Here is a 55,816-nt window from a genome sequence, read left to right on the forward strand (position 1 = left end):
GGCACGGTGGCCGTGGTCGGAGTCGGCTCGGACGAGCTGGTGCAAGTCGACTGGCGCACGTTGCTCAACGGCCGCACGGTCACCGGTGTGATCGGCGGGAACAGCAACCCCGACGTCTTCATCCCCGAGCTCATCGAGCTGCACCGCCGCGGTCAGTTCCCCGTCGACCGCCTCGTGCAGACCTACCCCTTCGCCGACCTCGAGCAGGCCTTCGCCGCCACCAAGTCGGGCGCCGTCGTCAAGGCCGTCCTCACGTTCTGACGCCTGCGGCGACCTGACGGGGTGGGCCTGGCACATCCCGTCAGGGGTAGAGGTCCATGCGTTCCGCTACGTGGACGAGGCGGCGAGCTCGTCGTAGGCGTCGGCGAGCGAGTGAAGGGCGGCGCGGCCGTCGCCGCGGAACGAGGCGCCGTGCATCACGGCCAATGTCTCGGGCTCGAGGGCGGCGAGCTGGCGGATCGTCGCGCCGGTCTGGGGGGCCAGCGAGCTCGAGTGGAACATCTCCTCGGCAGCCATCGCCGCCGGTACCAGATCGTCGGTGAGGACCGGCGGTGGGGCGCCGACCTGGGTGAACAGGTCGCCGCAGAACAGCGTCTTCGTCGTCTCCTCGAACAACACTTGTGCCTCCCAGCCGTGGGGGACATGGGGCGTCGAGATCTGCCGGACGCGCCGGCCACCGAGGTCGAGCACGTCGTCGTCGAGGACCTGCGGAGGCCGATCGCAGAGGTCGTTCAGCGAGACCATGCAGCCGAGCATCCCGAACACGACGGTGCTCTCGGGCGCGGCGGCGAGCCAGTCGTTCATCGCACCGCACTCGTCGGACTCCACGTGGCCGAAGCTGATCCATCGCAACGAGTCGACGGGCACCACCGAGGCGACGGCCGCCGACACGAGCGGGAACAGCTGCCGCGCGCCGGCGTGGAAGAGCAGCGGCTGCTCGGCACGGACGAGGAACTGGTTGAACGTGAACCCGGTGGGCGAGATGTCGGGAATCCATGTCGAGATGCGGAAGACGTCGTCGGCGATCTCGTCGACCTGAGGGCTGAATGGTTCCATGCGACAGCGTCGCGCCGCTCGCGGGACCGGTCGACAGGTTTTCGGGCGCTCTGTCGGACCTGTGGGGTCAGGTAAGAGGTGTGATCGCGTGCGGCGGGCCGATTGTCGGTTCGTGAGGCTGGAGTGCCGGTGGCCTGACGCCGGTCGGGCTCGTGGTCACGTTTCCAGGGCGGGATCGTGACGATTTTCGACACGATCCAGCCCCGGATCACCGAATGGCACGATCGGGCCCCAGATTCTCGACGTTCTCCGTCTTCCCTCGGCCACCGACGTCGATCCTGTCACCTTCGCAGCCGCAGCCGTCACCGTCGACGCGGACCGACCTCCGAGGCGCGACGGCCCAGCAAGGTGCCGACCCGGCGCGCTCCAGAGGCCCATCCCGTCGGCACTTCCACCGTTCAGAACGCACGGAAGCGGCAGGAGGGCCGGTTCGGCCGTCTCACAGGAGGCGGATGGTGATCGCCTTCTCGCGGGTGTACTCGTTCATCGCGTTGTAGCCGCCGCCGTGGTTGTACCCACTCTCGCCGGTGACGTTGAACGGGAAGCCGACGACCGAGGTGTTGCCGTGCTCGTTGACGGAGACCTGGCCGCTCTTCACCTTGTCGGCCACACCGAAGGCCTGGGTGATGTCGTTGGTCCACACGCTCACGAGCAGGCCGAACTCGGTGGCGGCCGCCTTGGCGACGGCATCGTCGATGCCGTCGAACTTCTGGGCGACGAGCACCGGCCCGAAGACCTCTTCGCGGGCGATGCGCATCTCGGGAGTGACGCCGTCGAAGAGCGTCGGCGCGACGAACCAGCCGGGACGGGGAGCGTCGGCGTCGATGCCTCCGGTCACCGCCTTGGCCCCCTCGTCGGCGGCGATGCGCTGGTAGCCGGTGACGCGCTCGTACTGGCCGGCGTTGATCAGCGGTCCCATGTCGAGGTTCTCGTGCCACGCGCCGATCTGCAGCGAGCGCATCTGCTCGGCCACCCGCTCGATCACGTCGTCGTAGATCGCCGACTCGACGAGCAGCCGCGATCCTGCGTTGCAGTTCTGGCCGGCGTTCTCGGTGATCGCCGACACGATGGCCGGGACGGCGGCGTCGAGGTCGGCGTCGGCGAACACGATGTTGGGGGATTTGCCGCCGAGCTCGAGCTTCACCGGCACGAGGAGATCGGCCGCGGCATGGGCGATCGCCCGGCCGGTGACGGTCGAGCCGACGAAGCTGATGTGGTCGATCCGGCGACTCGACGTGAGGGCGGCGCCGGCGTCGGGGCCGAATCCGGGAACGACGTTGAGGACACCGTCGGGGAGGCCGGCCCGGCGGCCCAGCTCGGCCAGCGCCATCGGCGCGAGCGGTGCATGTTCGGACGGCTTGAGGACCACGGCGTTGCCGGCGGCGAGCGCCGGGGCGAGCTCGGCGGCGGCGAGCACGGTGGGGACGTTCCACGCGATGATCAGCGCGCAGACGCCGAGTGGCTCGCGTTGCGTGAAGCCCCGCCGGTCGTTCGCGCGGGTGGGCAGCGTGACGCCGAAGTGCTTGTCGGCGTAGCCGCCGAAGTAGGCGAACAGGCTGCCGCCGAAGTAGATGTTGTCGAAGGCGTGGCGCAGCGGCTTGCCCACGTCCTGGGCCTCGATCTTGGCCAGTTCCTCGGCGTGCTGGAAGACGAGGTCCGACCAACGACGCAAGATCGCGCCGCGATCGGATGCCGGCGTGGCGGCCCAGCCCGGCTGGGCGCGGCGCGCCGCGTCGATCGCTCGCTCGACGTCGGAGGCGACGGCGAGGCCGACCTCGTGGAACGGCTCCTGCGTCGCCGGGTCGACCACCGGCAGCACGGCGTCAGCGGTGTCCCATCGCCCGTCGATGAACAGGGAGCGGGCCGTCGCGTCGAGGAGCGGGGAGTCGGTCGAGGACATCTCCCTGGTGTATCGGGGATGTGTCCCGTATGTCAAGATCTCATCTCGCATATTGACGGTGGTTGGTGTCACTCGTATCGTGGAGCCATGACGTCCGACGCCCCCTCGACCCTGCCCACGCTGGAGCCGATCAGCGGTCCGTCCGCCTGGCGCGGCGACGAGCTGTCCCAGACCACCGAGTGGATCTACCTGCTGTCCGATGCCGAACGCGAGGACTTCGAAGCGGTCGGGCGCAAGTTCGTCGCCGACGATCCCGACCTGCGCACCGTGACCGCCGATGCCTACCCGCTCGGGGCCGGCCAGGCGGTCATCGACGAGTGTGCGATGCAGATGGACCGGGGCCGCGGCTTCGTCCTCGTCCGGGGACTGCGCACCGAGGAGTACGGCGACACGCTCGCCGGCGCCATCTTCTTCGTGATGGGCCTCCACCTCGGGGTGCCGATGGAGCAGAACCAGCTGGGCAACGTGCTCGACCACGTCATCGCCACCTCCAACAAGACCATGAACGACCCGGGCGCACTGCCCTCGCGTGTGCGTGACCGGCTCATCTTCCACTCCGACAGCTCCGACGTCGTGGCCCTGATGTGCCTGCGCGGCTCGAAGTCGGGCGGGGCGAGCAGCCTGGCGAGCGGCACCACGATCTACAACGAGATCCTCCGCCGTCGCCCCGACCTCGCCCCGCTGCTGTTCGAGGACTGGTACTGGGATTGGCGGGGTCAGGATCCCGACGCCAAGGCCGACTACTACGTGTCGCCGATCTGCAGCTACGTCGACGGCGTGTTCAGCACGTACGCGGGCAGCACGATGATCTTGTCGGCGCAGGCCTACGACGGTGTGCCGAAGCTGACCGACGACCAGATCGAACTCCTCCGCCTCTACGACGAGATCACCGAGGAGCCGGGTCTGGCGATCGACATGGACTTCCAGCCCGGCGACGTGCAGTGGCTGCTCAACTACGCCGCACTCCACTCACGCACCTCCTACGAGGACTGGCCCGAGCCCGAGCGTCGTCGTCATCTCCTCCGTCTCTGGCTCAAGCGCGACGTCGGCCGACCGCTCGTCGAGAACTTCGGCAAGAACGTCGTCGCCGCCCGTTCGGACAGCTCCAAGCTCGTCGCCGGAGGTGCCTTCCGGATCGCCGAGGCCGTCGTCCCCAATGAGGACTGGGGCGCCTACTGACGCCGAGCGGCTCTGCTCGACCGAGTGCCGGCGCCCTGCGGGGGCACCGGCACTCGGGAGCGGTTCGACACTCGGGCGGTGTCGAACGTCCGTCAGGCCTCCGTCGCCCCCGCTGAGGCGGCCACGAAGTCGCGGTAGGGGACACGGGGCAGCTGGAACATCGACTCCGGGGTCGCCCGGTTGAACCACGGGAAGCCCATGCGGCCGACGGGGCGCAGGGCCGCCTGGTCGACGCGATAGTCGGGGGTGCAGACCGACTCGTCCATCACGAGGCAGACGACCTCGGCGATGACGAGGTGGACGCCGGAGTGCAACACCTTGGGGTCTCCCAGGTCGACGACCTGGTGGATGCGGCATTCCATGTGGACGGGGGACTCGGCGATCGACGGCGCCGACACCACCTGCGACGGGATCGCCGTCCAGCCGATGTGGTCGACTTCGCTGACGTCGCCGGGGAACTCCATCGCCGCCGTCTCGATGTGCTGACCCATCGGGTCCGAGGTGACGTTGATGACGAACTCGCCGGTGCGGGTGGCGTTCTCGTAGGTGTGCTTGGGCAGACCGTCGGCCTCACGGAGCGCACCCATCGTCACGCCGACGAGCATCGGTTCACCCGTGATCGCCATGAAGTACGAGTAGGGGGCAACGTTGGTGACGCCGTCGCTGTTGGCCGTGGAGATCATCGCGATCGGGCGGGGGGCGATGACCTGGGCGAGCATTCCCTGGCGCTTCGTCGGTGTGTGCTCGGCGGGGTCGAAGATGATCATGGGATCCTCCTTGGGGTTCTGTTGATGGGGCGCGCCGATCAAAGGCGCGAGCGGCGCGCCGTCGAACGGTCACTGATGGGGCTCGGGGTGGACCGGGGCTACTTGCGGTTGCGGGAGTCGAAGTGCCAGCGAAGGAGCCGGCGCTCGGCAGCGCCGAACACGACGTTGACGAGCAGGCCGAGGACGCCGACGAGGAAGATCCCCGCCCAGACGTCGAGGAACCGGAACGCCTGCTGGCTGGACAGGATGAACCGCCCGACGCCCTCCGTCGCGGCGAACAGCTCCGACGACACCATGACGATGAGGGCGATGCCGAGGCTGACCCGCAAGCCGGCCACGATCTGCGGGCTGGCGCCGGGGACGAGGACGTAGCGGAACGAGTCGAAGCGGCTGAGCCGCATCGAGCGGGCGCTGAGCAGGGCGACGCGATCGACCGCCCTGACGCCTGCGACCGTGCTGATCAGGACCGTCCAGACGCAGCCGAGGGCGATCACGAAGATGTTCATCGCGTCGCCGAGCCCGAACAGCGTGATGGCGAGGGGGAGCAGCATCACCGACGGCGTGGCCATGCCGAACCGCACGACGGGGTTGAGCAGCCATTCGGCGCGCCGCGACACGCCCAGAGCGATACCGAGCGGCAGGGCGACGGCGACGGCGATGGTCCAGCCCCGCAGCATGCGGGAGATGCTCGGCCCGACGTGCTCGAAGAACTCGTCGGACAGGAACAGGTGCGTGGCGGGTCCGCCGAACCACAGCTCGCGGCAGCGGGTGAGGATCGCCGACACCTCGGGGACGAACAGCGACGGGCTGTTGGTGGCGCGCAGCTCCCAGAGGAGCAGCAGGGTGACGAGCAGCCAGACGCGCACGACCGTGCGGCGGGACAGGAGCGCAGCGCGACGAGCCGATCCGGAGATCGTGCCGGCGTCAGCCATCACGGAACGCTCCGTGCCACCTGAGGAGGCGCTTCTCGATCGCCGTCAGCACGGCGGCGAGCGTGACGCCGATGGCGCCGATGACGACGATCGCCGCGTAGACGGCCTCGGTGTCGTTGGCTTCGCCGAAGCGCAGCATCTGGGCGCCCACGCCGTCGCCGGCGCCGAGCAGTTCGGCGCTGAGCACGACCACGAAGGCGATCGCCGCGGCGAGCTTGATGCCCGTGGCGATGGACGGTGATGCGCTCGGCAGGATCACCCGCCAGAACGTCTGCAGCTTCGTCCAACGCAACGAGCGGGCGACTTGGAGCGCGGTGGGGTCGACGCCGCGCACCCCGTACACCGTGTTGACGAGGATCAGCCAGACGATGGCGAAGGAGACGACGAAGAGCTTCGTCTGGAACCCCAGTCCGAAGATCGAGATCGCCGCCGGGATGAGCGCGGCGGGCGGCACCGACCGGGCGATGTCCACGATCATGCCCGCCGAGCGGTACCAGAAGTCGAACCGCCCGATGACGAGCCCGAGCGGGACGGCGACGACGATGGCGAGGAGCAGGGCCCACGCCCATGCCTGCATCGTCACGCCGAGCTCGGCGCGGAACCGGTCGTTGCCGAGGAGGCGACCGACGCTGCGGGCCGTCGCGGCCGGGCCCGGGAGTGACGACCGGGCGACGAGATCGAACGTGACGGCCAGCTGCCAGACGCCGACGACCGCCGCCAGGCCGGCGCCGCCCCAGAGGAGCGGCGCCGAACTGGTCACGGCGGCAAGGCGCCTCGTCGTCACGGCATCGCCAGCGGGGCGAGCAGCTCGTCGACGTCGACCGGTTCGGGCAGGAAGCCACCGGCGACCATCGTGTCGACCATGCCGGCGAGGACGTCGTGGTCGACGGTGGTGATCTGCGGCTCGTTGGCGATCGAGCGGAGCAGTTCGACCGTCGTGCCGCCGTGCTCGGCCATCAACTCGAACACGGCGTCCTCGTTGGCGGGGTCGGTGATCTGGGCCAGCGATTCGTCGAGGGCGGCGCGCCAGCGCACGAGCACCTCTTCGTGCGCCGCGAGGTAGTCGGCCGTGGTGATGTACACGGCGTAGGCGACGTCACCGGCGACGACGCCCATCGGGTCGAGGAGGAGCACCCCGTCGCCGCTGCTGACGATGGCCTGCGCGCGGGTCGCGTTGAGTCCCACGGCGTCGACGCGGCCGCTGAGGAAGGCCGTGTCGAGCTGGCCGTTCGGCAGGGCGATGAAGTCGACCTCGTTGGGGTCGCACCCGTCGTCGGCGATCCAGGCCGCCATGTAGATGTGGCCGATGCCGCCGACCTCGTCGATGGCGACCTTGCGACCCACGAGGTCGCACGGCGACTCGATGCCCGAGTCGGGCGCGACGACGACGCCGCGGCCGTTGGGCTGGGGCGGGTTGACGTTGCCGTACGCCGCTCCGACGATGCGGATCGGGAAGCCCTGCTGGAACGCCTTGATGGCGTCGGTCCCACCGACGAAACCGATGTCGGCCGAGCCCGACATCACGGCGGCCACGCCCGCCGCGCCGCCTCCGGTCTGCACCGGTTCGAAGTCGATGCCGTGCTCCTCGAAGATGTCGTGCTCCTGGGCCCACACCCAGTTGATCTCGTTGGCGAAGCCGATGTAGGTCTGGCGAACCTCGTCGAGCTCGTCCGCGGACGCGGCGACGGGGATACTGGTGGAGGCGGCGACACCACCGAGGGCGACGGTGGCGGCTGCGCCGAGTGCGAGTCGGCGAAGGGAACGGTTCACGGGGTGGGTCTCCTCATGGTCGGGGTGATGGTCGGGGTGCGATTGGGGTGGGCAGGAACAGGCGGGCGTGGCGTCACGCGCTGCGCGAGGCCATGAGGCGCGTCCGCAATGAGTCGGAGCTGCGCGCCGGCTCGTTGCGGCGGTGCATCACGAGCTCGAAGATCTCCGAGCGCAGGTGGGCGAACTCGGGCAGCTCCTTGGTCGCGATCTGGTCGCGAGGGCGGGGTAGGTCGACGGTGACCTCACTCACCACGCGGCCGGGGCGCTCACCGAGCACGACGACACGGTCGGCCAGGTACACCGCCTCGTCGATGTCGTGGGTGACGAACAGGATCGTGAAGCCGAGGTCGGTCCACAGTTCGAGGACGAGGTCTTCGAGGTCGGCGCGGGTCTGGGCGTCGACGGCGGCGAACGGTTCGTCCATCAGCATGACGGCGGGACCGACGGCGAGCGCTCGGGCGATCGCCACGCGCTGCTGCATGCCGCCCGACAGCTGCCACGGGTACAGCTTCCCGGTGGCCCCGAGCCCGACCGCCTCGAGCGTGTCCGACACCAGGCTCTTGACCTCGGCGCGCGAGTGTCCACGGCCCTTGAGGGCGAGAGCGACATTGCGCTCGACGCTCAGCCAGGGAAAGAGCGACCGGCTGTAGTCCTGGAACACGAGCGAGAGGTCGGCCGGTGGTTCGGTGACGGCGGCATCGCCGAGGCGCACCAGGCCGGTCGTCGGGGCCAGCAGACCAGACAGGATGCCGAGCAGCGTCGACTTGCCGCATCCGGAGGGGCCGACGATCGAGACGAACGTCCCGGACGGCACGGAGAACGAGATCTCCGCCAGGGCCGGCCGGACCTCGCCGGACACGACGTATTCTTTGGCGACTCGATCGACGACGAACTGCACGGATTCCGCCTCCTCTCAGGCTCGTGGCTGTGGGATTCGGCGAAGGTACCGACGGGGTCGTCGGCGATCGAGGTGCTCCCGGACGTTTCGCGACGCATCCCGCAGTGGCTCCGGACCACCGGTCCTGGCGCTCCGACGGGGCTGCGGTGTTCAGCGCGCCCGGTCGCGGGCCCGGCGGCTGTGCACCGCGATCAGCGCGGGGCAGTCAGCCGTGACCGAGGCGATCGCGCGCCCGCAGCACGCGGTCGGCCTCGAGTGCGCACCACAAATCGGTCCACACGTCGGGCTCGGCGAAGTCGACCCCGAGGAGCGAGGCCGCTCGGTGCAGGCGCTGCGTGAGCGAGTTGCGGTGCAGGTGCATGCGGGCCGCAGCCGCGGCCCGGTTGCCGCGCTCGGCCAGCCAGACGCGGACCGTCTCGAGCAGGTCGGCACGCTCGCTGAGCGGCGCCAGCGTGCGATCGACGAACGCGCGGAGCTGCCAGGTCGGCAGGTCGAGCAGCACGCCGGCCATGCCGAGGTCGTGGCGCGAGACGCGGCGGGCACGCGGGTCGTGCGATGCCAACTCGTGGACGAGCTCGGCATGCTTGAACGATCGCGGCGCCGAGCTCGGCTCGTGCACGGTCGGGCCCAGCGCGGCGAGCACCGCGACGTCGCCGAGCGCCCGCTCGAGGTCGCCGGCCACGTCCGCGAGGTCGGCGACGGGGTCACCCATGACGACGGTGAGCAGCCGATCGTCGATGATGGCGGCCGGTCGGCCCAGCCACCGGGCGACGGCCGACCACCGATGGCCTCGGGCGAGGTCGGCGGACAGCACTGCCGCAGCGAACGGCTGGGCCAGATCGACACCGAGCCGCCGCGCGACCGCCTCGGTCGACGCACTGAGCGTGGTGCCGTTGCGCTGTAGTTCGTGGATGAGCCAAGAGCCGAGATCGTCGATCGCCGATTCGGCGGCGGCGATGCACGAACGCTGAACGGCCACCGGGACGGCACAGGCGGCCAACAGGCGGTCGACCTGGGCGACCGGGTCACCGTCGCGATCACCACCGGCGGTGGCTCCGACGCCGCTCACCGCAGGCAGGAGCGCGAGGGCCAAGAAGCCGTGGTGCATCCCCCACTGGGTGAGGGCGAGGACACGCCCCGGTTCGCCATCGATCACGTGGTGGAACGCCCGTCCTGATCCGATCGCCGAGACCGAGTCGGCGGCGGCGGCGAGCATCGGGGCGCCGCCGGCGACCGAGACCGCCGTGCCCGATGGAGCGGCGCGGGCCTGCAGCTCACCGCTGGGCGCGAGATACCACGCCCGTCGCCGGGCCGCGACCGCGATCTCCGTGAGCACCGTGTCGATGTCGGCGTTGGCGAGCGCGGCGGCCATCGCGCCCGCCGGTGGCGGCAGGCCGTGCACGTCGTCCGTGGCGTGGGCGGCCAGGCTCACGGTTCGCGCCGATCGAGTGCGAGGGTGCGCAGGGCGCCGATCACATCGGGGGAGATACCCGGGTCGAGGGCCCCCGCCGGCAGCAGTTCGGCCGCTCGGGCCATGCGATGGCCGACCGTGTTGCGGTGGAGCCCGAGCAGCGCGGCGGCGTCGTCGCGCCGGCAGCGGGAGCGCACCCATGCATGGAGCGTGTCGACGAGATCGGTGCGGTCGGCGACGGCGCCGAGCTGCGACCGGACGAACGCCGCTCGGTCCGCTGCCGGCACCGACAGGAGCAACGCTGAGGCGCCGAGCCGGTCGTAGACGATCTGGGTCTCCCCGCGCTCCTCGGCGACCACGAGCAGCAGGTCGGCGAGGGCGAAGCTCGCCGCCGCCGCGGCGGCCCCGGTGACGGTGGGTCCGGCCGACGCCCGCACCGTCCCCGATCCCGTGATGGCCTCCAGGCGCTGCCGCACGCGCGTGAGCTGCGCATCGACCGCGCCGGTGAACAGGGTCCAGGCGTGCCGGCCGACGACGAGGACGGGGTTCTCGATCCAGCTCGCCGCGGTGGTCCAGGCCGGCGTAGCGGTCGAGCACGACATGGCGACGGCGGCGTACGGTTCGGAGAGGTCGAGCGCCCAGTACGCCGCCGTCCGGGCCAGCCCGGCCTCGTCGAGGCGCTCGCCCGAGCGGAGCGAGGCGATGAACCCGGTCCCCCGACCGGCGCGGACCGCCGCGGTGGCATCGCGATGGGCCGCCGCCACGGCGAGCGGCAGGCGGGCCGCAGCCATCAGCTGATGGGCCGACGGCGGTGCCGGCTGTTCGAGCAGCAACAGGCCGATCCGGCGGTCGGCGTTGACGATCGGAAGGGCGACGGCGGCGAACCCGTCGCGGCAGGTGACGTTGGCGGGCCGGCGGGCGGCGAAGATGCTGGCGACAGTGGCCCGGTCGAGTCCGAGGTCGTCGTGGTCGGCCGCGGCGATCCCGGCGCGCGGTGAACGGGTGGAGAACGTCGTCGTTCCGGCGCTGTCGGACGCCACGAACGTCCCGCCGTGCGACCCGATGAGCCGGGTCGGGCGGTCGGCCGCCCGGCTCAGCACGGCGAGCACGTGAGGCCAGCCGCGCCCTGCGATGACGTCGGCGAGCAGCCTGGCCTCGAACGCGGCGAGCTCGTCGTCCGGTACCGTCATCGGCCCCATGGCCGTGTGGGCGGCGCTGGCGCGCGTCTCGCGTCGCGTGATCCCATCACGCATACTGTAGACTCGATCGACACCCGGTGGCGCGGCCGGGAAACACCGCGCGACGCTCTTCCGGCAGGAGTACCGATGCCGAACATCACGTCGAACCTCGACCGTCCCGATTTCGATCACCACTCGGCGGAGGCCAACGCCGATCCGGTGGCGTACTACGAGCGCTTCCGGTCGGAGTGCCCGGTCGGTCGTACTGCGGCCCACGGCGGCTTCGCCTATACGACGCGGTACGACGACGTCGTGCGCATCGCCCGCGACGACGCCACGTTCTCGTGCACCCGCGCCTTGGCCGGCGACCCCGACGCCGTGGCGATCGTCATCCCGGGCGGCCTCGGCCTCGAGCAGTACCCGCTCGAGCTCGACCCACCCCGTTCGCGGGAGTATCGGGAGCTGATCGATCCCCTCCTCACGCAGTCGGCGATCGACAAGCTGCGGCCGATGATCGCCAAGCACGCCGCCCGCGTCGTGGACGCCTTCGCCGACAAGGGCCGCTGCGACTTCGTCGACGACCTCACCAACCCGTTGCCGACGGCGGTGACGCTCGACTGGCTGGGGTTCCCGGAGGAGGACTGGGCCCGCCTCGCCAAGCCCGTGCACGACATCTTCGCCTGCCCGCCCGACAGCCCTCGGGCCATCGAGGGGGCCGCCGGACTCGCCTACATGGACCAGCGGATCCGCGAGCTCGTCGCCGCGCGACGTGAGGAGCCGCTCGACGACGCCGTGTCGTACCTTGCCAACGCCCGGCGCGCCGGCGGCGAGCTGTGGGGTGTCGACGAGCTCGTGTCGGTGATCGGCCTGCTCATCGCCGGCGGCGTCGACACCACGACGTCGCTCACCGGCTCGACACTGGTCCACCTCGCTCGCCATCCCGAGCAGCGGCGCGAGCTCGCCGAGCGGCCCGAGCTGATCGCGTTGGCCACCGACGAGTTCCTCCGGGCGTTCGCCCCGTCGCAGTCGATGGCCCGCACGGCGACCACCGATGTGACGGTCGGCGGTCTCGAACTGGCCGCGGGCGAGCGGGTGCTCATCCCCTGGGTGGCGGCCAACCACGATCCCGAGGTGTTCGAGAACCCCACCGAGGTCCGGCTCGACCGAGACGCCTCACGTCACGTCAGCTTCGGCATCGGCAGCCACCGCTGCGCCGGCGCCCACCTGGCGAGGGCGATGTTCCGCGAGATGATGACCCAGGTGCTCACGCGCCTGCCCGACTACGAGATCGACGAGGACGGTCTCGTGGCCTACCCGACGAGCGGCAACCAAGCCGGCTGGGACTCCATCCCGGCCACGTTCACGCCCGAGATCGAGCGCGTGCAAACCACCGCGGTGATCCGTCGGCAGCACGTCGCCATCGACCGCTCGCTGATGATCACCGAGGCCCGTGTCGAGGCGGACAACGTCGTGTCGATACGCCTCGCCGACCCCGCGGGCGGCGACCTGCCGGTGGGCGATCCCGGCGCCCACCTCGAGTTCCGCCTCCCGTCGGGCCGTCTCCGGCAGTACTCGCTGCTCGGCGGCGACGGCACCACCGGCTACCGCGTCGCCGTGCTGCGTGAGGAGAGCGGCCGGGGCGGTTCGGTCGAGGTCCACGACCTCGCACGCGCCGGCGGGTCACTCCACGTGGCCACCCTGCGCAACAACTTCCCCCTCGTCGAACGTGGGTCCTACCTCTTCCTCGCCGGCGGCATCGGCGTCACCCCGCTGCTGGCGATGACCCGTCACCTCGCCGCCACCCGCCGCGACGCGGTGGTCACCATGGTCTACGGCGGCCGCAGCCGTTCGTCGATGGCGTTCGTCCCGGCCCTCGAGGAGGTGCTCGGCGACCGCCTCACGGTGGTCACCGAGGAGGAGCACGGCTATCCCGACTTCAACGCCATCATCGGCGCCCAGCTGCTCGGGACGGCCATCTACTGCTGCGGCCCGCCGGCGATGATCGCCGCCGTCGAGCGAGCCTGCGAGGCCCTCGGCCGGCTCGACGATCTGCACGTCGAACGCTTCATGGCGGGAGACATCGACGAGTCGATCGGCTTCGGCGAGCCGTTCGACGTCACCCTCGCCCGCAGTGGCGTCACGGTGCACGTCGAGGGCCAGCAACGCCTCATCGACGCGGTGCGGGGCACGGTGCCGGGCCTCAGCTACGACTGCGAACGGGGTCACTGCGGCGCCTGCGAGACCACGATCCTGGCCGGAACCCCCGACCATCGTGACTCCGTCCTGAGCGCCGAGGAGCGGGCCGCCGGCCGGACGATGATGATCTGCGTCGGTCGGGCCAAGACGCCGTCGATCACCCTCGACCTGTGACCGACCGACCGGGCGTGACGTGATCGCCCGTGCTCGCCGAGCGTTACGGTTGGTGCCTGGCACCAACCGTAACGGCCTCCCGGTCGGGCGGTGCTGATGTCCGCCGACCGGTTGCGCGACGAGCTCCAGGAGTTGGCCTTCGCCGGCTCGTCGTGGCCCGACCTGCTGCGCCACATCCATCACGCCACGGGGCGTCCGGTCCGCCTCGTCGCCGTCGACGGTGCCCTGCTCGCCCAGCACGGCGTCGCCGGGGAGGCCTCGGGCGATCACGAGGGCCGCTCGTTCGACCGCATCCGCCCGCGCGTGCTCGACGCCGCGGCGATCGCGGCCGTGGACGTCGCCGCCGGGGCGATCGACGTGCCCGCCTCGGACGGCGCGATGCGTGGACTCGCGGTGAGGGCGGGGGAGCGGCGCGTCGGCGTCCTCCTGGTCGGCGACGCCGAGGGTCAGGGCGGCGTGGGCGCCGACGACGTGCTCGCCGCCGCCGTCACGGCGCTCGCCATCGTCGCCGTCCGCCGCGACGCCGAGGCTGGAGCGGTCGCCGAGAGCGCCGCCTGGTTCGTCGACGAACTGCGTTTCGGCTGGCGCCGCACCGACGACGACCTGCTCACGATGGGCCGGCGCTTCGGGGTGAATCTCGCCCAGCCCCACGCCGCGGTCGTCGCCACCTATGAGGGCGCCGACGAACGCATGTGGCGGACCGCCGTCTCGTGGTTGGACACGCCCGTGCGCGTCGACGGCGGCCGGGCCTGGACGATCGCCGGCGGCGACGTCGGGCACCGCGTGGCGGTGATGCAGGCACGCCTCCAGGAGTTCGTGAGCAGCGGCGAGGTGCGGGTGGCCGCCGGCCCCGTCGGGGTGGGAGCGGAGTCGCTGCGATCGGGGTTCCGGCTCGCCGGGATCGTCCTCGGTCTGGGCATCCGGCGTCGCGGACCGGCTGCCAGCACGTACGCCGACGCCGGCACCGCCGGCCTGCTTTCCCAGGTGCCGCCGGAGGCCCTGCGGGTGTTCGTGGCACAGCATCTCGGGGCCCTCGAGGGTCGCCGTGATCTGCTCGACACGCTCGATGCGTGGTACGCCACCGGTGGCAGCCGCAGCCGTGTCGCCGAGTCGGTGCACCTCCACCGCAACTCCGTCGGACACCGAATGCACAGGATCCGCGACCTCCTCGGCGTCGACCCGAACGACCCGGTGGTGGCCGAACGGCTGCGCACGGCCCTCGCCGCGGCCGACGTCCTCGCCGTCCTCGACGACGCGGAGTCCTGACTGTGCTGCCGGCACAGTCGGCGTGATCACCGACGCGCGGCGGGCACGATGCGCCGAGCGCCCCTCACGTCGTAGCTTCGTCGCATGAGCAACGTCTTCCCTGTGCCGCCGCCGACGCCGACGTTCGACGGGTACATGGCGCCGCGCATGTCGGAGTTCAGCCCGGCGTTCAACGAGTTCCTCAACGAGCAGCTGATCATCGACCGGGAGCAGATGGCCGACCGCGTGCTCGGCCTGCTGCGTCTCTCCGACTTCGTGGTCCAGGGCTTCGGCCTGACCCAGTTGGACCACGGGCTGCAGACGGCCGCCTACGCCGAGGCCGCCGGCATGGACGTCGACATCGTGGTCGCCGCCCTCTGCCACGACATGGGCAAGGTCATCTCCACGCCCAACCACGGCGCCATCGCCGCCGAGATGATCAAGTTGTACGTGCACCGGGACGCCTATTGGGCGGTGCTCGTCCATCAGGACTTCGAGGGCATCCACTACCTCGGCGAGATGGGGATCGACCCGATGCTGCGCCGTCGGTACTCCGACGATCCGGCCTACGAGCTCGCCGAGCAGTTCGCCGACGAGTGGGACGAGCGGGCGTTCGACCCCAACGGCTCCCCGCCGCCACTCGAGCACTTCGAGCCGATGGTGCGCGAGGTCTTCGGCCGCAAGCCCCGCCTCCTCGACCACTGGGAGGAGAGCCGGGCCGCCAACGCCGCAGCCGCAGGCGCCGACGCTCCCACCGCCGTTCCGGCGTGAAGATCACCAGCGTCACCGTCACGCCGGCGACGTACGACTTCGGCTGGGCGCCGATGTCGTTCTGCTTCGTCGCCATCGAGTCCGACGAGGGTCTGGTCGGGTGGGGCGAGGCGTGCGACAGCTTCGGCTGCACGTACGCCGGCGTCGTCGGCGCGGTCGTCGAACAGGCCTTCGCGCCGCTCCTCGTCGGCCAGGAACTGACGGCGGTCGATGCCGTCGCCGATCGCATGCGCCTGTTCACGCGGCGCCGCCTCGGCGATGCGTGGATCGCCGCCCAGGCCCGCAGTGCCGTCGAGAACGCGCTGTGGGACCTCGTCGGCAAGTCCGCCGGTCGCTCGGTGAGCGACCTGCTCGGACGGGCGAGGGACTCGGTGGAGGTCTACGCGTCCGGCACCTTCCTCGAGGAGATGGACGCCGCCGGCCACGTCGCGTCGTTCCGCCCACTCGTCGAGCGTGGCGTGCAGAAGGCCAAGTCGCGGGTGGGGCCGAACTGGCAACGAGATCTCGACACGCTGGCCGCCGTCATGGCCGAGCTCCCGGGAGTGGAGTTCATGGTCGACGGCAGTGAGACGTTCACCGTGCCGACGGCCCTGCGGATCGCCGACCGCCTCGCCGCCATGGGCATCGCCTGGTTCGAGGAGCCGATCCCGCAGAACGAGCACGCTGCGCTTGAGATCCTCGGCTCGCGGTCGCCCGTGCCGATCGCCTACGGCGAGCACCTGTACGGCCGCGAGGAGGCGCTCGACTGCCTGCGTGGCGGCCACGCCACCGTGCTGCAGCCCGACGCGTCCACCAGCGGCGGTCTGAGCGAGGCCCGGCGCATGGCCGAGGTGGCTGCGCCGTTCGGCGCTCGGGTCGTGCCCCACAACTGCGCGGGTCCAGTCGCCCTGGCGGCCAACCTCCACCTGGCGGCGTCCGTGCCGGCGATCCGCCTGATCGAGTACCCGATCCACCTGGTGCCGGTGTGGGCGGCGTTCGGCACGACCGCCCCGTTCGCGCCGGAGCACATCGTCGACGGCCACCTGCGCATCCCCGATCGTCCCGGCCTCGGCGTCGAGCCCGACGTCGCCGGCCTCGCCGCCCACCCCTACGAGCTCCCCGGCGATCGCGTCGCCGGCACCTCAGTCGGCCTCCCTGACCGCTTCGTCGGAGACGTCTAGGTTTCGTCCTCGGCTCGCATCGTCGCTTCGCTCCTCGCTCGCCTGCGGCGAGTTCTGATGAGCTCGCTTCGCTCGCACGAAGAGCCGAAAGGCGGCGGCCGGCAGAGCCGGCCCGTCCGCCGCATCGGGGGGCTACCGCCCCCCGAACCCCCCGACGGAGTCGGAACGTGGCACGGAGGCCGACCGGACTCGGCCTCCGCGCCGCGCTTCCTCCGGTCTCCGCCGCGCTCTGTACTTCGGTCTCCGCGCCGCGCTGCCTTCGGCCTCCGCGCCGCGTCCTTGTGCGTGTCTGTGTGTGTGTCGGCTAGGCGTTGGCGTGTTGGGCGATGATGGCTTTGGAGAAGGCGGCGTGGCAGCCGACGGTGCCGTCGACGACCTGGGTCACGCCGAGGTCGGCGGCGACCGAGGCGATGGAGTAGGCGTCGTCGGCCGACAGGCCGAGGACGCGGCGGATGAAGATGATGAGCTCCTCGGCGGCCTGGCGCATGGCTGCGTCGAGCGTGTCGCCGAACCCGTGCACGTACCACGCGTCGGCCGTCTCCAGCAGCGGCGTCCGCAGCTCGAGGTCGGGAGCGAGCGACAGTGTCAGGTCGACCGTGGCCGATGCCTCGATCGCCGTGCCGCAGATCTCGCCGTCGCCCTGGGCGAAGTGGGGGTCACCGACGTAGAAGCCGGCCCCAGGGCGGAAGACCGGCAGGTAGAGCGTGGCACCGGGCCCGAATCGCCAGTTGTCGACGTTGCCGCCGAACGGTCCGGGCGGGATGCTCGACAGGCGGCCCGATTCGGCAGGGGCGACGCCCATCACGCCGAGGTGCGGTCGGACCGGCACGCGCACGCGACCGTCGACCGGCTCGCGCACGACGTCGGCAGGAGCGGACACGAAGCCGGGGGCGTCGTACAGCGGGCGGGCGGTGAAGTCGAAGGCGAACTCGGGATGAGCCCAGCGGCCGAAGCCGGGCTCCGAGCCCGAGGCGGCGTCGGCGTCGAGGGCGTACACCGTGACCCGCTCCTTCTTGTACGTGTCGTACAGGACCCCCCAGTGGGCGGCGACGTTGGCGCCGAAGGGGTGTCGGGGCGTCATCGCACCGATCGACACCGCCAGGGCCATGCCCGGTTCGGCACCGACCACCTCGATCGGTCCCGACAGGATGTGCACACCGGGACCCCGCTCGTCGGGCGGGATCGCCGCCCAGAGCGCCTCGAGCTCGGCGTCGAGGGTGAGGTCGGGAGCATCCCCGGCGTGATGGCTGACGGCATCGATGCGGACGCGGTCGCCGTCGGCGACGGTGAGGCGGGCCGGCTCGTCGGGGTCGATGTAGCCCCACACGCAGTGGTCGGCCGAGGCGGTCAGGTGATGGAGGCGGTCCGTGGATGCGAGCGTCACGACACCACTTCACCTCCGTTGCGTTTCGGGAAGATTGCCGGCGCATCAACTGCATGTCACGATCTGACACGCTGTCTTGCGATGCGGTACCTCGTCATCGCGCCAGGAGCGGATCAGGCACCGTCCGTGTCACAGCGGCGTGACGTAGGCACCCGAGATGCCCCCGTCGACGAGGAAGGTGGACGCCGTGATGAACGACGCCTCGTCGGACGCGAGGAACAGCACCGCGTTGGCGATCTCGCTGGGTTCGGCGAATCGCCCGACGGGAACGTGGACCAGTCGCCGCGCGGCCCGCTCGGGATCGTTGGCGAACAGTTCCTGCAGAAGCGGCGTGTTGACGGGGCCGGGGCACAGGGCGTTGACGCGGATCCCCTGACGCGCGAACTCCACGCCGAGCTCCCGTGACATGGACAACACGCCACCTTTCGACGCCGAGTAGGAGATCTGCGAGGTGGCGGCGCCCATCACGGCGACGAACGACGCGGTGTTGATGATCGACCCGCGGCGTTGCTCGAGCATGTACGGCAGCGCCGCCTTGCAGCACAGGTACACGCTCGTCAGGTTGACGTCCTGCACGCGCTTCCACGCCTCGAGATCGGTTTCGAGGATCGAGCCGTCGTCCGCCGGTGAGATGCCGGCGTTGTTGAACGCCACGTCCACCGAGCCGTACGTCGTCTTGGCGGTGTGGAACAGAGCGTCGACGGCGTCCTTGTCGGTCACGTCGACGGCCACGAACGTGCCGCCGACCTCCTGGGCGACGGCGGGCCCCTTGACGGTGTCGACGTCGCCGATCACGACGCGAGCGCCTTCCTCGGCGAAGCGGCGAACGGTCGCCAATCCGATCCCGGAGCAGCCTCCGGTGACAACTGCGGTCTTGTCGGCGAGCCGTCCGGTCATCGCTGGGTCCTTCCGATGGGGGAGTGTGTGGATCTGCCGCCCCCATACAAGCCGAACGGCGACCCCGGCTGATCCGTCCGGATCGTGGAGGCGGGCGGCCCCGATCCGGGTCGCGTTTGGGATCGTGGGGACCGTGATGTCACCATGAGGGACATCATCTTGCAATACAAGATGAGTCCTAGCAGAAGAGAGGAGCCCGTGTGACCACCGACGAGGTACACGGTCGCGACCACGTAGCGGTCGCAGGTCTTCAGGTCGACCGGACGTTGTTCGAGTTCGCCGAGCAGGAGGCCCTGGTCGGCACGGGAGTCTCGCCGGAGAGCCTGTGGGACGGGCTCGCCGCCCTGGTGGCAGAGTTCGGGCCCCGCAACGCCGAGCTCCTCGCCGAACGCAGTCGTCTCCAGGCCCAGCTCGACGCCTGGCACGATGCCAACCCGGGACCGATCGCCGACCCGGCGTCGTATCGCGCCTTCCTCGAAGAGATCGGCTACCTCCTCCCCGACGGCGAGCCGTTCACGATCGACACCGCCGACGTCGACCCCGAGATCGCCGACATCGCCGGCCCGCAGCTCGTCGTGCCGGTCACCAACGCCCGATACGCGCTGAACGCGGTCAACGCCCGCTGGGGATCGCTGTACGACGCCTACTACGGCACCGACGCGCTCGGTTCGCCGCCGCCGGCCGGCCCGTACGACCCGGCGCGTGGTGCCGAGGTGATCCGTGCCGCGACCAGCTTCCTCGACGACGTCGTTCCTCTCGCCGGGGTCTCGCACGGCGCGGTCACCGCGTACCGGGTCGTCGACGGTTCCCTCGTGGCCGACGGCGACGGCGGCCCCGTGCCGCTCGCCGAGCCCCCGTTGTTCACCGGCCATCTCGGTGCCGCAGGGTCTCCCGACTCGGTGTTCCTCCGCCACCACGGGCTGCTCATCGAGCTCGTCGTCGACCGCTCGCACCACGTCGGCGCCGATCATCCGGCAGGGGTGGCGGACGTCCGGCTCGAGTCGGCGTTGACGGCCATCATCGACTGTGAGGACTCCGTCGCCACGGTGGATGGCGAGGACAAGGCAGCGGCGTACCGCAACTGGTTGGGCCTCATGCGTGGCGACCTGACGGCCAGCTTCACCAAGGGGAGCACCGTCGTCGACCGTTCGATCGAGCCCGACCGCACGATCGTCGGCGCCGACGGCTCGCCGGTCTCCGTCCGCAGCCGGGCGCTGCTGCTCGTACGCAACGTCGGACATCTCATGAGCACGCAGGCCGTGCTCGACGCCGACGGCGACGAGATCCCCGAAGGGTTGCTCGACGCCCTCTTCACCACGCTCTGCGCCCTCCACGACCTGCGCCGCGACGGGGGACCGCGCAACTCGCCGGCCGGATCGGTCTACGTCGTCAAGCCGAAGATGCACGGTCCGGCAGAGGTGGCTTTCACCAACGACGTGTTCACCCGTGTCGAGACGATCCTCGGTCTGCCCGCCGACACCGTGAAGCTCGGCCTGATGGACGAAGAGCGGCGCACGACGGTGAACCTCCCCGAGTGCATCCGCGCCGCCCGGTCCCGTGTCGCGTTCATCAACACCGGCTTCCTCGACCGCACCGGCGACGAGATCCACACGTCGATGCACGCCGGCCCGGTCGTGCCCAAGGCGGCGATGACGCAGCAACGCTGGATCGCCGCCTACGAGGACTGGAACGTGGACGTCGGGCTGCGCTGCGGCCTGCCCGGCCGGGCCCAGATCGGCAAGGGCATGTGGGCCGCGCCCGATCTGATGCACGACATGCTGGCCACCAAGGGCGGCCATCCCGCCGCCGGGGCCAACTGCGCGTGGGTGCCGTCGCCAACCGCGGCCACCCTCCACGCCACGCACTACCACCGCGTCGACGTGCTCGCCCGACACGCTGAGCTGCGGGCCGGCGGTCCGCGGGCGACGGTCGACGACATCCTCGACGTCCCGCTGCTGCCTGCCGACGCCGTCACCGCGCTCACCGCCGAGCAGATCGCCGACGAGGTCGCCAACAACGCCCAGGGCATCTTGGGCTACGTGGTGCGTTGGATCGACCAGGGGGTCGGCTGCTCGAAGGTTCCCGACATCCACGACGTCGGGCTGATGGAGGATCGCGCCACGTGCCGCATCTCGTCACAGCACATCGCCAACTGGCTGCGCCACGGCGTGGTCACCCCTCAGCAGGTCGACGAGACGTTCCGGCGCATGGCCGAGGTGGTCGACGGCCAGAACGCCGGCGACGACGCCTACACCCCGATGGCTCCGGCCTTCGACGGCCCGGCCTTCCTCGCCGCCCGCCACCTCGTGTTCGACGGGGCCGAGCAGCCGAGCGGCTACACCGAACCCATCCTCCACCACTGGCGCCTCGTCAAGAAAGCGAACGACCATGCCTGACCACGCCGCATCTATCTCCCTCACCATCGAGGCCGCTCGCACGATCATCGGCGGCGCACTCGCCGCCGCCCGTGCCGCCAACCTCAAGCCGCTCGCCGTCGTCGTCCTCGATGCCGGCGGCAGCCCCGTCGCCTTCGAGCGCGAGGACGGGGCGTCTCCGGGCCGCTTCGCCATCGCCAACGGCAAGGCGGCCGGGGCGATCGCCTTCGGCGTGGGCTCGCGAGCGCTCGGCGACTGGGCGGCCGAGCGGCCCTCGTTCGTCGCCGCCGCCGGGCAGGCCCTCGGCGGCGCCCTGATCCCGGTTCCCGGCGGCGTGCTCGTGCGCGACGACGCCGGACGTGTGATCGGCGCCGTCGGTGTCACCGGCGACACGTCCGACCACGACGAGTCGTCCGCCATCGCCGGGATCGAAGCCGCCGGGCTCACCGCCGATCCCGGCTGATCGACGGCGCCACCCACCGGCAACGACTCGTCCGCGGGCGGAGAAACCGGCTGCGACTCTCGGTCGACCGATCCGTACTGTCGGGTCGGATGCTGACCGAGGAGCAACTGCACGCCTTCGCCCGCGACGGCTATCTCGTCGTCCCCGGCGTGGTCGGCGAGGACCTCCTCGCCGCGGCCGATGCCGAGGTCGACGCGATCGTCGCTGCCGATCCGCCTCCCGACGGGACAGTCGGGTCGCACTTCTACTTCCTGCCGCCGGAGCGACTGCCGGCGGCCGACGCCGCCCTGCGGGCCTCCGTCGCGCTCGAGCTCGCCGATCAGCTCGTCGCGCCGGGATCGGTCGATCACGCCTTCGATCACATCCAGGTCGCCCTCAACATCCCGCCGTACCCCCACCGGCCCGGCATCCCCCACATCGACGGTCACCGTCCCGACGAGCCGATCAGCTCGTTCACGATGCTCGCCGCCGTGTTCCTCAGCGACGAGTCCGAGCCCGAGCGGGGCAACCTGTGGGTGTGGCCGGGCTCCCACGTCGGCCACCAGCAGATCTTCACCGACCGGGGCGTCGAGACGCTGAAACCGGTCAGTGGCCACGCCGGACTGCTCGACCCGCCGGTGTTCTTCGGTCCCGGTCAACCCCTCCTGGCGAATCGCGGCGACCTCCTCCTCGCCCACTACCTCCTCGGCCACAACATCGGCGGTAACACCAGCGGCCACGTTCGGCGGGTGCTCTACTACCGCCTCGCCCGCGCCGATCACCGTGAGCGGTGGGCCGACACGTTCACCGACGTGCTCGCGGAGTACGAGCCTCTCCGTGGCCTGTAGCCGACGTGTCGTGACCACCGACGCCTGGGCCGTGCATCGGCTCGACCTCGAGGGCTACCTCGCCCGTGTCGGTGTGCCGGCTCGCCCACCGTCGCGCGTCGCGCTGGACGAACTGCACGAGGCCCACGTGCGCACGTTCACGTTCGACTACATCGACGTCGCCCTCGATCAACACGCAGGGGTCGACCTCGACGCCGTCCAGGCGAAGTTCGTCGGCCGTGGCCGCGGCGGCTACTGCTTCGAGCACGGCACGCTGTTCGCCGCAGTGCTCGAGCGGCTGGGCTACACCGTGCAGCGGCGCCTCGGCCGCGTTCCGTCGTCGCCCGACCCCGCCCGGACCCACTGCGTGGTCGCGGTCACCATCGACGGCACCGTCCTCCTCGCCGACCCCGGGTTCGGCATGAGCGTGCTGCGCCCGATCGAGCTGGCCGACGGCGTCGTGGACGAGTACGGCGGCTGGCGGTTCCAGGTCGGCGCGGTCCGGCTCGGCGACGTCCGGGCGTGGGAGCTGCGGCGCTGGCGGGACGATCGCTGGGAGCTGATGCACACCCACGACGAGCTGCCGGTCACCCCGGTCGACCTGCGTGTCGGGCATCACTACACCAGCACGTTCCCCGAGAGTCACTTCCGCCACGGCCTGGCGGTGACGCGCCACGTCGACGGTGGCCACGTGTCGATCACCCACCGCACGCTCACCGTCCGCCGGCCCGGCCAGCCGACCGAGCACCGCGAGATCGGCGGGGCCGAGGTCCTCGAGCAGATCCTCGCCCTCGGCGTCGCCCTCACCGACGACGAGCAGCAGTGCCTGCTGACGCGCATCGAAGCCCTCCGCGCCGAGTCGCAGACGTGAGCAGGCGTCGGTGGTCGGCTATCCGAGTGTCGAGCGTCCGACCGGGGGGCGCCCCACACTCGGGCGCGCTTGAACACTCGGGTGGGTGGGGCTAGCGCGGCAATCCGAGGATGCGTTCGGCGATGATGTTGCGCTGGATCTCGCTGGTACCACCGCCGAGCTTCATGCCCGGGGCGTAGAGGAACGGACGCAGTCGGGGTCCGGCGAGGAGGGCCTCGGCGCCGCGCAGCTGCACCTCGAGCAGCTGGGCGTCGAACTCGAGCTCCGAGCGCATCAGCTTGCCGGCGGCGGCCGAGGCGGGCCCGCCGTCGGACCGCAGCATCATCGCCTTCAGCGCCAGGCCCCGTGACAGCAGCTGCATCAGGGCGTCGGTGTGCACCGGGTCGTCGCTCGACAGTTCGCGCAGCTGGGCGAGGCGCCGTTCGAGACCGATCAGCCCGGCGCTGCCGCTGGAGCCCCGCTCGTCCTGGAGCACCTCCATCGCCACCCGCCAGCCGCCGTGCAGCGGACCGAGCAGGCCGTCGGCGGGGATCACCACGTCGTCGAGGAACACCTCGCAGAACTCGGCGTCACCGGTCATCTGCCGCAACGGCCGCACGTCGATGCCGGGGGAGTGCATGTCGACGAGGAAGAACGAGATGCCCCGATGGCCCGGCTCGTCGGGGTTCGTGCGCGCCATCAAGATGGCGTGCTCGGCGAACTGGCCGTTGGAGGTCCACACCTTCTGGCCGTTGACCACGAAGCGGTCACCGTCGGGGATGGCCGTCGTCTGCAGCGAGGCCAGATCCGAGCCGGCGTTCGGCTCGGAGAAGAGCTGGCACCACAGGATCTCGCCCGTGAGCGTGGCCGGCAGGTAACGCCGGCGCTGCTCGTCGGTGCCCGAACGTAGGATCGCCTCACCGGCGAGCACGAGTCCCTGCAGGTTGAGGTACGGGGAGACGCCGAAGCGGGCGCACTCCTCCATCCACACGGCGATGTACGTGCGGGGGAGCCCGCGACCCCCGAACTCGGTGGGCCAGTGGATCCCGGCGAAGCCGGCCGCCGCCACCTTGGCCTGCCACGACCGGGCGATCTCGTGGAGGTCCGGCGGCAGGATCGCGCCGAACGACGGGCACGCCGAACCGTCGGCCTTCGATGTCTCGAGGAAGGCGACCACATCGGATCGGAACGCGTCGAGGTCGGACGGGGTCACTCCGTCGAGCGTCGGGACGGCACTGGTCATCTCGGGATTGTGCCGTCACGGAGCCCGGCGCGGCGAGCCGGCGAGTCGATCACCACCATCTTCACCGGCACGAACACCGGTGGCGGAACGGCATACGTGACGGAGATCCGGCTGCGGGCCGACCGCATCGCGGGCAGCGTGGCGATCTCCGACTTCCGCGGCTCGGCGCCGTCGGTGGAGGAGGTCCACGTCTTCGCCGAGGAGATGGTGCGCCGGATCCGCGACGGGATCGCCGCCAACTGGACCGGGATGTACCACCGGATGGTGCGCCTCGACGACACGGAGCCGTGGGTGGCGTCGGCGGCGGAGACCTACACGATGATCGACGGCACGTTCGTCCCGTTCCTCGGGGTGCCGCAGGAGGCGATCGACGAGGCGGCGACGTTCCTCACGTCGGCGCGCGTGATCGACGCGTACACCTACCATGGCCCGCTCGAGAACGGGGCCGACGGCCGGGCGATCGGCCACACCGCGTGTATCTACTCGTTCGCCAGCGAGAGTGACGCGGCCGCCTACCTCGAGCGGGCCGGGTGGTCCGTCACCGCCACGTGCGGACGGGAGGGTAAATACCCCACCGAAGCGTCCGGTATTTACCCTCCGGTTGGGACGGCGACCAGCGGACGGCCCTGCGCCTCGCACGCCCTTTCCGCTCACCGCCCAGGCGCCAACGGTCAGGTCGCCGCCTCGGCTGCGAGCCGGTCGGCCGCCCAACCGATCATCCGCCGCACGAGGTCGTCGAAGGCGGTCACGGCGAGCTCGAGGTCGGCGGTCGCCGTGTCCTCGATGTGGGTGTGCGACAGCCCGCCGAGCGACGGCGTGAACATCATCACGGTCGGCACACCGGCTCGAGACATCTCGGCCGAGTCGTGCATCGGGCCCGAGGGCATGACGTGACGGACGCCCGAGCGCTCCTCGACGACGTCGGCGGCGAACTGGACGAGATCGGGGTGGAACTCGATCGGGTCGATCGACCAGAGCACGTCGACGGTCGCCTCGACGTTCTCCTCCCTGGCGATGCGGGCGACCAGTTCGTCGAGCCCGGCGACCAGCGCGTCGAGCGTGTCGCGCGAGAGATGGCGCATGTCGACACTGAACTCCGTGCGGCCGTTGACGGCCGTCGGGACCGACGGGTGCACTCGCCAGACCCCGACGGTGGTGAAGGCGTCGTGCTCCAACCCGAGATCACGGACGGCCAATGCCATCCTCGACGCGGCGACCGTGGGGTCGCGGCGCATCGGGATCGGCGTGGCCCCGGCGTGGCAGGCCTGGCCCTTGACCCGGACCATGCGCCGCTCGACGCCCAAGATGCCGTGCAGCGCGGCGAGGCGCAGCCCGGCGGCCTCGAGCATCGGACCCTGCTCGATGTGAAGCTCGGCGGACGCCACGATCGACGGCAGGACGTCGCCGGCGGTGAGGATCGTGTCGAGCTCGACGCCGTGGCGGGCGACGACGTCGCCGAGGAGCTCGCCGGCATTGTCGACCAACCCGCGGACGGCCTCGACGTCGAGCGTTCCCGACACCGCACCGGACCCGAACAGCGAGCGCCCGAACCGGGCGCCCTCCTCGTCGGCCCAGTCGACGACGCTGATCGAGACCGGCAGCTCCACGCCGTCACGGTGGAGGCCGCGCAGCACCTCGGCGCCGGCCAGCACGCCGAGGCAGCCGTCGAGCCAGCCGCCGTTGGGCACCGAGTCGAGGTGACTGCCGAGCACGATGCGCTCGGGTCGGGCCCCGACGAGCGTCGTCCACAGGTTGCCGGCCGGGTCGACGTGTGTCTCGACCGGCACTCCGTCGAACGTCGATGCGAACCACTCGCGGGCCTGCACCCACGGTTCGGTCCAGGCCAACCGGGCGCTGCCCAGCGGCGGGGCCGAAGAGGGCTCGCCCCCGACCGTCTGGGGAATCCCTCCGTCCACCTCGGCCGAGGTGAGGGAGCGCAACTCGAGGAGATCGGCGACGACGCGTGTGGGATCGGCAGGCATCGGAGGATTCTCGCACCGACGCCGTGGCCAGTGGCTGCTACGCACGTCACGCCACGGGTACACGCGGCGGGAAGCACCGGTCCGCCGAGGAGGACGAATGAACGACCCGACCGACACCAGGCTGCTCTTCCGCAACACGATGCGGATCACGCCCGGTCACGAAGATCAGTTCCGTGAGGCGATCGTCGACGCCGTGACGTTCGCTCGCGCGCACGCGCCGCAGCTCATGGTCGACGTGTTCGTCGACGAGGAAGAGGGAACCGCGACCAGTTTCCAGATCTACGCCGACTCGGACTCCGTTGTGCGTCACTGGGAGCTGTCCGATCCGTACATCGCCAACGTGATGGAGCACTGCGAGGTCGATCGATTCGAAGTCTTCGGGTCACCGTCCGAAGAGGTGAGGAACGGATTCGGCCGCATGTCGGGCATGGAGGTCCGGATCCATCCTCGCCTGACGGGCTACGTGCACTTCCCGGGATCCCCCGACACCGACCGCGGAGGGGCCTCGTGAACGCCGCCGGCTGGACGATCTCGATCCTCGCCATCGCCACGGCGCTCATCATCGCCGTGCAGATCGAGCGATCGTCTCGGCGACGCCGCGATGAGGGCCACGATTGACGACCGACGCTTCAGTCCCTGGGTGTCAGCACGCAGAACTCGTTGTCGCCGGGATCGGCCAGCACGACCCAGGCGACGTCGCCCTGGCCGATGTCAGCGGGTGTCGCGCCGAGCGCGAGCAGACGGTCGACCTCGGCGGCCTGGTCGACGTGGACCGGCGGGGCGATGTCGAGGTGCAGCCGGTTCTTGCCGTGCTTGGGTGGCACCGGCGGTCCACCCCAGGTGATCAGCGGTCCGCGGCCGTCGGGCGCGCGGATCGCCGTCTCGTCGTCCTGATCCCACACCAGCGGCCAGCCGAGCGCCGCACTCCAGAAGTACCCGACGTCGGGGAGCCCCTCGCAGGTGATCGACCCCAAACGTCCGGTGCCGGCGAGGAACTGGTTACCGGGTGCCAGGATGCAGAACTCGTTGCCTTCGGGATCGGCGAGCACGACGTGGCGTTCGTCGGCGCGTTGGCCGATGTCGATGTGGCGGGCCCCGAGCGAGAGCAGGCTGGCGACCGACTCGTTCTGATCGTCGGTGGACGTGGTGGTCAGGTCGAGGTGGAGGCGGTTCCGTCCACGCTTGGGGCCCGGCGCGAAGGCGATGTCGAGATGGAATCGGGTGCCGTCGGTGGGCACGACGGTGATCACGTGGTCGCCGGAGCCCGGCTCACCCGACTCGTCACCCAGTTCCCAACCCAGCGCGGCCGCCCAGAACCGGGCGAGACGGGGCGGGTCGTTGGCGTCGACGGCGAGGGCGACGAGTCGAGAGGCCGCGTGATCGTTGCTCACCGACCCGGTCTACTCCGCCAGCAGCTCGACGATGCCGTCGGTTCCGTTCACCCGGATTCGCTGGCCGTCACCGATGAGCCTCGTGGCGTGGGGGACGCTGACGACGGCGGGCAGTCCGTACTCGCGAGCGACGACCGCGCCGTGCGTCGTCAGTCCTCCGACCTCGGTGACCACCCCGGCGGCTGACACGAAGAGCGGCGACCAGCTCGGGTCGGTGTATGTGGTGACGAGGATGTCGCCCGGCTCCAGGCGGGCCTGGGCCATGTCGATCACGACGCGAGCGCGGCCCTCGACCACACCGGAGGCGGCGGCGAGGCCGACGAGGACCCCGGACGGTGCGTCGTCGCGACGGAACGAGCCGTTGAGCGCCTCGCCGCCGGAGGTGAGCACGCGGGGCGGTGTGAGCCGCTCGAACGCGCGATGCTCGGCTCGGCGGCGGCGGATGAGCAGGTCGTCGACCGTGCCGGTCGCGACCGCATCGCGGAACTCGTCGAGGGTGAGGAAGAAGCAGTCGTCGGCGGCCTCCGTCACACCCGCCGCGACGAGGCGTTCGGCCTCGGCCAGCAGCGCTCGCTTGTACACCAGATAGCGGCTGACCCAGCCGTACTTGGGGTACTCGCGATAGCCGGCGAACGTGCGCAGACGGTCGATGTTCGCCTTCGCTTCGGCCACCTTCTGCGTACCGTCGGGCAGGGCCTGCAGACGTTCGAGAATGGCGCGTTCCTTGGTGGCGGCTTCGGCCCGCCCCGCGTCGAAGCGGCGCCGGCCGGCCCCGGGCTGCTGGCTTCGCACGTGCCCGAGGATGACCGGCACCAACATGTCGGGGCGCTCCGCCCAGCGGGGTCGGGCGATGTCGATCTCGCCTGGGCCCCGCATTCCGAAGCGGTCGAGGTACGTGGTGATGGCGTCGAGCGATTCTGCTCCGCCCGGCAACGAGGCGATGCCCTCGAGCACGTGCTCGCCGGTCGCCGTCTCCAGGTGCTCGACGACCGCCGCATGCTGGCGGATCACGTCGGCGACGTCGAGCAGGGCGAGACCCATCTCGGACGAGACGTTGTCGGGGACCGACAGCGAGAGGGTGTCGGCGACGTTCGCCTCACCGAGCCATTCCTCGACGTGGTCGTTGAGCCACCACGCCGCGGTGATGCCCGCCATGATCACCTGGGCGCCCTCGGGATCGGCCAGCAACCGTCGCATCTCCTCCAGGTCACTGTCGATGAAGTCGAACAGGGCGACGCCGGTCCTCGACGAGATGTCACGTTGCAGCTGCTCCACCGACTCGCGATTGCGGCGGACGAGCGCGGCGGGGATGGCCGGGTCCGTGGCGATCGCCGGCGGGGCCGCCTGCGGGGACGACCCGGGGCTGCTCGTCGGCTCGTCGGTGGGCGGGGCGACGTCCCCGCGATCGATCAGCGTGTGGAGCGCGTCGCGGACGAGGGGGTCGGACCGGCCCAGCATGCCGAGGATGGTCGCCCGGCCCGTGGTGGTGGCGAGTTGGTCGGTCACGTCGACGAACAGCCGACCGCCCGCTTCGTGCATCGGCCGCAGAGCGAGGCGACGGTACAGCGACAACCCGAGCGGGCTCATCGCATCCGTCATCATCTGCTGGTGCCCCACCGAGAGGTACACGTGCAGGCGATCGTCGTCGACCGGCGGCACGGGGAACAGGGTGGTGATCGCCCGGCTCTGCACGACGTGGAACGCGCCATCGGCGAGACACCACTCGATGTCCTGCGGTGACCCGAAGTGCGACTCGATCCTCCGGCCGATCGCGACGAGCTCGAGCACCTCGGTCTCGCTGAGCACCGACTGTCGCCGATCGCCGGCGATCGTCGAGTCGACAACCGCTCCCTTGCGCACGCGGTAGCTGTCGGCGTCGACGGTCCCCGACACGAGGGCGTCGCCCGATCCGAGCACCGCTTCGACGACGGCGACGGTGCGGTTGGAGGTGATGGGGTCGGCGGTGAACATCACGCCGGAGACGTCGGCGTCGACCATCTTCTGTACGACCACGGCCATCGCGACGTCACGGTCGTCGACACCGTGCTGCTGCCGGTAGGTGACGGCCCGATCGGTGAACAGGGATGCCCAGCAGCGGCTCACGGCCTCGATCACGGCGTCGGCGCCGACCACGCCGAGGAACGTGTCGTGCTGGCCGGCCGCCGACGCCGATGGCAGGTCCTCGGCCGTCGCGCTGGAACGCACGGCGACGGCCGTGTCGTCCCCGAGCCGGGCGAGTGCGTGCCTGATCGTCGCGGCCACGTCGTCGGGAACGGCGATCGCACCGGCGGGCTCGCCGCTGCGTCGGGATTGATCGGGGAGGGTTCGCAGGGCCCGGCGGTAGGCGGCGGTGGTCACCACGAAGCCGGCGGGAACGGAGACGCCGTCGATCCACGTCAGCTCGCCGAGCTGGGCGCCTTTGCCCCCGGCGATGGCGATGTGGGTGCGGTCGAGGCCTTCGAGCGGCACGAGCGCGTCAGGGGAGAGGGAGCTGGTTGGGGTGGGCACGTCAGCGATTGTCAGCAAACAACGGGTCCTTGCGGCAAGCCCCCCTCCGCGCGATACTTCTGGACTGGCGGGGGAAGTTCGCGTTGGCGCGCCCACGGTGCGATACCTGCACGGCGCGACACCAACACCGCGCCTAGGGCGCGACGCCAGCATCGTGGGCGAGGATCGCCAGCTGCACCCGGTTGGCGGCGTCGAGCTTCGCCAGCAGCCGCGACACATGGGCCTTCACCGTCGCCTCGCTCATGAACAGGACGGCGCCGATCTCGGCGTTCGACGAACCCCGGGCGATCTCGACGAACACCTCGTGCTCCCGCGGCGACAGCGCCGCGAGCCGGTCGCGGGCCGACTGGCGACGCGTCACCGCGGCGCCGGCCGCGACGTGGGCGATGAGGCGACGGGTCACCGACGGCGACAGCATCGACTCACCGTCGGCGACGACGCGGACGGCGGCGATGAGGTCGAGTGGCGGGGTGTCCTTCAGCAGGAACCCGGCGGCGCCCGCTTCGAGGGCGCGGAACACGTAGTCGTCGAGGTCGAACGTCGTGAGGATCACCACCGGCGGCGCGCCGTCGAGCCGGCCGATGGCGGTCGTCGCGGCGAGGCCGTCGAGGCGGGGCATGCGGATGTCCATCAACACGACATCGGGACGGCAGCGGCGGACCGCCTCGACAGCGTCGGCGCCGTCGGCCGCCTCGCCGACGACGGCGATGTCGCCGGCCGACTCGAGGATCATCCGCAGGCCCGAGCGCACGAGCGCTTCGTCATCGATGATGAGCACCCGGGTCATGGCGAGGTGAACGGTAGCCACGCGGCGAGTCGCCAGCCGCCATCCTCGGTCGGACCGGCCTCGACGGTGCCTCCGATCAGGGCGACGCGCTCGGCGATGCCGACGAGCCCGGACCCCGATCCGGGCAACCGCGAGGCGGCACCGGCCGGACGCCGGTTGGCCACCGAGACGGCGAGGCCACGCGCGGCGTCCCCGCTGAGCGTGACGACCGTGGCGGCACCGCCGCCATGTTTGTGCACGTTGGTCAGCCCCTCCTGGACGACGCGGTAGGCGGTGCGGGACACGATGTCGGGAAGCGTGCCGTCGACGTCGACGTCGAGGCGGATGTCGATGCCTGCCTCGCGCGAGGCGGCGACGAGCCGAGCGATGTCGTCCGTGCCCGGCTGGGGGGCGAGGTCGCTGCCGTCGGCCGTGGTCGGCCCGGAGCGCAACACCCCGAGCACCTCGCGCAGGTCGTCGAGCGCCTGACGGGCCGTGGCCGTGATCACGGCCGCCGATGCCCGGACGCGCTCGGGGTCGTCGGTGCCGCCGACCTCGAGGGCGCCGGCGTGGAGCGCGATCAACGACACCTTGTGGGCCACGACGTCGTGCATCTCCCTGGCGATTCGCGCCCGCTCGCCGAGACGGGCCTGCTCGCTTCGCAATTCTCGTTCGGCCTCGGCGCGCCGGGCGCGCTCCTGCAGCGAGGCGACGAGGTCCTGGCGGGCGCCGATGTAGGCGCCGGTCGCGACACAGAAGCCGGCTTCGAGCACGGCGATCGCCAGACCGACGGCGAACGGGTTGTCGACCCGCGCGGTGTTGAGGAAGGCGAACGCGGCCGTGGTCGTCGCCGTGGCGCCAGCCAGCACGAGGTCGCGCCGCCGGACCGCGACGGTGAACAAGGCGATCGCCATGGCGACGGGGATGTCGGTGACGATCGCCGCAACGGTGCACACGGCCAGGACGGCCAGCGGGTAGTGCCGCCGCCACCACAACGAGCCGACGGCGACCAGGCCGACGGCCACCCCGATCATGGGGAGGCGGCCGGACGAGGCGAACGCGAACGGGAGCGCCGCGAGCAGGAACGCCGCGTCCCGGACGCGCGGCCCGATCCGGGTCCACCAGGCCGTTCCCGAAGCGGTCATGTCCCGAACGCTACGGAGCTGCCGTCCCCGGTGACCCCCTACGAAGGTCGATGATCCCGACCCCGCCGCTCGTCGATCGTCGACGGTGGTCGCGCCCGGCGGCCGATGTGCCACGGGCAGCCGCGGGCGCACGATCGAGCGCATGATCGAACTGACGCAGCTCTCCAAGCGCTATGGCGACGTCGTCGCCGTCGACGGCATCTCGTTCACGTGCCGCCCCGGCACCGTGACCGGGTTCCTCGGGCCCAACGGTGCCGGCAAGTCGACGGCGCTGCGGATGCTGACCGGCCTGACGGTCCCGACGTCGGGTCGGGCCACCATCGGCGGCATCCGCTACGCCGACCTGCCCAACCCGGGTCGGCTGGTCGGCGTGATGCTCGATGCCACCGCCCAGCACGCCGGACGAACGGGAGTCGAGACGTTGCGTCTGGCGGCCGCCGTGATGGGGCTGCCGCCCGCTCGTGCCTCCGACATGCTCGAGGCGGTCGGCCTCGGTGCCGCGGCGGCGCGCCGCGTCGGCGACTACTCCCTCGGTATGCGGCAGCGGCTCGGCATCGGCGCGGCGTTGCTCGGCGATCCGGCGGTGCTCGTCCTCGACGAGCCGGCCAACGGAATGGATCCCGAGGGGATCCGGTGGATGCGGGTCCTGCTCCACGACTTCGCCGCCGGCGGCGGGACCGTGCTGCTGTCCAGCCACCTGCTCGGCGAGGTCCAGGCGACGGTCGATCACCTGGTGGTGATCGGCCGTGGGCGGGTCGTCGCCGACGACCGGCTCGACGTCCTGCTCGCACGGCGGGGAACGACCGTGCGCTCGATCGACGACGAGGCGCTCGCCGGCGACCTCCGCCGGGCCGGGATCGGCGTCGAGCGGGCCGGGACCGCGTTGCGGGCGGACGCGTCGGCGGAACAGGTCGGGCGCATCGCCGCCTCCGGCGGTCACGTCCTGCTCGAGCTGCGCGATGCCGACGGATCGGCCCTCGAGGACCTGTTCTTCGAGCTCACCAGCAGCGACGAGGTGGCGGCGTGAACGACGTGTCGCTGCTCCCCGTGCTCGCCCCGACGCCGATCACAACCCTGCGCTTCCCCAGGCTTCTCGGCGTCGAGCTGCGCAAGATGACCGATACCCGGGCCAGCCGCTGGACGTTCGCGTCGATCGCCGCCATCGTCGTGTTCATCCTCGTCTGGACGCTGGCCCAGTCCGACGACCCCGTGTCATTCGCCGGGTACGGCGATCCCGTCGTGAAGACGATCGCCTTCCTCGTCCCGGTCGTGGCCGTCTTGGCGATGACCGCCGAGTGGAGCCAGCGCACCGCCCTGACGACGTTCACCCTCGCCCCGCGCCGGCTGCCCGTGCTGGCCGCCAAGTACGTCGGAGCGATCACCCTCTCGCTGGCGGTCCTCGCCGGCGGCCTGCTGCTCACGGCGGCGGCCACAGCGATCGGTGGGATCCTGCACGACGGCGCGTCGTTCGACGGGGCCGCGTCGTTCGTCCAGGGAGCGGCGGTCATCGTCATCTTGAACGTGACGATGGGCGCGGCGTTCGGCGCCCTGGCCGGCCTGACCCCGCTCGCCCTCGTCGCCTTCTACATCGCCCCGACGGTGTGGGCGTCTGGAGGGACCGCCGTGCTCGGCCGTCGCGCCGACTGGCTCCACGTGTTCGCCGCCTACGACCGGCTGGCGTCGACGACCGATCGGTTCGCCGACCTCCCCCAGACGGTCGTGTCGGTGTCTGCGTGGGTGCTCGTGCCGGCCGTGGTCGGCGTGCTGCGGGCGCTGCGCCGTGAGGCGAAGTAGCCCGTCGGCCCGACGGTCCTCGACTGGGCTCAGTCGGCGCCGAGCGTGCGGATGAAGCCGTCGGGAACGAGGATGTCGCTCGGCTCGAGGTCGGCGACGCTCGCCTTGCCGAGGCCGAGGAGCGCCGACTCGATGCCCGAGCGCATGATGTCGAGCACGTTCTCGACGCCCGCCTGCCCGTTGGCGGCGAGCCCCCAGAGATAGGCCCGACCAAGCATCACGGTCTTGGCGCCGAGGGCGAGCGCCTTGACCACGTCGCTGCCCCGGCGGACGCCACCGTCGAGGAGCACTTCGATCTGGTCGCCGACGGCGGCGGCCACGGCCGGCAGGGCACGGATCGGCGCCGGTGTGCCGTCGAGGTTGTTCCCACCGTGGTTCGACACCGAGATCGCCGACACGCCGGCGTCGACCGCCCGCTTGGCGTCGTCGACGCGCATCACGCCCTTGAGCATGAAGGGCGCGTCGGGCCACTGCTCACGCAGCCAGCGCACGTCGTCCCAGCTGGGCGGCGGGGTCTGCATCCACTGGCCGTAGGCACCGAAGAAGACCGGGGCGGGACCGCCGGGAGGGGCCATGTTGGGCACGGTGAGGTCGGGGAGCCGGCCGGTGCTGGCAAACGACTTCAACCATCGCGGTCGCACGATCACCTCCGGCGCGAATCGCACCATCGTCTTGAGGTCGATCTTGTCGGGGATCGACGGGCTGCCCCAGTCCCGGCCGTGGGAGAACGTCCAGTCGAGCGTGAGGATCAGGCCGACCGCACCGGCGGTCCGGGCCCGCTCGACGCGCTGGACCATCTCGTCGCGGCTGCCGCACCAGTACATCTGGAACAGCGTCTGCGGGTTGGCCGCCACGACCTCCTCGACCGGCTTGCTGCCGAACGAGCTGAGCCCCATGGCCGTGCCTCGTGCCGCCGCCGCCCGGGCGACGGCCACCTCGGCGTCGGGATGCACGGCCTGCACGCCGGTGGGGCTGATCATCACGGGCATCGAGATGTCCTGGCCGAGCACGCGGGTGGACAGATCCCGCGTGGCCGGCGCGCCGGCGACGTGCGGGGCGAACCCGAGCTCGCCGAACGCGGCGAGATTGTCGTCGAGCGTGGTGCCGCGCTCGGACCCGGCGATCAGCGCGCCGTAGACCGACCGCGGGAGCTGACGCTTGGCGCGGCGTTGGGCGACGGCGACGGTCTCGAACCAGCGATTGACATATGGCACACTGTGACGTTAATGGGTGACCCGGATGTCGAGCAAGCGGTTCGCCGACGGGGTCGCCCGCCCCAGACCAGCGCACGCGAGCTCGAGGTGGTGGCCCTGCGGCTGTTCACCGAGCGGGGGTTCGACGAGACCACCGTCGACGACATCGCCGCCGCGGCCGGGGTGAGTCGGCGCACGTTCTTCCGCTACTTCGACTCCAAGGTGGCGGTGCTCTGGCACGACTTCGACCGCGAGGTGGACGCCATCCGTGACGCGCTCGCCGGTGCCGCGCCGGACGCTCCGGTGATGGAGGCGGTACGACGCGCCGTCGTCGGCGTCAACCGGTACCGCGTGGAGGACATCCCCGAGCTGCGCCGGCGCATGCAGCTCGTCGCGTCTGTGCCGGCCATCCACGCCAGCTCCGCCGTCCACTACGACGCGTGGGAGCGCACGATCACCGAGTTCGTCGCCCGGCGGCTCGGCCATCCGGCCGATTCGCTCTACCCGCTCGCCGTCGGCATGGCCACGCTCGCCGCATGCCGGGCCGCCTACGACGTGTGGCTGCGCCAGGACGACGAGGACCTCACCGTGTTCCTCGAGCGGGCGCTGGTCGCCCTGGCGGCGGGCTTCGATCTCCAGGAGATCTCCAGCCCGACTCCACACGCGGCAACGGCCGAGCCATGATCATGGCGGGATGAACGCCACGGACCGAGGCGCCGTCCGCGTCGCCAACCCACACGAACACGACGCCGTCCGAGCCGTCACTGCGGCTGCGTTCGAGCAGTACCGCGCCGTGCTCCCGAGCCACCTGTTCGATCTGTACGTCGCCGACCTCGTCGACATCGAGGCCCGGGCCGACGCCAGCGAGCAGTTGGTCGTCGACGGCACCGACGGACGCATCGTCGCCAGCGTGTCGTACTACCCCGACGCCTCCGACGAGGGGCTGGCCTGGCCGTCGGGTTGGAGCGGGCTGAGAGCACTCGCCGTCGACCCCGATCATCGCGGCTCCGGGGCCGGCCGGCGGCTGATGGACGCCTGCCGGCAACGTGCGGCGGCGGCCGGATCTCCGGTGCTGGCCCTGCACACCGCCGAGTTCATGCGCGCCGCGGTGTCCCTCTACGAGAAGACTGGGTTCCGGCGGGCGCCACAGTACGACCTCAGGCCGAGCGACCTGCTCGACGTCGACTCCGACGGTCTCCCCCAGGTGATCGCCTACACCCTCGCCCTCGCCTGAACGCCGTGCTGTCTCGCGTCACTCCGTGACGCCGTGCCGTCTCGCGTCACTCCGTGACGCCGTGCTGTCTCGCGTCACTCCGTGACGCCGAGGGCCGCGCGCAGGGCGGGGAGATCGGGAGAGCCGAAGACGACGCGGGTGTGCGTGGCGAGGTAGAGCAGATCGAGGTTCACGCCGGCCGCGGCGACCGTGCGGGCGAGGTCGGCCAGGGCGCCGGGACGGTCGTCGGTCTCGACGACGACGACCTCCCGTTCGGCGGTGACGGCGATGCCAGCGGTCGCCAGCGCGTGCTTGGCGGCTTCGGCGTGTTTGACCAGCACGTGCAGCTCGGCGCTCTCGCCGGGACGCGTGCACGTGGCCGCGGCGAGGTTCACCCCGGCATCGCTGACGGCGGCCGCGACCCGGGCCAACGCCCCGGGCTCGTTGGCCACCCTGATCAACAGGTCGCTTGCCATCCCGCATTGTCGCGCGGCGGCGAGGGCCCCGATTCCGGGGCCCTCGCCGGTGCCGGTGGACGTGGGATCGTGCTGTCGTTCAGCCGTTGACGTTGATCTTCGTCGGGGTGAACGTGACGATCACCCGGTCCTCGCGCGGGGCGGGGAAGGTGGCCGGATCGACGCCGTAGTGGCCGAGCACCGTGTCGAGGAAGGCCGCCGTAGGGTCGTCCTCGAACGTCGCGTCGGCGCGGATTTCGAGCGTGCGGTACTGGTTCGCCGGGTCGACGAAAAACAGGGTGCCCTTCGGCCGGGCCGTCAGGTTCTTCGTCTTCTGGCGACCACGCGTCAGGGACGTGCGAACAACGTCGCCATCGCGCAGGAACCAGATCGCCGTCGTCTGGGGGTAACCGTCGGCACCGACCGTGCTGAGGGCGGCGACACCGGGGGCGTCCACCAGATCGGCGTGGCTGGCGGGCATCGAGATCGGACTCGACATGGCGCTCAGCCGGCGGGCGTGAACTGGATGTCGAGCTCGACCGCGATCTTCTTGCCGAGGGCGAACTTGTCGACACCGAGCGGCATGTTGAAGTCGATGCCGAAGTCGTCACGCAGCACCTCGGCGGTGGCGACGAAACCGGCCCGCTCCTTGCCGTCACCGGGGTGCACCTGCACGCCCGTGTGCTCCACCTTGAGCGTGATCGGGTTCGACGTGCCGTTGATGGTGAGCGTGCCGTCGGCCTCGTACTCGCCGTCGCCGAGGTCGCGGATCTCGCTCGACTGGAACGCGATGTGCGGGTTGTTCTCGGCGGCGAAGAAGTCGGTGCTCAGCAGGTGCCCGTCGCGATCACTGTTGTTGGTGTCGATCGACTTGACGTCGATGGTCGCGCCGAACGTGGTGCTCGCCAGGTCGTTGCCCACCTGGAGGTTGGCGTCGAACTGGTTGAAGCGGCCGCGGACATTGGTGAGGCCCAGGTGGCGGACCTTGAAGTTGACTCCGGAGTGGGCGGGATCGAGCGTCCAGGCGCCGGCAGCGAGGGGGAGGGACGAAGGGGACACGGACGTAGACATCGGGGGCTCCATTGGGGGTGAGTGACTGACCGGTACTGGCGGCGGTGACACCGTCCGGCACAATAGTAACGAAGGGAACTATTGTGTGCAACATAGTCCTCCGAAGCAGTGTCGGCTATCGTGGACTCATGTCCACGGACGCCGACATCGCGACGGGCACGGTCACCGACACCGTCCATGACGTCGCGGCCCGCGCCGATGTGACCGTCGAGGGTCGGGAGCTGCTCGACCTGTCGGCGAGGTTCGCCCGCGGATTCGCCCGCTTCCTCGACGGCAAGGGATCCGGCGGGTTCTCCTACCCGCACCTGCGTGTGCTCGAGACGCTGCACTGCCAGGGACCGAGCACGATGCGGCCGCTCGCCGAAGGCCTGGGCCTCACGGCTAGGAACCTCACGGCCGTCGCGGACGCCCTCGAGAGCGACGGCCTGCTGCGCCGCGTCGGCCATCCCACCGACCGTCGAGCGACCATTCTCGAGCTCACCGACGCCGGCCTCGCCGCCGCCGACGAGTCACTGGCCCCGCGGTTCGGGGAGATCATGGCGCTGTTCGACCGGCTCTCGCCGTCCGACCGCGCGCAGTTCGCCCGCACGCTCGCCGAGCTGGTCGACGCGATGGAAGCCGGCTGCCCCCGTGAGGCCGTCTGCGGCGGTGACGACGGCAGCTGTCCCGACGCGGCCTGCTGAATCGTCGCCGGGCGAACCGCCCGCCACCGGACCGGCCGCGGCCGGCACCTAGTCTCCGGGTCGTGCCGATGCCCATCGATCTGGAGCCGCCGCAGCTCGCCGTGGTCGAGGCCGTCGAGCGGATCTGCAGCGGGTTCGACGACACGTACTGGTCCGAGTGCCGACCGCCACCACGAGTTCCCATGGGCGTTCTACGACGCCATGGCCGGCGCCGGGTGGCTGGGTGTCGTCATCCCCGAGGAGTTCGGGGGCGGAGGGGGCACGATCGGCGACGCCGCCCTGGTCCTCAACCGGGTCGCCGCCTCGGGAGCCGGCATGAACGGGTCGACCGCCCTGCACCTCACGATGTTCGGGCTCAACCCGGTGGTCAAGCACGGCAACCGGCGACTGCAGGATGCGTTCCTCCCGCGCGCCGCCCGCGGCGAGTTGCACGTCGCGTTCGGCGTCACCGAACCCGACGCCGGCACCGACACATCACGGGTCTCGACGCGGGCGACGCCCGCCGACGGCGGTTGGACGGTCTCGGGTCGCAAAATCTGGACGTCCAAGGCCGAGGAGTCCGAGGTGTGCCTGCTGCTGGCGCGAACCGATGGCGAGCCCGGCGACCTCGACGGGCTGTCGCTGTTCCTCGTCGACCTCGACCCGGCCCACGTGACGATCCGACCCATCCCCAAGCTCGGGCGCAACGCCGTGAGCTCGTGCGAGGTCTTCTACGACGACCTCCCCGTGGAGGAGTGGCGGCTCGTCGGCGAACGAGGCCGAGGCTTCCGCCACCTCCTCGACGGCCTGAACCCGGAACGGATCCTGCTCGCGGCCGTCGCCTGCGGCATCGGCGAGGCGGCGCTGCGCCGAGCCGTCGCCTACGCCGGCGAGCGGGAGGTGTTCGGCCGGCCGATCGGAGCCAATCAGGCGATCGCTCATCCGCTGGCTGCCGCCCACATGCAGCTCCGTGCCGCGCTCACGATGACCCTGTCGGCCGCGGCGTCCTACGACGCCGGCCGGCCGAGCGGCGAGGCGGCCAACACCGCCAAGTACCTCGCCGCCGAGGCGGCATGGTTCGCCGCCGACCAGGCGATGCAGACCCACGGCGGCCTCGGCTACGCCGTGGAGTATCACGAGCGCTACTGGCGCGAGGCGCGCCTCCAACGAATCGCCCCGGTGAGCCAGGAGATGACGCTCAACTACATCGCCCAGAACGTCCTGCGTCTCCCGAAGAGCTACTGAATCCCGGCGTCCGCCCGGTCTCGTGACGCCACGGTGGCCTGCTCGGGGGCGACCTCACCATCGGCGGGTTCGCCCCATGGCACCTCCAGGCCGATGCCGCGTGCCCACAGGGTGGTGAGTGTCCGCGCCGCCCGGGTCGTGTCGATCGTGCCGATCATCGTCACGCTGATGAAGGCGTACTGGCCGACCATGATGGCGAGGGCGAGGGCCGTGTCGTCGACGTCGAGGCCGGGATCGATCCGTCCCTCAGCCTGCAACCGGCGCAGGGCCGTACCGATGCGCGCGACGACGCTCATCGTCGTCTTGCGCCGCGCCGCGCGCATCTTGGCGTCGAACGACGAGACTTCGTCCATCAACCGCAGGGTCTTGCGATTGGCGACGTAGAACTCGAGATAGCGCTGATTGGCCAGCTCGATCGTGCGCACGGGGTCACCGCCGGCATCGGCCACGACGCCCGATGTACTGCCGAGGATGTGCGTGTGGAGCGCCTCGGCGAGGGCCCAGAGCACGGCCTCCTTGTCGGCGAAGTACGTGTAGTAGGTGCCGTGGGAGACGTTCGCCCGTGCCGCGATGTCGGCGACGCGCGTCGAGAGGTAGCCCCGCTCCCAGAACTCCTCCTGGGCCGCAGCGAGCAGCAGCTGTCGGGTGCGCTCGCCCCTGCCGGTACGGGGTGTGCGCATCGTGCCGGCCGCGTGCGGCTCCGCGGGCGCGGGCGTGAGCCTGAGCGGCCTGTTGGGCGCCTCACCCGCCCCGTCCCGAACCATCATCGGATCGTAGAGCGATCAGCGCGCCCGGATCCTGCCGGGTGGGGAGCAGTCGACGACGGGGGTCGACGCGTTCAACAGGTGCTGGTGGCGGCGCCGGTGCCGGCGGCGAGTCCAGTGAGCCACGTGGTGCCGTCGTTGTAGGCCGCCGCGGCGGCCGCGGCGTGGTACCCGCCGGGCAGGATCCGGCGCTCGATCACCTGGCCGGCGGCACACAGCCGAGCGGTCATCGTGTCGCTGGTGACGAGCGGGACGTTCTGGTCGGCATCGCCGTGGAAGGCCAGGATCGGTGTCGCCATGGCGACCGTGCCAGCCGTGTTGGCGGCGAGGAGGGAGGCGAACGGTTCGACCGCCGTCGGGTCGGCAGCGACGAGTGCGCCCTGGGGCATCGCGACCGGTTCGTCGAAGCAGTGCTCGTCCATCAGGGTGAGCAGCTCGAGGCCGGCGGGGGAGAGGACCGACCCGATCGCCGCCTCGGCCTCGGGGTAGGCCGCAGCCAGGCCGCCGATCATCGACACCGTGAGGGCCGCCGCGGCCGGGTCGTTGACGCCGGCGCGGGCGAACTCGACGACCTCGCTCGACGCGGCGCCGAGCACCGTACCGATGATCGGCTGCTGCGGCGTCCACTCGGGTGCCAGTTGCGCGGCCCACAGGGCGGCGTGTCCACCCTGGGAGAACCCGACGATACCGGTGACATCGGAGAGGTAGAGGCCGGGCAGCTGGCGGGCGGCGAGGCCGGCGTCGAGCATGCTGCGGCCTTCGCTGATGCCCACGAGATACGGATGTCGTCCGGGGCCACCGAGACCCTCGAAGTCCGTCGACACCACGGCCCAGCCCTGGTTGGTCGCATTGGCGGCCGACTCGAAGTCGTAGGCGTATTCGTCGTCGGCGGTTTCGAGGACTCGCGACGGTGCGCACTTGTCGGCGACGCCGATCGTGCCGTGGCCGTGGAGGAGCACGTTGAACCCGCCGAACGGCGGGCGATCGTCGGGGGCGGCCACGAGACCGGTCACGACGGTGGGGGCGCCCGACACGGTCGTCGAGAGGTACATGATGCGCCAGCTGTCCTCGAACGCCGTGTCGATCGCCTGGAAGCGCAGCAGTTCGCCGTGGTTGCCGGCCGGGATGGGGTCGGGGGTGTCGTAGAACGCCGGATCGTCCATGGCGAACTCGACCGGTGCGGCCGCCGGTGGAGGGGCTGCGGCGGCCGCGGTGCCGAGGCTCGGCAGGGTGGCCGCAGTGCACCCGAGGCCGAGGGCAAGGGCGCTGAGCGTGCGGTACGGGTGGAGTGCTGCGTGTCGTCCCATGCCGACGATCATGCGCCGATCGCCCGACCGGCGCATCGGGCAACGCCTCATCTCATGCCTTATGGGGTCTTACGGCACCGCGATGAGCGATGAGGTCATCCGGCGGCCTCATCGCTCATCGCGGGCCGGGCGGGCAGCCCGTTCAGGTCGTGGCGGCGGCGAGCGCGGAGAGCGCAGGACCGGTGAGGCGGAAGCTCGTCCACTCGTCCATCGACTCGGCTCCCAGCGAGCGGTAGAACTCGATCGACGGGGTGTTCCAGTCGAGCACCGACCACTCGAAACGCTGGTAGCCGCGCTCGACGCAGACTGCGGCCAGCGTCTGGAGCAGCGCCTGGCCGATGCCGCGGCGCCGGTGCGCGGGCTGCACGAACAGGTCCTCGAGGTACAGGCCGTGGGTGCCGCGCCACGTGGAGAAGTTGCAGAACCACAGGGCCGTGGCGATCACCGGTCCGCCCGCGTCGGCACCGTCGACCGCGACGTGTCCGAACAGCTGGGCGTCGGGGGCGAACAGGGCGGCGCGCAGCTGCTCGGCGGTCATCTCCACGGCATCTGGCTCACGCTCGTACGCCGCCAGCTCGTGAACCAGGCCCAAGACGGCGTCGATGTCACCAGGTTGGACCGGACGGATGGCAAAACTCGTCACGGTCGGAACGTAGCGGGCGCCGGTCCGTCAGCCGTCGGCGGCGGGGAGGTGCTGCTGCAGCGTGAGCACCGACCCGAACAGGTCGCCGAGCCGTTCCACGCGATCGAGCACCTCGCCTGCGTCGAAGCGCAGCAGGGCCTCGCCGGTAGCACATGCCTCCACCTCGTCCCACGTCACCGGCGTCGAGACCGTGGGCTCGGCCCGGGCCCGGAGCGAGTACGGGGCGACGGTCGTCTTGTGGAACGCGTTCTGGCTCCAGTCGACGAAGATCCGCCCCGGGCGCTCGGACTTGGCCATCGTGGTGGTCACCTCGGCGGGCGTCTGGCGCTCGAGCACCGTGCCCACGGCCTTGGCGAATCCGGCGGTCGCCTCGTGGGTTGGTGCCGGCGCGTTGAGCGGTACGTACACCTGGAGACCCTTTGAGCCCGAGGTCTTGCACCACGCGTCGAGCCCGACCGTGGCGAGGACCTCCCGCACGCGGCCCGCCACGGTGCAGCACGTCGCGATGTCGGTGCCCGGACCCGGGTCGAGGTCGAACACGACCGCGCGCGGCATCTCCTGATGTTCGTGGCCCGCCATCGGCGCGTGCAGTTCGATCGCCGCCAGGTTGGCCGCCCAGACGAGCGCGGCCGGTTCCTCGATGCGGCAGTAGTCGATGCCGCCCCGGCGATCGCTCGGTCCCGGTGCGACCGGGACCCAGTCCGGTCGGTGTGACGGGCAGCGCTTCTCGAAGAACCCGGCACGATCGGTGCCCTCGGGGAAGCGTTTGAGCGTGAGGCAGCGGCCGGCGAGGTGGGGCACCATCACGGGGGCGATGCGCGCGTAGTAGTCGATCACCTGACCCTTGGTGAAGCCGTTCGGGTACAGCGGCTTGGCGAGGTTCGACACGGTGAGGTGGCGTCCGTCCACCTCGACGCGCTGTGACCGCGGCGCCATCGCAGGGCGGTCAGCCGGGACGCCGGCGATGGGACCGGCGAGTCCGTCGTGATCTCGGCGCGATCGCGCTGTGGGCCCAGTCGCCGAGCAGCGTCGCGCCCACCGGCTGCGCGGCGACCACATCGGGGTCGCATCCGTCCTCGTCGGGGAAGCGGCCCGCCTCGTCGGCCCAGACGAGTTGCATCACGCTCGGCGGTTCGACGTGATCGACGCCGACGCCGTAGTGGGCGAACCAGGTGCCCATCGGATCGTCGCGACCCGTGATCCAGTCGGCGGGGAGTCGATCGAAGCGCACCCAGTTGCCGTCGAGCAGGATGATCGCACCGTCGGAGACGGGCCGTTCGGTGAGCTCGCGACGGCGCACCCAGTTGAGCATGGTGACCGCCCGATCGGGCTCGCAGCCGAACACCACGACCTCGGGATGGGCCCGCTCGTGGAAGCCGATCGAGTAGCTCCACGGCACCGGCGCGGCGCTACAGGCACATCCGGGCACCGAGCAGTCGCCCGAGCCGATGTTCAACACGGCGATGCCGTGGGAGTGGATGACGGAGGCGATCCACAGCATCAGTTCGCTGCCATGTCCGGCCGGGTAGCTGGTGGCGCTCGTCATGTCCCGATCATGACGTACGGGTGTGACAGTGGTCGCGGATGATGCCGATGACCGCTGGTCCTCGAGGGCCGGCCGGTCCTCAATGGGCCGGCCGAGCGCGCCGGCCGGCGACGGAGCTCAGTCCGCCTTGTAGATGCTCTGCTTCGGCGAGGCGAAGAAGTCGCGGAGCAACGGCGTGAACTCCTCCAGCGCCATCGTCGGGTAGTCGGGGTCGAACGCCGGCTGGTCGTACTCCGCGCAGAACTCGGCGCACAGGTCGTAGTACTGGTGGCCGGCGAACCGGTCGCGCATGTTCCGGTCGAGGCCGAGGTGGTGGAAGAAGTAGTAGCCCTGGAAGATGCCGTGCTGCTCGACCATCCAGTGGTAGCCCTCGCTCACGAACGGCTTGACCACGGCGGCGGCGATGTCGGCGTGGTTGTACGACCCGAGCGTGTCGCCGATGTCGTGCAGGAGCGCACACGCCACGTACTCGTCGTCCCGCCCGGCGCGAGCCGCCCGTGTCGCCGTCTGCAGCGAGTGGGTGAGGCGGTCGACGTTGAAGCCGCCGAAATCGCCGCCCAGCAGGCGCAGATGATCGGTCACCCTGTCGGCGAGCCCGGGATAGAACTCGAGGCTGGCCTCGGCGATCCGGCTCCAATCCTCCTGGGTGCCGTCCACCATCGCCGTGAATGTCGCTCGGGGACGCTCGGCGGCGCCGGTGTGCTGACCTTCGACAGGGGGAGAGTCCGTGGTGGTCGTCATGGAACGAACGTACTCCTCGATCGGCCCAGTGTCAGTACCGATGTCGTATGAAGTTCCGGCAGGGGTGCGGCGCATGGTTCAATTTCGATGTGCCGAGCACGTCGAGATCCACCGACAAGCGCGAGCGGCTCCGGGAGCGTCGCGCCGCGCGCCGCGGCGAACTGCTCACGGCGGCGATGGAGGTCATCCGCCGCGACGGAGCCGACGCCACCATGGAGGAGATGGCGACCGCCGGCGGCATCAGCAAGCCGATCCTCTACCGCCACTTCAACGACCGCGACGGCCTCGTGTCGGCCATCACCGAACTGGCCCTCGCCGAGCTCGCCCGCCTGCTCGAGGAGAAGGTCGGTGAAGCCCGCCTCGCCGGCTCGCGTGCCGGCATCCGGGGCACCATCGACGCGTTCTTCCAGTACATCGACAGCGATCCCGAGCTGTACCGGTTCATCGTCGACCAGGACAGCCGGCTGAGCGACTCGGCAACGGTGGCGTTCACCGAGGAGGTCGGCAAGCACGTGTCCGGCGCCATCCGTGAGGCGCTCACCGACGCCGGTCGCAGCGCCGATCCCGCCGAGGTGTGGGGGCGCGCCATCGTCGGCATGGTCACGATGACGTCGAGATGGTGGATCGCCAATCCGTCGGTGCCGCGCGCCACGGTCGTCGACTACCTCGCCGACCTCGCGTGGACCGGCATCAGCGGCACGCACCTCCCGGGCGATCCACCGCACGGCCATCGCGACCACGCCTGAACATGACCCGCCTGTTCGTGTACGGGACGTTGATGCCCGGGCGGCTCCGCTGGCCGCATCTGCAGCCGTTCGTCACGGCCCACCGGTCGGCGGCCGTTCCGGGCACCCTGTTCGACTCGGGCAACGGGTGGCCCGTCGCCGTGCTCGACGGATCGCCGGCGGCCGGCCCGACCGTGCCCGGCGTGCTCGTCGATCTCGACGCCGGCCAGCTCGACACGTGTCTCGAGCTGATCGACGAGGTCGAGGACACGGCCACCGACGAGTTGCGCCGCGTGCGCGTCACGACCACCGGGGGCGAGGCGGCGTGGGCCTACCACTTCACCCGATCGGTGGCAGGACTCACGCGGATCGCCGACTGGTCGATGGTCGATCCGGCGCTCGAGGCGTGACGGGAGCCGCTGGCTCCCCACCCCGACGACTCACACCCGCAGGGCGTCGGCGGGGTCGAGACGAGCGGCCCGGATGGCGGGGGAGACGCCCGCCACCAGGCCGACGGCGAGCGCCGCCGCGGCGCCGCCGGCGAGGGCGCTGACGGGCACGTCGACGAGCCAGCCCTGGCTGCGGGCGTAGGCCGCGGTCACGCCGGCCCCCAGCGACACCCCGGCGATGCCGCCGAGGGTGGCGAGCATTCCCGCCTCGGCGAGGAACTGGCCGGCGATGTGCAGCCGCTTGGCTCCGAGGGCCCGACGCACCCCGATCTCGTTGCGCCGTTCGAGCACGGAGATGACCATCACGTTCGTGATGCCGACGCCGCCGACGACGAGTGCCACGCCGCCGAGGCCGAGGAGCAGCGTCTGCAGGGCCTCGTCCGTCTTGGCCCGAGCCTCGAGGGCATCGGAGGGTCGGGACACGTCGACCTCCGACGGTGCGTCCGGGCGGATCGACCGGGCGAGGACGGCCCGCACGTTCTCCACCTGTTCGGGGGTGGTCCTCACGTACAGCGTCGACGGTGACCGTGTCGTCTCGAAGAGCTCCTCGGCGATCGGGTAGCCGATCAGGGCTGCCGAGTCGAGCTCGGGAGCGAGCGGAACGTCGTCGAGGATCCCGATGACGGCGAACCACCCGCCGCCGATGTACACGCGCGGGTTGCCGTCGAGACTGCGGATACCGAGCCGCTGCGCGGCCTTGGCGCCGAGCACGACGGTCGGGACGTCCTCGCTGGCGGCGTCGAGGAATCGCCCGTCGGTCAACTCGGCGCCGGTGGCGGCGAGCGTACCGAGGTCGGACGCGAGGACCTGGATGCCGCTGGTGATGCTGCTGTCGACCGCGTCGGTGCGGCGTGCCGTGGCATCGACACCCGTGATGCCGGCGGTCACGGTGACCGGCCCGATGCGCCCGGCCATGCCACGGGCCTGCTCTGGGAGGGTGACGTCCTCGCCGAACATCGTCCGACCCGGCGCGACCCGCAGCAGGTCGGTGCCCAGTGCATCGATCTCGGCGATCAGATCGGCCTTGCTCGACGACGAGATCCCGACGACGGCGACCATCGCGGCGATCCCGATGGCGATGCCGAGTGCGGTCAGCGCCGTTCGCAGCCTGCGGATCCGCAGCCCGATGACCCCCACCCGGGCCAGGTCGCCTGGGCGAAGATGGGAGCGGTCGCCTGGGCGAAGGTGGGAGCGGTCGCCTGGGCGAAGATGGCCGCCCGAAGTCGGGCCCGCGGAGCGGTGTCGGCGGATCCTCATGCCGCACTCCGTTCGTCGGTGACGATGCGTCCGTCGAGGATGGACACCACGCGCGGCGCCTGGCGAGCGATGTCGCGGTCGTGCGTGATGAGCACAATCGTCCGCCCGGCCCGGTGGAGATCGACCAGCAGCTGCATGATGGCGGCGCTCGTCCGCGAGTCGAGGTTCCCCGTCGGTTCGTCGGCGAGGATGATCGAAGGGTCGCCGACGAGGGCCCGGGCGATGCCGACGCGTTGGCGTTCGCCACCGGACAGCTGTCCCGGCTTGTGGTCGCCCCGGTCGGCCAGCCCGACGCGTTCGAGCGCCTCGTTGGCCCGGCGGATTCGTTCCCGGCGCGACGCGCCGGTGTACAGCAGTCCGTCGGCGACGTTCTCCCTGGCCGTCATGCCGGCGACGAGGTGGAACTGCTGGAACACGAATCCGATGCGCCGGCCGCGCAGCGCGGTGAGCCGCGAGTCGCGCAGGCGGCTGATGTCGCCGCCGTCGATACGAACCGAGCCGGTCGTCGGCCGGTGCAGGGCGCCGACGACGTTCATCAGCGTCGATTTGCCGGAGCCGGACGGTCCGACGATCACGACGAACTCGCCGGCCTCGACGGCGAGGTCGACGCCGTCGAGCGCCCTGATCGGTGGTGTGCCTCCGTAGTGCTTGGTCACCGCGGACAGCTCGAGCACGGGGACGGTCATGACGGGATCACCACCTCGGCGCCTTCGGCGAGCTCTTCGGTGGTGCCGCTGACCTCGACGCGGCCGTCGGCGAACGTGCCGATGTCGACGCCGACGAGACGGGTGCCGGTCGCGTCCTTCAGCTCGAGGGCGTACCCGCCGTCGGCGACGGCGAGCAGGGCCTCGACCGGCACGGTGAGCACCCCTTCGGCCTCGGTCACGCCGACGAGCACATCGACCGGTGTGCCCGTGGACAGGGCTTCGGCAACGGCCGGGTCGTCGATGCTCACCTCCACCGGGATCGTGGTGGTGCCCTGCTCATCGGTCGTCGCCTCACCCACGTCGGTCACCGTGGCGGGTACCTCGGTCCCGTCACTGAGCTCGACGGTGACCGCGTCGCCGGCTTCGAGGAGGCCGGCGTCGTCGGCGTCGAGATCGATGCTGACGATCGGTGTCACGCTGGTCACCTCGATCTCGGCGTCGCTGCTCGCCTGGCCGACCACGCCGCCGACGTCGGCCACGCGCACCGTGCCGTCGATGAAGACGATCTCGCCGAGGTCGATCACGCCGTCGTCATCTTGCCCGTGGTCCTCCTGGAACGCCTTGACCGCCGCGGTGGTCGCGCTCGTCCAGTCGTCATCGACGGTGACATCGTGCTCCGCGGCGTAGCCGAGGGTGGCCAGCATCTGCTCGACCTGCAGGACGTCCGGGCCGTCCTCGACGCCGCCCGACAGCTCGCGCCAGAGCGGAACCGCGCCGTCGGCGGCGATCACGGGCTGACCGTTGACCTCGGCGATCACGTCGCCGGCCGAGATCTCGTCGCCTGCCGTGGGCAGCTTGGTGAGCGTTCCCTCGAGCACGAGGACGAGCGGTGACGCGTCGCCGTACCCGGTGGTCCCGTCGAGCTCCTCGTTGCGCACGAGATCCTGACGCGTGATCGGCGTGAACGAGAGTCCGGCCAGGGCCGCGCCGCCGTCGCCGCCGTCGACCTCCGTGTCGGCGGACGCGCCCTCACCGGTGCCCCCGGCGATCAGGAAGCCGGCGGCGGTCGCGGCCCCGAGAGCGACGACGGCTCCGCCGGCGATCACCGCTCGCTTCATCAGCCGGCCTCCTCGACGGCGAGCGCCGGCAACGCGCCGCCCTCTTGACCGCACGCCTCGCTGGCCTCGGCGAACTCCTCGTCGGACCGCGGACCGGCCCCTTCGTCGTTCGGGCCGCCGACCTGGATGGACACACCACCGTCCTCGCCGAACTCGGGGTCGGGCATGTCGATGCCGTGATCACGCATGCACTGGGCGAACTCGAGCATCTGCTCCTGCATCTCGGCCTGCCGCTCGGGGTCGACCTCGATGTTGCTCCGGGCCGCTTCCATGAAGTGCTCACACGCCTCGTGGGCGGCCTCGTACTCCTCGGGATCGGGACCTTCGCCGGCGGCGGCGCCCATCGACATCATCATCCCGCCGTCCTCGGTGAACTCGGGATCCGGCATGTCCACGCCGTTGTCGCGCATGCATGCGGCGTAGTCGAGCATCGCCTCCTGGGGATCCGACGATGGACCGCTGGTGTCCGCCGGAGCCGATGCCACCGCGCCATCACCGGACGCAGTGACGGCGTCGGGCTCGACGGTGCCGGTGTCGTCGTCCGTGGACGTCGTGGTGGGCACCAGCGTGGTCGTCGGCGCGGGCGCGGTGGTCGGGGGAAGCGTGGCGACCCCGCCGCCGGCGGAGGGGTCGCCGTCGCCACCGCACGCGGCGAGGGCGGCGACGGCGACGACGGGGAGGGCGAGCAGGCAGATCGGGCGGCGTGTTCTCATGACGCCACCGTGTCGAAACGGTGCTGAGAGACCTCTGAGAGCAGCTGAGAAGACCCTGAGAAGGGGTTCCGTCTCGGTCCGCGCCTCGTCAGACTCTTGCTTCATGCGAGTGCTGCTGGTCGAGGACGAGGTGCGCCTGGCGGGCGCGATCAGTCGCGGCCTGCGGGCCGAGGGGTTCGAGGTGGACGTGGCCAACAGTGGAACCGACGGCTTGTGGCGCGCCCGGGAGAACGCCTACGCGGCGATCGTGCTCGACATCCTGCTGCCCGGCCTCAACGGCTACGCCCTGTGCCGGGAGCTGCGCACGGAGGGCAATCGCACGCCGGTGTTGATGCTGACGGCGAAGATCGGGGAGCACGACGAAGCCGAGGGCCTCGATCTCGGCGCCGACGACTTCCTGCGCAAGCCGTTCAGCTTCGTCGTCCTCGTCGCTCGCCTGCGGGCCTTGATCCGCAGGGCGTCGAACGCGCCCGATGGGGTCATCACCGTCGGCGACCTCAGCGTCGACCCGACCAAGCGGCGCTGCTGGCGCGGCCCGAGTGAGGTGGTGTTGACGGCGCGGGAGTTCGATCTGTTGGTGGCGCTCGCCCGCCGTGACGGGGGCGTGGCCACGAAGGCCGAGCTGCTGACCGAGGTGTGGGGCTTCGAGTTCGCGGGCGACGAGAACATCGTCGAGGTGTACGTCGGGTACCTGCGCTCGAAGGTCGACCGTCCCTTCGCCCGCACCAGCCTCCAGACGGTGCGCACCGTGGGCTACCGGCTCGTCGACGACGTGGCGGCGTGACGGTGGCGCTCGGTCCGCTCCGGCGTGCACTCCACCGTGCTCGGGCCTCCGTCCGCCTGCGCGTGACCCTGCTGGCGGCCGGTGCCTTCGCCGTCACGTTCTTCATCGCCGCGGCCATCCTCCTGCGGTCGCTCGAGAACGGCCTGGTCGACGATCTCCGGGAATCCAACTCGACGGCCCTGGAGGCCGAGGCGGCGTCGCTCCAGGCGACTGCGGCGCTGCCACCCGATGTCGATGTCGTGCGCCGCACGGACGGCATCACCGTCGCCCAGTGGCTCGATCCCAGCAGCGGTCGCCGGATCACGTACCTCCTGCCGTCCGGGTATGCGCCCGGGGACGCCGCGGCGGTCATCCTCGGGGAGGCCCGACCCGTGCAACCGTCGGCCGCCCTCACGCTGATGGCCTCCGGCGATGCGTCGTGGTCCGACACCGTGGCGACCACGCGGGTTGCCGGCAGCGGCGTACTCGCCACGTTCTCGCCGCTCGCCGACGTGCGTGACGCGATCGCCCGGACGACAAGTCTGCTGTGGGCCGTGGGTCCGGCCCTGGTCGCCCTCGTGGCCGGCCTCGCCTGGATGCTGGCGGGGCGGGCGCTGCGTCCCGTCCGGCTGATGACGCGGCGGGTGAGCGAGATCGGGTCGCACTCGTTGCACGAGCGGGTCGCCGATCCCGGCTCGACCGACGAGATCGCCGAGCTGGCCCGGACGATGAACGAGATGCTCGGCCGGCTCGATGCCGCCAACGAGTCGAGCCGGCGGCTGGTGTCGGACGCCTCCCACGAGCTGCGCACCCCGATCGCCGTGATGCGCACCGAGCTCGAGGTGGCCGCCAGGGAGTCGGAGGCGGGGGCCGGCGACTGGTCGGCGACGAGCGGGGTCTTGCTCGGGGAGCTCGATCGACTCGCCGCCATGGTGGATGATCTTCTCCTGCTTGCGCGCGGCGAGGAGCGAGCCGCAGGGAGCCGGCCAGCCGACGTCGTCGACGTCGTCGACCTCGGGCACGAAGCCGGGGCCCGCCGGTACCGGGCGGACGTCGAGATCGCGGTGGTCGTCGATCCGGAGGTGACCGACGCGACGGTCGACGGCGATCGCGCCGCGCTGGTCCGGGCGCTCGATCACCTCGTGTCCAACGCCGCGCGGAGCGCCGCGTCCAGGGTGGAGGTGCGGATCGAAACGGGTGCCGGGGCGATGGTGGCGCTGCACGTCGACGACGACGGGCCGGGGATCCCGGTCGAGCAGCGCTCGCTCGTGGTGCAACGGTTCGTCCGGATGGACGAGGGGCGCAGCCGGGATGCCGGGGGCGCGGGGCTGGGTCTCGCCGTGGCCAGCGAGGTGGCTGCGGTCCACGATGGGCGCCTGGAGATCGACGACTCCCCGCTCGGAGGAGCGCGCGTGTCGATACTGCTCCCCGTTGGTAGGGCTCGTTCTGCGACGATGGGTGGCGATGCAGATCACCGCTGACTTCGACGCCGACACGGCCTTCGCCGACATCGCCGCCTCGCCGACCGACCGTGGCGTGCTCGAGCTGATCGTGCGCCGCCCGGAGATCGACCAGCGAGAGATCCTCGAGGTGGGCGAGCTGTCCCTCGAGACCGGTCTGGTCGGCGACAGCTGGTCGCGCCGGCCGAGCAGCCGCACGCCCGATCGGTCGCCGCATCCCGACATGCAGCTCAACATCATCAACGCCCGGCTGTCGCGGATCGTGGCCGGTGACGATGCCGACCGCCGGGCGCTCGCCGGTGACCAGTTGCACGTCGACCTCGATCTCGGACCGGAGAACCTGCCGCCGGGCACCCGTCTGGCGATCGGCTCGGCCGTCATCGAGATCACCGATCAGCCGCACAGGGGGTGCGCCAAGTTCGCCGCCCGCTTCGGCGCCGACGCCCTGCGCTTTGTGAACACCGGCCGCGGCAGCGAGATGCGCCTCCGCGGTGTCAACGCCAAGGTGGTCGTGCCCGGCACGATCACCGCAGGCGCCCTCATCACCAAGCTCTGACCCCCACAAAAACCCGATTCTCAGCCGTCTGTGGTTGCGTTTCTGCAACCACAGCAGCACAGGAATCGGTCGAGCCGAGGAGCGGAGAATCGGGGATCGGCGGGCCGCCGTACAGTGGCGACATGGAGCTGACGGTGGCCGCGGTGCAGATGGCGATGGTCGACGACGTGGCCGGGAACGTGGCCACGGCCGAGCGCCTCGTCCGGGACGCAGCGCACGCCGGGGCCCGGGTGATCCTCGTCCCCGAGCTGTTCGAGGGTCCCTACTTCTGCAAGGACATGCTGCCCGAGCACTTCGCCAGGGCGGTCCCGGTCGACGGGCACCCGACCGTCGAGCACTTCGCCAAGGTCGCCGCCGAGCTCGACGTCGTGTTGCCGTTGAGCATCTACGAGCGGGCCAACAACGCCACGTACAACAGCGTCGTGATGGTCGACGCCGACGGCTCGGTGCTCGGCACGTACCGCAAGTCGCACCTCCCCGACGGACCGGGGTACACCGAGAAGTACTACTTCAATCCCGGTGACACCGGCTTCCGGGTGTGGCCGACGAGGTACGGCCGGATCGGTGTGGGCATCTGTTGGGACCAGTGGTTCCCGGAGTCCGCCCGGTGCATGGCGCTGCTCGGCGCCGACGTGCTGTTCTACCCCACGGCGATCGGGAGCGAGCCCCCCGACCCGGACTGGGACTCGAGTGGACACTGGCAGCGGGTGATGCAGGGCCACGCCGGCGCCAACCTCACCCCGCTCGTCGCCGCCAACCGCATCGGTCACGAGGCCGGCGAGACGACGTCGATCACGTTCTACGGGTCGTCGTTCATCGCCGACCCCACCGGCGCCAAGGTCGCAGAGGCGTCCCGCGACGCCGAGGGTGTGATCACCGCGACGTTCGACCTCGACGCCGTCCGGGCGATGCGTCACTCGTGGGGCCTGTTCCGCGACCGCCGTCCCGACCTCTACGGCCCGCTCCTCACCCTCGACGGCACCACGGCGCAACCATGAGGATGCCGGCGGAGTTCGAACCGCACGAGTGCACGGTGATGTGCTGGCCGGCGCGCAGCGACCTCTACGGCGACCTGATGGCGCGCGCCGAGGCGGCCCACGCGCTCGTCGCCTCCACGATTGCCGGGTTCGAACCGGTGACGATGATCGCCGCACCCGGAGCGGGGGAGCGGGCGGCCGCTCGCTGTGGCGCCGGGGTCGACGTCATCGAGCTGCCGATCGACGACTCGTGGTTCCGCGACAGCGGACCGATCTACGTCGTCGGCGACGGCGACCCGCCCCAGCGGGTGGCGCTCGACTGGACGTTCAACGCGTGGGGCGGCAAGTTCCTGCCCTTCGCCGACGACGCCGCCATCGCCCGCCGCTACGCCGAGCTGGCGGGCCACAAGGTGCGATCGATCCCCGTGGTGATGGAGGGCGGGTCGCTCACCGTCGACGGCGCCGGAACACTCGTGACCACCGAGCAGTGCCTGATGCACCCCAATCGCAACCCGCGGATGACCCGGACCGAGATCGAGTGGGTCCTCGGTGACGAGCTCGGCGTCTCGACCATCGTGTGGCTGCCGTTCGGGCTCGCCCTCGACGACGACACGGACGGCCACGTCGACAACGTGGCCGCCTTCGCCGCCCCCGGCCGCCTCGTCGTGCAGGGGTGTTCCGATCCCGCCGAGGACGACTGGTTGCGCTGCAACGTGAACGTTCGTTGCGCCCGCGGGGCGAGCGACGCCGCCGGCAGGGCGATCGATGTCGTCGAGGTACCGGTGCTGCCCTTCGCCGAGATCGGCGGTGAGCGGGTCGCCGTGCCCTATCTGAACTTCTACGTGGTGAACGGCGCGGTCATCGTCCCGGTGTGCGGGCACGATGCCGACGACGACATGCTCGCGCTCATCGCCGAGCAGTTCCCGGACCGCGAGACGATCGGGATCGACGTGGGCGCGGTGCTCGCCTATGGCGGCGGAGGCGTCCATTGCATCACCCAGCAGGTCCCTGCGATCGGGTAATCGGTCACCGCTGCGGTCCCGGGCCGACTGCGGGAGTAGCCTGGCCGACCGGTGACAGCGACGGAACAGCCTGATACGACCGATCATCTCGCCGCTCTCGAGGCGATGCTCACGAGACGCAGCGTGAAGGTGTTCTCGGCAATCGGCCCCACCGCCGCGGAGATCGACGCCATCGTGCGGGCGGCGGTCACCGTGCCCGATCACGGTGCGCTCCGGCCCTGGCGGCTGGTCGTCGTCGAGGGCGAGGGACGGCATCCATTCGGTGATGCGCTCGCCGACGCCGGACGGGAGGCGAATCCCAGCCTCACCGACGACATGGCCGATCGACTGCGGTCGAAGGCGTTCGTCGCCCCGGCGCTCATCGCCGTGGTCGCCCGCGTCGATCGCTGTGCCAAGGTCGACGAGTGGGAGCAGGTGGCGTCGGCGTCGTGCCTGGGGTACGCGATCACCCTGGCCGCCGACCGTCTCGGTCTCGGTGCGATCTGGAAGAGCAGCCCCTTCCGGCGCGGTGCCGCGCTTCAGCGTGTGCTCGACATGGGCCCCGATGACGAGTTCCTCGGTTGGGTCAATCTCGGCCACCGCCCGCCCGACCTCCCGAAGGACACCAACGTGCGCCGTCCGGACGTCGATCTCGGCCGGATCGTCCGCGTCCTGCGGGCCGACGGTCAGCCGAGCGTCTATCGCAGCGCCTCCTGAACACGAGCGGCCGCTGCGAGCTGGGGCCGCGTCGGCCCGCTACTTGACGACGACGTCGAGCGTGATGCGCCGGGCGACGAAGACGGCGCCGACGATCACGGCGAGCGTGATCGGGGTGCTGATCCACAGCGACATCGACATGAGATCGCCGAGGGCCTCGATCTGCCCACCGCCGCTGACCACCGTGAGCAGAAGCTCGCACACGGCGGCGGGCACGAGGGCCAGTGGTATGCACAGCACGGCGACGACGATGTCGCCGTCCCGGTTGAACAGGACGCCCAGCAGCCAGCCGCTCACGAAGTGGGCGGCCGCGGCGGCCGTGTAGGTGAGCAGCACCGTGCCGTAGCCGATC

Annotated in this window: 56 protein-coding genes and 1 pseudogene (2 of these 57 running past the window's edge); 25 read left to right on the top strand and 32 right to left on the bottom strand. The window is 71.0% G+C overall.

Annotated features, from left to right (window positions below; genetic code table 11):
• Positions 1–261, top strand: the end of a protein-coding gene (locus DN771_RS03960) for an NAD(P)-dependent alcohol dehydrogenase (RefSeq protein ID WP_116996015.1). 828 nt of this gene lie to the left of the window's left edge; only the last 261 of its 1,089 coding nucleotides appear in the window; its start codon lies beyond the left edge, outside the window; the stop codon is at positions 259–261.
• A 66-nt stretch (positions 262–327) separates the two neighbouring features.
• Here DN771_RS03960 and DN771_RS03965 read toward each other — a convergent pair whose 3' ends face one another.
• Both DN771_RS03965 and DN771_RS03970 read right to left on the bottom strand, forming a co-directional pair.
• Positions 328–1,056 carry an oxygen-binding di-iron domain-containing protein gene (locus DN771_RS03965; protein ID WP_116996016.1) on the bottom strand — a complete coding sequence of 243 codons (729 nt, stop codon included), beginning with the start codon at positions 1,054–1,056 and terminating at the stop codon, positions 328–330.
• Positions 1,057–1,495: 439 nt separating this feature from the next.
• Positions 1,496–2,956: an aldehyde dehydrogenase family protein gene (locus DN771_RS03970; protein WP_162941499.1), complete on the bottom strand. Its 1,461-nt coding sequence runs from the start codon at positions 2,954–2,956 to the stop codon at positions 1,496–1,498.
• A gap of 87 nt (positions 2,957–3,043) precedes the next feature.
• Between DN771_RS03970 and DN771_RS03975 the strand changes: the two genes are divergently transcribed.
• Positions 3,044–4,135 carry a TauD/TfdA family dioxygenase gene (locus DN771_RS03975; RefSeq protein ID WP_116996018.1) on the top strand — a complete coding sequence of 364 codons (1,092 nt, stop codon included), beginning with the start codon at positions 3,044–3,046 and terminating at the stop codon, positions 4,133–4,135.
• Between the two features lie 92 nt (positions 4,136–4,227).
• Here DN771_RS03975 and DN771_RS03980 read toward each other — a convergent pair whose 3' ends face one another.
• The 7 genes from DN771_RS03980 to DN771_RS04010 all read right to left on the bottom strand — a co-directional run bounded on the left by DN771_RS03980 (position 4,228) and on the right by DN771_RS04010 (position 11,166).
• Positions 4,228–4,902: a flavin reductase family protein gene (locus DN771_RS03980; protein WP_116996019.1), complete on the bottom strand. Its 675-nt coding sequence runs from the start codon at positions 4,900–4,902 to the stop codon at positions 4,228–4,230.
• Positions 4,903–5,000: 98 nt separating this feature from the next.
• Complete coding sequence (locus DN771_RS03985; protein WP_116996020.1) at positions 5,001–5,834, bottom strand: ABC transporter permease; 834 nt, start codon at positions 5,832–5,834, stop codon at positions 5,001–5,003.
• The gene (locus tag DN771_RS03990) at positions 5,827–6,594 is read right to left on the bottom strand and encodes an ABC transporter permease (protein ID WP_162941500.1); all 768 of its coding nucleotides are present in this window, start codon (positions 6,592–6,594) and stop codon (positions 5,827–5,829) included. The genes DN771_RS03985 and DN771_RS03990 overlap by 8 nt, the downstream gene beginning before the upstream one ends.
• Positions 6,595–6,614: 20 nt before the next feature.
• Positions 6,615–7,604, bottom strand: a complete 990-nt coding sequence (locus DN771_RS03995) for an ABC transporter substrate-binding protein (RefSeq protein WP_116996022.1) — start codon at positions 7,602–7,604, stop codon at positions 6,615–6,617.
• 73 nt (positions 7,605–7,677) lie between these two features.
• Complete coding sequence (locus tag DN771_RS04000; RefSeq protein ID WP_116996023.1) at positions 7,678–8,502, bottom strand: ABC transporter ATP-binding protein; 825 nt, start codon at positions 8,500–8,502, stop codon at positions 7,678–7,680.
• Between the two features lie 205 nt (positions 8,503–8,707).
• The gene (locus DN771_RS04005; RefSeq protein WP_116996024.1) at positions 8,708–9,934 is read right to left on the bottom strand and encodes a PucR family transcriptional regulator; all 1,227 of its coding nucleotides are present in this window, start codon (positions 9,932–9,934) and stop codon (positions 8,708–8,710) included.
• Complete coding sequence (locus DN771_RS04010) at positions 9,931–11,166, bottom strand: PucR family transcriptional regulator (RefSeq protein WP_116996025.1); 1,236 nt, start codon at positions 11,164–11,166, stop codon at positions 9,931–9,933. The genes DN771_RS04005 and DN771_RS04010 overlap by 4 nt, the downstream gene beginning before the upstream one ends.
• Before the next feature lie 72 nt (positions 11,167–11,238).
• On the opposite strand from DN771_RS04010, the gene DN771_RS04015 reads away from it, so the two are divergent.
• The 4 genes from DN771_RS04015 to DN771_RS04030 all read left to right on the top strand — a co-directional run bounded on the left by DN771_RS04015 (position 11,239) and on the right by DN771_RS04030 (position 16,637).
• Positions 11,239–13,461, top strand: coding sequence for a cytochrome P450/oxidoreductase (locus tag DN771_RS04015; RefSeq protein ID WP_116996026.1), 2,223 nt, complete (start codon positions 11,239–11,241; stop codon positions 13,459–13,461).
• Between the two features lie 96 nt (positions 13,462–13,557).
• Positions 13,558–14,727, top strand: a complete 1,170-nt coding sequence (locus DN771_RS04020) for a PucR family transcriptional regulator (RefSeq protein WP_162941501.1) — start codon at positions 13,558–13,560, stop codon at positions 14,725–14,727.
• 84 nt (positions 14,728–14,811) lie between these two features.
• On the top strand, positions 14,812–15,477 hold the full coding sequence (locus DN771_RS04025; RefSeq protein WP_116996028.1) for an HD domain-containing protein: 666 nt from the start codon (positions 14,812–14,814) through the stop codon (positions 15,475–15,477).
• The gene (locus DN771_RS04030) at positions 15,474–16,637 is read left to right on the top strand and encodes a mandelate racemase/muconate lactonizing enzyme family protein (protein WP_116996029.1); all 1,164 of its coding nucleotides are present in this window, start codon (positions 15,474–15,476) and stop codon (positions 16,635–16,637) included. Before DN771_RS04025 ends, DN771_RS04030 begins: the two co-directional genes overlap by 4 nt.
• A 304-nt stretch (positions 16,638–16,941) precedes the next feature.
• Here DN771_RS04030 and DN771_RS04035 read toward each other — a convergent pair whose 3' ends face one another.
• Positions 16,942–18,021 carry an acetamidase/formamidase family protein gene (locus DN771_RS04035; protein WP_116996030.1) on the bottom strand — a complete coding sequence of 360 codons (1,080 nt, stop codon included), beginning with the start codon at positions 18,019–18,021 and terminating at the stop codon, positions 16,942–16,944.
• A 129-nt stretch (positions 18,022–18,150) separates the two neighbouring features.
• Positions 18,151–18,918 carry a 3-oxoacyl-ACP reductase gene (locus tag DN771_RS04040; RefSeq protein ID WP_116996031.1) on the bottom strand — a complete coding sequence of 256 codons (768 nt, stop codon included), beginning with the start codon at positions 18,916–18,918 and terminating at the stop codon, positions 18,151–18,153.
• 200 nt (positions 18,919–19,118) lie between these two features.
• On the opposite strand from DN771_RS04040, the gene DN771_RS04045 reads away from it, so the two are divergent.
• The 4 genes from DN771_RS04045 to DN771_RS04060 all read left to right on the top strand — a co-directional run bounded on the left by DN771_RS04045 (position 19,119) and on the right by DN771_RS04060 (position 23,433).
• The gene (locus DN771_RS04045) at positions 19,119–21,314 is read left to right on the top strand and encodes a malate synthase G (RefSeq protein ID WP_116996032.1); all 2,196 of its coding nucleotides are present in this window, start codon (positions 19,119–19,121) and stop codon (positions 21,312–21,314) included.
• On the top strand, positions 21,307–21,756 hold the full coding sequence (locus DN771_RS04050; protein ID WP_116996033.1) for a GlcG/HbpS family heme-binding protein: 450 nt from the start codon (positions 21,307–21,309) through the stop codon (positions 21,754–21,756). The genes DN771_RS04045 and DN771_RS04050 overlap by 8 nt, the downstream gene beginning before the upstream one ends.
• An 89-nt stretch (positions 21,757–21,845) precedes the next feature.
• Positions 21,846–22,583, top strand: coding sequence for a phytanoyl-CoA dioxygenase family protein (locus DN771_RS04055; RefSeq protein WP_116996034.1), 738 nt, complete (start codon positions 21,846–21,848; stop codon positions 22,581–22,583).
• Positions 22,584–22,593: 10 nt separating this feature from the next.
• Entirely contained in the window at positions 22,594–23,433 is an 840-nt protein-coding gene (locus DN771_RS04060; protein WP_205528409.1) for an arylamine N-acetyltransferase family protein, read from the top strand.
• A gap of 91 nt (positions 23,434–23,524) precedes the next feature.
• Here the strand turns inward: DN771_RS04060 and DN771_RS04065 are convergent, their stop codons facing one another.
• Both DN771_RS04065 and DN771_RS04070 read right to left on the bottom strand, forming a co-directional pair.
• Positions 23,525–24,655 (bottom strand): acyl-CoA dehydrogenase family protein, encoded by a 1,131-nt coding sequence (locus DN771_RS04065; protein WP_116996035.1) that lies wholly within the window; start codon positions 24,653–24,655, stop codon positions 23,525–23,527.
• Positions 24,656–25,326: 671 nt separating this feature from the next.
• Positions 25,327–26,637: a Zn-dependent hydrolase gene (locus DN771_RS04070; protein ID WP_116996036.1), complete on the bottom strand. Its 1,311-nt coding sequence runs from the start codon at positions 26,635–26,637 to the stop codon at positions 25,327–25,329.
• A 97-nt stretch (positions 26,638–26,734) separates the two neighbouring features.
• Between DN771_RS04070 and DN771_RS04075 the strand changes: the two genes are divergently transcribed.
• On the top strand, positions 26,735–27,148 hold the full coding sequence (locus DN771_RS04075) for a hypothetical protein (RefSeq protein ID WP_116996037.1): 414 nt from the start codon (positions 26,735–26,737) through the stop codon (positions 27,146–27,148).
• Between the two features lie 118 nt (positions 27,149–27,266).
• Here DN771_RS04075 and DN771_RS30320 read toward each other — a convergent pair whose 3' ends face one another.
• From DN771_RS30320 to DN771_RS04095, 4 genes are all read right to left on the bottom strand, one after another.
• Positions 27,267–28,028 carry a VOC family protein gene (locus DN771_RS30320; RefSeq protein ID WP_116996038.1) on the bottom strand — a complete coding sequence of 254 codons (762 nt, stop codon included), beginning with the start codon at positions 28,026–28,028 and terminating at the stop codon, positions 27,267–27,269.
• A gap of 9 nt (positions 28,029–28,037) precedes the next feature.
• Positions 28,038–30,536: a rifamycin-inactivating phosphotransferase gene (gene rph / locus DN771_RS04085; RefSeq protein WP_205528410.1), complete on the bottom strand. Its 2,499-nt coding sequence runs from the start codon at positions 30,534–30,536 to the stop codon at positions 28,038–28,040.
• Between the two features lie 133 nt (positions 30,537–30,669).
• Positions 30,670–31,323, bottom strand: a complete 654-nt coding sequence (locus tag DN771_RS04090) for a response regulator transcription factor (RefSeq protein ID WP_116996040.1) — start codon at positions 31,321–31,323, stop codon at positions 30,670–30,672.
• Positions 31,320–32,447 carry a sensor histidine kinase gene (locus DN771_RS04095; protein WP_116996041.1) on the bottom strand — a complete coding sequence of 376 codons (1,128 nt, stop codon included), beginning with the start codon at positions 32,445–32,447 and terminating at the stop codon, positions 31,320–31,322. Before DN771_RS04095 ends, DN771_RS04090 begins: the two co-directional genes overlap by 4 nt.
• A gap of 142 nt (positions 32,448–32,589) precedes the next feature.
• Here DN771_RS04095 and DN771_RS04100 point away from each other — a divergent pair, with 142 nt between their 5' ends.
• Positions 32,590–33,474: an ABC transporter ATP-binding protein gene (locus DN771_RS04100; RefSeq protein ID WP_193615347.1), complete on the top strand. Its 885-nt coding sequence runs from the start codon at positions 32,590–32,592 to the stop codon at positions 33,472–33,474.
• Positions 33,471–34,241 (top strand): ABC transporter permease, encoded by a 771-nt coding sequence (locus tag DN771_RS04105; RefSeq protein ID WP_116996042.1) that lies wholly within the window; start codon positions 33,471–33,473, stop codon positions 34,239–34,241. Before DN771_RS04100 ends, DN771_RS04105 begins: the two co-directional genes overlap by 4 nt.
• Before the next feature lie 29 nt (positions 34,242–34,270).
• Here DN771_RS04105 and mftD read toward each other — a convergent pair whose 3' ends face one another.
• Complete coding sequence (gene mftD, locus DN771_RS04110) at positions 34,271–35,455, bottom strand: pre-mycofactocin synthase MftD (RefSeq protein ID WP_116996043.1); 1,185 nt, start codon at positions 35,453–35,455, stop codon at positions 34,271–34,273.
• A gap of 12 nt (positions 35,456–35,467) precedes the next feature.
• Here mftD and mftR point away from each other — a divergent pair, with 12 nt between their 5' ends.
• Entirely contained in the window at positions 35,468–36,118 is a 651-nt protein-coding gene (mftR, locus tag DN771_RS04115) for a mycofactocin system transcriptional regulator (RefSeq protein ID WP_116996044.1), read from the top strand.
• 10 nt (positions 36,119–36,128) lie between these two features.
• The gene (locus tag DN771_RS04120; protein WP_116996045.1) at positions 36,129–36,668 is read left to right on the top strand and encodes a GNAT family N-acetyltransferase; all 540 of its coding nucleotides are present in this window, start codon (positions 36,129–36,131) and stop codon (positions 36,666–36,668) included.
• A gap of 74 nt (positions 36,669–36,742) precedes the next feature.
• On the opposite strand, the gene DN771_RS04125 is transcribed toward DN771_RS04120, so the two are convergent.
• The 3 genes from DN771_RS04125 to DN771_RS04135 form a co-directional block, all read right to left on the bottom strand.
• Entirely contained in the window at positions 36,743–37,123 is a 381-nt protein-coding gene (locus tag DN771_RS04125) for an ACT domain-containing protein (protein ID WP_116996046.1), read from the bottom strand.
• Positions 37,124–37,202: 79 nt separating this feature from the next.
• Positions 37,203–37,601: a PPOX class F420-dependent oxidoreductase gene (locus tag DN771_RS04130; protein WP_205528411.1), complete on the bottom strand. Its 399-nt coding sequence runs from the start codon at positions 37,599–37,601 to the stop codon at positions 37,203–37,205.
• A 5-nt stretch (positions 37,602–37,606) separates the two neighbouring features.
• Positions 37,607–38,173, bottom strand: a complete 567-nt coding sequence (locus DN771_RS04135) for a YceI family protein (protein WP_205528412.1) — start codon at positions 38,171–38,173, stop codon at positions 37,607–37,609.
• Positions 38,174–38,301: 128 nt separating this feature from the next.
• Between DN771_RS04135 and DN771_RS04140 the strand changes: the two genes are divergently transcribed.
• Together DN771_RS04140 and DN771_RS04145 are read left to right on the top strand one after the other, a co-directional pair.
• The gene (locus DN771_RS04140; RefSeq protein WP_116996048.1) at positions 38,302–38,856 is read left to right on the top strand and encodes a MarR family winged helix-turn-helix transcriptional regulator; all 555 of its coding nucleotides are present in this window, start codon (positions 38,302–38,304) and stop codon (positions 38,854–38,856) included.
• 68 nt (positions 38,857–38,924) lie between these two features.
• Positions 38,925–40,080 (top strand): annotated as a pseudogene (locus tag DN771_RS04145) (acyl-CoA dehydrogenase family protein).
• On the opposite strand, the gene DN771_RS04150 reads toward DN771_RS04145, so the two are convergent.
• The 6 genes from DN771_RS04150 to DN771_RS04175 all read right to left on the bottom strand — a co-directional run bounded on the left by DN771_RS04150 (position 40,074) and on the right by DN771_RS04175 (position 45,000).
• Entirely contained in the window at positions 40,074–40,760 is a 687-nt protein-coding gene (locus tag DN771_RS04150; RefSeq protein ID WP_162941502.1) for a TetR/AcrR family transcriptional regulator, read from the bottom strand. The pseudogene DN771_RS04145 and the gene DN771_RS04150 sit on opposite strands and share 7 nt — an antisense overlap.
• A gap of 158 nt (positions 40,761–40,918) precedes the next feature.
• Positions 40,919–42,151 (bottom strand): lipase family protein, encoded by a 1,233-nt coding sequence (locus tag DN771_RS04155; RefSeq protein WP_162941503.1) that lies wholly within the window; start codon positions 42,149–42,151, stop codon positions 40,919–40,921.
• Between the two features lie 142 nt (positions 42,152–42,293).
• A complete protein-coding gene (locus tag DN771_RS04160) occupies positions 42,294–42,794 on the bottom strand; it encodes a GNAT family N-acetyltransferase (protein WP_227462266.1) in 501 nt (166 codons plus the stop codon).
• Positions 42,795–42,821: 27 nt separating this feature from the next.
• On the bottom strand, positions 42,822–43,730 hold the full coding sequence (gene ligD / locus DN771_RS04165) for a non-homologous end-joining DNA ligase (RefSeq protein ID WP_116996051.1): 909 nt from the start codon (positions 43,728–43,730) through the stop codon (positions 42,822–42,824).
• A 10-nt stretch (positions 43,731–43,740) separates the two neighbouring features.
• Entirely contained in the window at positions 43,741–44,340 is a 600-nt protein-coding gene (locus DN771_RS04170; RefSeq protein WP_116996052.1) for a DUF4262 domain-containing protein, read from the bottom strand.
• 117 nt (positions 44,341–44,457) lie between these two features.
• Positions 44,458–45,000 carry an HD domain-containing protein gene (locus tag DN771_RS04175; protein ID WP_420810919.1) on the bottom strand — a complete coding sequence of 181 codons (543 nt, stop codon included), beginning with the start codon at positions 44,998–45,000 and terminating at the stop codon, positions 44,458–44,460.
• 128 nt (positions 45,001–45,128) lie between these two features.
• Between DN771_RS04175 and DN771_RS04180 the strand changes: the two genes are divergently transcribed.
• Both DN771_RS04180 and DN771_RS04185 read left to right on the top strand, forming a co-directional pair.
• Complete coding sequence (locus DN771_RS04180) at positions 45,129–45,827, top strand: TetR/AcrR family transcriptional regulator (protein ID WP_162941504.1); 699 nt, start codon at positions 45,129–45,131, stop codon at positions 45,825–45,827.
• Between the two features lie 2 nt (positions 45,828–45,829).
• Entirely contained in the window at positions 45,830–46,216 is a 387-nt protein-coding gene (locus DN771_RS04185) for a gamma-glutamylcyclotransferase family protein (RefSeq protein WP_162941505.1), read from the top strand.
• A gap of 30 nt (positions 46,217–46,246) precedes the next feature.
• Here the strand turns inward: DN771_RS04185 and DN771_RS04190 are convergent, their stop codons facing one another.
• From DN771_RS04190 to DN771_RS04205, 4 genes are all read right to left on the bottom strand, one after another.
• The gene (locus DN771_RS04190; protein WP_205528414.1) at positions 46,247–47,392 is read right to left on the bottom strand and encodes an ABC transporter permease; all 1,146 of its coding nucleotides are present in this window, start codon (positions 47,390–47,392) and stop codon (positions 46,247–46,249) included.
• A gap of 116 nt (positions 47,393–47,508) precedes the next feature.
• Positions 47,509–48,198: an ABC transporter ATP-binding protein gene (locus DN771_RS04195; protein ID WP_116996057.1), complete on the bottom strand. Its 690-nt coding sequence runs from the start codon at positions 48,196–48,198 to the stop codon at positions 47,509–47,511.
• The gene (locus DN771_RS04200; RefSeq protein WP_116996058.1) at positions 48,195–49,277 is read right to left on the bottom strand and encodes a peptidoglycan-binding protein; all 1,083 of its coding nucleotides are present in this window, start codon (positions 49,275–49,277) and stop codon (positions 48,195–48,197) included. Before DN771_RS04200 ends, DN771_RS04195 begins: the two co-directional genes overlap by 4 nt.
• A complete protein-coding gene (locus DN771_RS04205) occupies positions 49,277–49,990 on the bottom strand; it encodes a hypothetical protein (RefSeq protein WP_116996059.1) in 714 nt (237 codons plus the stop codon). Before DN771_RS04205 ends, DN771_RS04200 begins: the two co-directional genes overlap by 1 nt.
• A gap of 103 nt (positions 49,991–50,093) precedes the next feature.
• Here DN771_RS04205 and DN771_RS04210 point away from each other — a divergent pair, with 103 nt between their 5' ends.
• From DN771_RS04210 to DN771_RS04235, 6 genes are all read left to right on the top strand, one after another.
• Positions 50,094–50,774, top strand: a complete 681-nt coding sequence (locus tag DN771_RS04210) for a response regulator transcription factor (protein WP_116996060.1) — start codon at positions 50,094–50,096, stop codon at positions 50,772–50,774.
• Complete coding sequence (locus DN771_RS04215; protein ID WP_116996061.1) at positions 50,771–52,234, top strand: sensor histidine kinase; 1,464 nt, start codon at positions 50,771–50,773, stop codon at positions 52,232–52,234. Before DN771_RS04210 ends, DN771_RS04215 begins: the two co-directional genes overlap by 4 nt.
• Positions 52,218–52,769 (top strand): MOSC domain-containing protein, encoded by a 552-nt coding sequence (locus tag DN771_RS04220; RefSeq protein ID WP_116996171.1) that lies wholly within the window; start codon positions 52,218–52,220, stop codon positions 52,767–52,769. The genes DN771_RS04215 and DN771_RS04220 overlap by 17 nt, the downstream gene beginning before the upstream one ends.
• 122 nt (positions 52,770–52,891) lie before the next feature.
• Positions 52,892–53,767 (top strand): N-carbamoylputrescine amidase, encoded by an 876-nt coding sequence (aguB, locus tag DN771_RS04225; RefSeq protein ID WP_116996062.1) that lies wholly within the window; start codon positions 52,892–52,894, stop codon positions 53,765–53,767.
• Positions 53,764–54,768, top strand: coding sequence for an agmatine deiminase family protein (locus DN771_RS04230; protein ID WP_116996063.1), 1,005 nt, complete (start codon positions 53,764–53,766; stop codon positions 54,766–54,768). Before aguB ends, DN771_RS04230 begins: the two co-directional genes overlap by 4 nt.
• A gap of 51 nt (positions 54,769–54,819) precedes the next feature.
• Entirely contained in the window at positions 54,820–55,464 is a 645-nt protein-coding gene (locus DN771_RS04235; RefSeq protein WP_116996064.1) for a nitroreductase family protein, read from the top strand.
• 39 nt (positions 55,465–55,503) lie between these two features.
• Here the strand turns inward: DN771_RS04235 and DN771_RS04240 are convergent, their stop codons facing one another.
• Positions 55,504–55,816, bottom strand: the final stretch of a protein-coding gene (locus DN771_RS04240; protein ID WP_116996065.1) for a hypothetical protein. It continues 470 nt past the right edge of the window; the window shows 313 of its 783 coding nt (coding positions 471–783); the start codon falls outside the window, past its right edge; the stop codon is at positions 55,504–55,506.

It is taken from the genome of Desertimonas flava (assembly GCF_003426815.1).
Lineage (GTDB): Bacteria > Actinomycetota > Acidimicrobiia > Acidimicrobiales > Ilumatobacteraceae > Desertimonas > Desertimonas flava.

Excerpts from the sequence above, each read along its gene's own strand:
- DN771_RS03965 (WP_116996016.1), bottom strand. The coding sequence starts at position 1,056 with ATGGAACCATTCAGCCCTCAGGTCGACGAGATCGCCGACGACGTCTTC.
- DN771_RS04185 (WP_162941505.1), top strand. The coding sequence starts at position 45,830 with ATGACCCGCCTGTTCGTGTACGGGACGTTGATGCCCGGGCGGCTCCGC.
- DN771_RS04095 (WP_116996041.1), bottom strand. The coding sequence starts at position 32,447 with ATGACCGCTTCGGGAACGGCCTGGTGGACCCGGATCGGGCCGCGCGTC.
- DN771_RS04220 (WP_116996171.1), top strand. The coding sequence starts at position 52,218 with ATGCAGATCACCGCTGACTTCGACGCCGACACGGCCTTCGCCGACATC.
- DN771_RS04020 (WP_162941501.1), top strand. The coding sequence starts at position 13,558 with ATGTCCGCCGACCGGTTGCGCGACGAGCTCCAGGAGTTGGCCTTCGCC.
- DN771_RS04170 (WP_116996052.1), bottom strand. The coding sequence starts at position 44,340 with ATGACGAGCGCCACCAGCTACCCGGCCGGACATGGCAGCGAACTGATG.
- DN771_RS04230 (WP_116996063.1), top strand. The coding sequence starts at position 53,764 with ATGAGGATGCCGGCGGAGTTCGAACCGCACGAGTGCACGGTGATGTGC.
- DN771_RS04090 (WP_116996040.1), bottom strand. The coding sequence starts at position 31,323 with ATGACCCGGGTGCTCATCATCGATGACGAAGCGCTCGTGCGCTCGGGC.
- DN771_RS03975 (WP_116996018.1), top strand. The coding sequence starts at position 3,044 with ATGACGTCCGACGCCCCCTCGACCCTGCCCACGCTGGAGCCGATCAGC.
- DN771_RS04175 (WP_420810919.1), bottom strand. The coding sequence starts at position 45,000 with ATGGTGGACGGCACCCAGGAGGATTGGAGCCGGATCGCCGAGGCCAGC.
- DN771_RS04150 (WP_162941502.1), bottom strand. The coding sequence starts at position 40,760 with ATGCGCACACCCCGTACCGGCAGGGGCGAGCGCACCCGACAGCTGCTG.
- DN771_RS04135 (WP_205528412.1), bottom strand. The coding sequence starts at position 38,173 with ATGTCTACGTCCGTGTCCCCTTCGTCCCTCCCCCTCGCTGCCGGCGCC.
- DN771_RS04125 (WP_116996046.1), bottom strand. The coding sequence starts at position 37,123 with ATGGCAAGCGACCTGTTGATCAGGGTGGCCAACGAGCCCGGGGCGTTG.
- DN771_RS04075 (WP_116996037.1), top strand. The coding sequence starts at position 26,735 with ATGAACGACCCGACCGACACCAGGCTGCTCTTCCGCAACACGATGCGG.
- DN771_RS04050 (WP_116996033.1), top strand. The coding sequence starts at position 21,307 with ATGCCTGACCACGCCGCATCTATCTCCCTCACCATCGAGGCCGCTCGC.
- DN771_RS04205 (WP_116996059.1), bottom strand. The coding sequence starts at position 49,990 with ATGAGAACACGCCGCCCGATCTGCCTGCTCGCCCTCCCCGTCGTCGCC.
- DN771_RS04065 (WP_116996035.1), bottom strand. The coding sequence starts at position 24,655 with ATGACCAGTGCCGTCCCGACGCTCGACGGAGTGACCCCGTCCGACCTC.
- DN771_RS04100 (WP_193615347.1), top strand. The coding sequence starts at position 32,590 with ATGATCGAACTGACGCAGCTCTCCAAGCGCTATGGCGACGTCGTCGCC.
- DN771_RS04010 (WP_116996025.1), bottom strand. The coding sequence starts at position 11,166 with ATGCGTGATGGGATCACGCGACGCGAGACGCGCGCCAGCGCCGCCCAC.
- DN771_RS04210 (WP_116996060.1), top strand. The coding sequence starts at position 50,094 with ATGCGAGTGCTGCTGGTCGAGGACGAGGTGCGCCTGGCGGGCGCGATC.
- DN771_RS04040 (WP_116996031.1), bottom strand. The coding sequence starts at position 18,918 with ATGACCGGACGGCTCGCCGACAAGACCGCAGTTGTCACCGGAGGCTGC.
- DN771_RS04195 (WP_116996057.1), bottom strand. The coding sequence starts at position 48,198 with ATGACCGTCCCCGTGCTCGAGCTGTCCGCGGTGACCAAGCACTACGGA.
- DN771_RS04120 (WP_116996045.1), top strand. The coding sequence starts at position 36,129 with ATGAACGCCACGGACCGAGGCGCCGTCCGCGTCGCCAACCCACACGAA.
- mftR (WP_116996044.1), top strand. The coding sequence starts at position 35,468 with ATGGGTGACCCGGATGTCGAGCAAGCGGTTCGCCGACGGGGTCGCCCG.
- DN771_RS04180 (WP_162941504.1), top strand. The coding sequence starts at position 45,129 with ATGAAGTTCCGGCAGGGGTGCGGCGCATGGTTCAATTTCGATGTGCCG.
- DN771_RS03985 (WP_116996020.1), bottom strand. The coding sequence starts at position 5,834 with ATGGCTGACGCCGGCACGATCTCCGGATCGGCTCGTCGCGCTGCGCTC.
- DN771_RS04200 (WP_116996058.1), bottom strand. The coding sequence starts at position 49,277 with ATGAAGCGAGCGGTGATCGCCGGCGGAGCCGTCGTCGCTCTCGGGGCC.
- DN771_RS04015 (WP_116996026.1), top strand. The coding sequence starts at position 11,239 with ATGCCGAACATCACGTCGAACCTCGACCGTCCCGATTTCGATCACCAC.
- DN771_RS04070 (WP_116996036.1), bottom strand. The coding sequence starts at position 26,637 with ATGCCTGCCGATCCCACACGCGTCGTCGCCGATCTCCTCGAGTTGCGC.
- DN771_RS03980 (WP_116996019.1), bottom strand. The coding sequence starts at position 4,902 with ATGATCATCTTCGACCCCGCCGAGCACACACCGACGAAGCGCCAGGGA.
- DN771_RS04055 (WP_116996034.1), top strand. The coding sequence starts at position 21,846 with ATGCTGACCGAGGAGCAACTGCACGCCTTCGCCCGCGACGGCTATCTC.
- DN771_RS04025 (WP_116996028.1), top strand. The coding sequence starts at position 14,812 with ATGAGCAACGTCTTCCCTGTGCCGCCGCCGACGCCGACGTTCGACGGG.
- aguB (WP_116996062.1), top strand. The coding sequence starts at position 52,892 with ATGGAGCTGACGGTGGCCGCGGTGCAGATGGCGATGGTCGACGACGTG.
- DN771_RS04155 (WP_162941503.1), bottom strand. The coding sequence starts at position 42,151 with ATGGGACGACACGCAGCACTCCACCCGTACCGCACGCTCAGCGCCCTT.
- DN771_RS03970 (WP_162941499.1), bottom strand. The coding sequence starts at position 2,956 with ATGTCCTCGACCGACTCCCCGCTCCTCGACGCGACGGCCCGCTCCCTG.
- DN771_RS04140 (WP_116996048.1), top strand. The coding sequence starts at position 38,302 with ATGTCCACGGACGCCGACATCGCGACGGGCACGGTCACCGACACCGTC.
- DN771_RS04130 (WP_205528411.1), bottom strand. The coding sequence starts at position 37,601 with ATGTCGAGTCCGATCTCGATGCCCGCCAGCCACGCCGATCTGGTGGAC.
- ligD (WP_116996051.1), bottom strand. The coding sequence starts at position 43,730 with ATGGCGCCGCGGTCACAGCGCGTCGAGGTGGACGGACGCCACCTCACC.